The organism is Paracoccus zeaxanthinifaciens ATCC 21588 (assembly GCF_000420145.1).
GTDB lineage: Bacteria > Pseudomonadota > Alphaproteobacteria > Rhodobacterales > Rhodobacteraceae > Paracoccus > Paracoccus zeaxanthinifaciens.
The window spans coordinates 1-56,057 of record NZ_ATUJ01000014.1; the positions used below are offsets into that span (position 1 = coordinate 1).

Below are 56,057 nucleotides of genomic sequence, written 5' to 3' on the forward strand. Positions count from 1 at the left end.
CTAGGGTCAGGACCCATTGATCTGGTTGCGCGAGCGTGATTCACCGTTCGAAAACGAGCGGTGAACATGTCTGATCTTTTCTGGTTGAGCGATGCGCAGATGGCGCGTCTGGAGCCTTACTTTCCCAAGTCGCATGGCAAGCTCAGGGTTGATGACCGGCGTGTCTTGAGCGGGATTATCTTCATCAATCGCAATGGCTTGCGGTGGCGCGATGCACCAAGGGAATACGGCCCGCACAAGACGCTCTACAATCGCTGGAAGCGTTGGAGCGACAGGGGTGTCTTCGCCCGGATCATGGCGGGGTTGGCGGCCGAGCACGGTGAAGAGACGACCGTGATGATCGACGCAACTCATCTGAAGGCCCATCGTACGGCGTCCAGCCTGGGCGTCAAAAAGGGGGGCGTGCGCGTCTGATTGGCCGAACCAAGGGCGGCATGAATACGACGCTGCACGCGATCTGCGACAGATGAGCCATCTCGCGCCATCGGTCCGAGCGACGATGGCGAATGCCGACCCATCGACCTGTTCCTGACTGCCGGACCCGTCAGCGACTACATCGGGGCGCGCGCCCTGGTGAGCGGGTTGCCCAACGTGAAGTGGCTGCTCGGAGGTCGTGGCTATGATGCCGATTTGTTCCGAGAAGCGTTGCAAAACAGAGGGATATGCCCCTGCATTCCCGGTCGGAAGCAGCGCAAGACCCCAGTCAAATACGACAAGCGCCGCTACAAGCGGCGCAACAGGATCGAGATCGTGTTCGGCAGGCTCAAGGACTGGAGGAGGGTTGCGACCCGCTGTGATCGCTGTCCGCAAACCTTCTTCTCAGCAATAGCACTCGCTGCGACCGTAATCTTCTGACTTTGAGAGAGAACGAGTCCTGACCCTAAATCGTTCGTCAGCCGAGAATCTGGTAAAGATATGCGCCATAGGCGTTCTTCTTGAATTTCTCGGCGCGGACGCGAAGCTGCGCCTCGTCGATCCAGCCCGCGTCGAAGGCGATCTCCTCGGGGCAGCCCGTCTGCAGGCCCTGCCGATTCTCCAGCGTGCGCACGAAATTGCCCGCATCCAGCAGGCTGGCATGGGTTCCCGTGTCCAGCCAGGCAAAGCCGCGGCCCATCCGTTCGACATTCAGGATGCCGTCGTGAAGATAGCTTTCCAGAAGCGTGGTGATCTCCAGCTCTCCCCTGGGCGAGGGTTCGACCTTGCGGGCGCGTTCGGGCGCGCTGCCATCGAGGAAATAGAGCCCGGTCACCGCATAGTTCGAGGGCGGGTTCGCGGGTTTCTCGATGATGGCACGGGCGCGCATGTCCTCGTCGAAATCGACCACGCCGTAACGCTCGGGGTCGGAGACGCGATAGCCGAAGACCGTTCCGCCTTCGGGACGCGCATCCGCCGCCGACATCAGCTCGGGCAGGCCGTGGCCGAAGAAGATGTTGTCGCCCAGCACCATGGCCGAGGGTGCGCCGTCCAGGAAATCCTCGGCCAAGATATAGGCCTGCGCCAGTCCATCGGGCGAGGGCTGGACGATCCAGGTGAAACTGATGCCCCACTGGCTGCCATCGCCCAGAAGACGCTGGAACTGGTCCTGGTCCTCGGGGGTGGTGATGATCGCGATCTCGCGGATGCCGGCCAGCATCAGCGCGCTGATCGGATAGTAGATCATCGGCTTGTCGTAGATCGGCAGAAGCTGCTTCGAGATGCCCATCGTGATCGGATAGAGCCGCGTGCCCGAGCCGCCAGCCAGAATGATACCCTTGCGGTTGGTCATTGCCCGTTCTCCAGTTCAATCAAGACCTTGGCCAGCCCCTCGCGCCAGTCCGGGCGCGAGATGCCGAAATCCCGCGAAATGCGGGTGCAGTCCAGCCGAGAGTTCAGCGGACGCCGTGCGGGGGTGGGATAATCCGATGTCGGGATGCCCGCGACCTCGGGGGTCAGGCCGGCCCGGGCGAAGATCTCTTGTGCGAAACCGGCCCAGGACGTGTCGGGCGCACCCGCGAAGTGATAGAGACCGCCCGTGGCGGGATCCGCCAGCATGGCCTGGATCATGGCCAGTGCCGCCGCCGCGATGTCGGCTGCCGGGGTCGGCCCGCCGATCTGGTCGTCCACGATCGTCAGCCGGTCGCGTTCGGCCCCCAAGCGCAGCATCGTCCTGACGAAATTCGCGCCATGCGAGGAAAACACCCAGGATGTGCGCATCACCGCCCATTGGCCCCCGGCCTTCGCGATCGCCTGTTCGCCCGCAAGCTTGGTCGCGCCATAGATGCCCAAGGGGCCCGTGGGCGCGTCTTCGGCGCGGGGGGTGTCGCCGCTGCCGTCGAAGACGTAATCGGTCGAGACATGCAGGAACGGAATCCCCAGATCCGCGCAGGCGCGGGCCATCGCGGCAGGTGCCTCGGCATTGATGCGATGGGCCAGCCCAGCCTCGGATTCCGCGCGATCGACGGCCGTGTATGCGGCCGCGTTGACGACCGCCCGCGGCGCGGCCGCACGGATCGCCGCCTCGCAGGCGGCGGGGTCCGACAGATCGGCGTCACCGCGCCCCAGGAAGATGGCACCCGGCGCGATTCCGGCCAGTTCGGTGGCAAGCTGCCCCGAGCGGCCGAAGACCAGAAGCCCCTGCATCAGCCCGTTCCCAGGCGTTTGCCCACGCCTTCGCGTTCGAGAAGCGGCTGCCACCAGTCGCGATTGGCCAGGTACCATTCGACCGTGCGGCGCAGGCCCTCCTCGACGGTGACCGAGGGTTTCCAGTCCAGCTCGGACCGGATGCGGGTCGGGTCGATGGCATAGCGGCGGTCATGGCCCGGTCGATCCGTCACGAAGGTGATCAGGTCGGCATGGGGCGCACCTTCGGGATGCAGTTCGTCCATATGGGCGCAGATGGTGCGGACCAGGTCGATATTCGTGACCTCGTTCTCGCCGCCGATATTGTAGCTGCGGCCCAGATCGCCCTTCTCGGCGACCAGCAGCAGCGCGTCGGCATGGTCTTCGACGAACAGCCAGTCGCGGACATTGCCGCCATCGCCATAGACCGGGATCGACTGTCCCGACAGAGCCTTCAGGATCACGACCGGGACCAGCTTCTCGGGGAAATGGTAGGGACCGTAATTGTTCGAGCAGTTGGTCAGGACGACCGGCAGGCCGTAGGTTTCGTGCCACGCGCGGACAAGGTGGTCCGACCCCGCCTTGCTGGCCGAATAGGGGCTGCGCGGATCATAGGCCGTGATCTCGGTGAACTGGCCCGTCTCGCCCAGCGATCCGAACACCTCGTCGGTCGAGATGTGGTGGAAGCGGAACGTCTCGGGGCGCCCCTCGCGGTCCCAGTAGGCGCGCGCGGCCTCCAGCATGTTGAAGGTGCCGATGACATTCGTCTCGATGAAGGCGGCGGGGCCGTCGATCGACCGGTCCACATGGCTCTCGGCGGCCAGATGCATGACGATGTCGGGACGATGCGTCGCAAGGATGCGGTCCAGCGATCCGCGATCGCGGATATCGGCATGTTCGAAGCTGTAGAGATCGCTGTCCGCGGCATCGCCCACGTTGCGCAGGTCGGCGGCATAGGTCAGCGCATCGACATTGACCACCTCGTGCCCGCGCGCGACGGCCAGCCGCACGACGGCCGAGCCGATGAACCCCGCGCCGCCGGTTACCAGAATCTTCATGTGTCAGCCTCGTAGGTGAAGGGTGATTCCCAGTCCGCGAATGCGGGTGCCGCGCGATCCTTGTCCGACAGGATCGGCGTCTGCACGCCCCAGTCGATGCCCAGGCTGTCCCAGGCGACCGCACCATCGGATGCGGCGTCGTAATGCGCGGTGCATTTGTAGACGATTTCCGTATCGGACAGCAGGGTCGAGAAACCGTGCAGGAAGCCCGCCGGGATCCAGAGCTGCCGTCCGTTCTCGAAGCTCAGCTCGGTGCCGAACCACTGCCCGTAGGTCGGGCTGCCGCGGCGGACATCCACCGCGACATCGAACAGGCTGCCGCGCCCGCAGCGGACCAGCTTGCCCTGCGCGCAAGGGGGGGCCTGGTAATGCAGCCCCCTGACCGTGCCCACCTGCGTGGACAGTGAATGGTTGTCCTGCACGAATTCGGGAAGCGCCAAGCCGGCGGCTTCCAGGGTCCGGCGGTTCCAGCTTTCGGAAAAGAAGCCCCGGCTATCGCCATGGCGCTTGGGCGTCAGGACAAGAACGCCTGGTAACGGTGTAAACTCTACCTGCATGGGGACCTCGTGAACAACTCATCCATGTCTAGGGTGAGCCGCCGTGCTTGTCAGCCCGTCGCAGATAATCCCGATAGTTCAGAGCAGTCTTTCCGCGTGGAAGAACACATGCTCCTCGATGAAGCTCTGGACGAACCAGTAGCTGTGATCGAAGCCCTCCTGCATCCGGAACCGACCCGGCTGGCGGCGTGCCGCCATCGCATGGGCCAGCCTTTCGGGCATCAGCAGGTCCAGGAACTGGTCCGCGCTGCCCTGGTCGATCAGCACATCGCCCGGAAATCCGCGCGCGGTCATCAGCAGCGTCGCGTCATGGGCGGCCCAGGTCGATTCGTCATTGCCCAGATAGGCCGCCAGCTGCTTGCGCCCCCAATCCGACCGCGTCGGGTTAGCGATGGGCGCAAGGGCCGACACGCTGCGGAAACGATCGGGCATGGTCATCGCGATGGTCAGCGCGCCGTGACCGCCCATGGAATGCCCGGTGATGCCCAGCGCGCCCTCGTCGATGGGCATGTTCGCCCCCAGAAGCGCGGGCAGTTCCTCGGTGATGTAATCCCACATGCGGTAATGCGGGGCCCAGGGGCCCTCGGTCGCGTTCACGTAGAAGCCCGCGCCCTGCCCCAGGTCATAGGCCTCGTCGTCGGCCACCCCTTCGCCGCGCGGCGAGGTGTCGGGAAAGACCAGCGCGATGCCCGCCTCGTCTGCATGGGCCTGCGCCGCGGCCTTGATCATCGCGTTCTCGTGGGTGCAGGTCAGGCCTGACAGGAAGAACAGCGCCGGGACGGGCGCGTATCTCGCGACCTCGGGCAGGAACAGCCCGAAGGTCATGTCGGTCCCCGTCGCGGTCGAGCGGTGGCGATAGACGCCCTGCGTGCCGCCGAAGCTGCGGTTCTCGGAGATGGTCTCGATGGTCATGGATGTTTCCCGGCCCGGATAGAGGAAGGGCGGGTCACCGACCCGCCCCGTTGTTCACTTCAGCTCGTCCACGCTGCTGATGACCTTGCCCAGAAGGCCGTAATCCAGCGCCTCCTGCGTGTTCAGCCAGAAGTCGCGATGCGTGTCCTTCTCGATGCGCTCCAGGCTCTGGCCGGTGGCATCGGCGAAGATCTGGTTCAGGCGGTCGCGCATCAGGCGGACCTGCTCGGCCTGGATCATCATGTCCGAGGACGTGCCGCCGATCCCGCCCGAGGGCTGGTGGATCAGGAAGCGCGTGTTCGGCAGGCAGAAGCGGTTCTCCTTCTCGGCGCCGACGAAGATCAGCGCGCCCGCGCTGGCGACCCAGCCGGACCCGATGGTGCGCACGGTCGGGCGGATGAACTTGATCACGTCATGGATCATGTCGCCCGATTCCACGTGCCCGCCGGGCGAGGAGATCAGCATGTTGATCGGCTCGTCGCTTTCCTCGGCCAGGGCCAGAAGATGGGCGACGGTGCGCTGCGCCAGCTTGTCGTTGATCGCACCGGCGACGATCACCGTGCGCGACTTGAAGTACAGCTTGGCGATGCGGTCGCCCTCGGGCAGGCCGAGACCCTTGTCGCCATTGTCGCGGCGGTCGTCGTCTTCCTCGTGATCGTCGTCGTCATCCAGCCACTGGTGGCGCATGGCCTCATCCTTCTTGTTCTTTCGCAAGGGCGGCACGCGACAGGCGCGTCCCGCCCCTTCTACCTAAGCAGCCGTGTCAGATCAGTAAAGAACGACCGAGCGGATCGATTCACCGTGATGCATCAGGTCGAAACCCTTGTTGATGTCATCCAGCGGCATGGTGTGGGTGATCATGGGGTCGATCTCGATCTTGCCGTCCATGTACCAGTCCACGATCCGCGGCACGTCGGTGCGCCCGCGCGCGCCGCCGAAGGCCGTACCCTTCCAGACGCGGCCGGTGACCAGCTGGAACGGGCGGGTGCTGATCTCGGCGCCCGCGGGGGCGACGCCGATGATGATCGACTGGCCCCAGCCGCGATGGGTGCATTCCAGCGCGTCGCGCATGACCTTGACGTTGCCGGTCGCGTCGAAGCTGTAATCCGCGCCTCCAATCTGATCCAGCGGGGTCTTCGTCAGGTTCACGATCTCCTGGACGACATCGTCGACCTTGGTGGGGTTGACGAAATGGGTCATCCCGAAGCGGGTCGCCATTTCCTGCCGGTCGTCGTTCAGATCGACGCCGATGATCATGTCCGCGCCCGCCATCCGCAGGCCCTGGATCACGTTCAGCCCGATGCCGCCCAAGCCGAAGACCACGGCCTTGGCGCCGATCTCGACCTTGGCGGTGTTGATCACCGCGCCGATGCCCGTCGTGACCCCGCAGCCGATATAGCAGATCTTGTCGAAGGGCGCGTCCTTGCGGACCTTGGCGACGGCGATCTCGGGCAGGACGGTGTGGTTGGCGAAGGTGGAACAGCCCATGTAGTGATGGATCGGCGTGCCATCCAGCATGCGGAAGCGCGTGGTGCCGTCAGGCATCAGCCCCTGCCCCTGCGTCGCGCGGATCTTCGTGCACAGGTTCGTCTTGCCCGACAGGCAGGACGCGCATTCGCGGCATTCGGGGGTATAGAGCGGGATGACGTGATCGCCCGGCTGGACCGAGGTGACGCCCTCGCCCACCTCGAGGACGATGCCCGCCCCCTCGTGGCCCAGGATCGCGGGGAAGATGCCTTCGGGATCGGCGCCCGAACGGGTGAATTCGTCGGTATGGCAAAGGCCCGTGGCCTTGATCTCGATCAGGACCTCTCCGGCCTTGGGGCCGTCCAGTTCGACCTCCATGACCTCCAGCGGTTTTCCGGCCTCGAGGGCCACGGCGGCGCGGGTTCTCATCGCGATACTCCTTCAGATGCTCGGGCCTCGGTCGGGCCTTCCTATGTCGATCATGCCCCGACATGGCGGCGGGTTCCACCACCGACGCGGCATGGCCCGCATGCGACATCGAAGAACGCCGCCCGGTCGGGGCGGCGTTTGAAGGGTCAGTTTCCGGGGTTCGAGCTGACGCCCACCTTCGCGGGCCGCAACAGCCGGTCGTGGATGCGGAAGCCGTTATCCATGACCTGGATGATCTCTCCGGCGGTGGTGTTCGGCACCGGGGCCTCGAACATCGCCTCGTGGAAGGTCGGGTCGAACTTCTCGCCCAGCTCGGGGCGCAGGACCGTGATGCCGTGCTTCGAGAAGACGCTTTCCAGCTCGCGCAGGGTCAGTTCGACCCCCTCCAGCAGCGCCGAGGCCGCCTCGCGCTGTTCGTCGGTCGCGGCGGCCAGCGCGCGGGTCAGCGCATCGTGGACCGGCAGCAGGTCGCGCGCCAGGCGCGAGCCGCCATACTGTTCGGCATCGCGGCGCTCCTTGTCGGCCCGCTTGCGGGCATTCTCGGCATCGGCCAGGGCGCGCATCCACTTGTCGCGCAGTTCGTCCCGCTCGGCCGTCAGCGCGTCCAGCGCATCATCCTGGGCCAGCGGATCTTCCAGCATGTCGTCGATCGGCTGTTCGTTCTGCTCGGTCATCTCAACTCATCCTTTCCGGCCGGACAGCACCCGCCCGACCAGTTGCGCGGTGTAATCGACGATCGGGACGATGCGGCCATAGTTCAACCGCGTCGGACCGATGACGCCGACCGCGCCTACAATCTTCCGGTCGGCATTCATATAGGGTGAAACCACCAGAGCGGAACCCGAAAGTGAAAAAAGCTTGTTCTCGGAGCCGATGAAGATGCGGACCCCTTCGCCATCCTCGGCCAGTTCCAGGAATTCGGCGATGTCGCGCTTGCGTTCGAGGTCGTCGAACAGCACCCGCACGCGGTCCAGATCGGCAGCCTCGCTGTCCAGAAGGTTCGACCTGCCGCGCACGATCAGGCGTGGATCGGCGGCCTCGGCCCCCCACAGCGCGATGCCCGACTGGACCAGCTCGGCGGCCATCACGTCCAGTTCCTGCCGCCGCGCGGCGATCTGCTGGACCAGGTGGCCGCGCAGCTCGGCCAGGGTCTTGCCCTCGGCCATGGCGTTCAGGAAGTTCCCCGCCTCGCGCATGGATGACGGGGTCTGCCCCGGCGGGGGCGTGAAGATCCGGTTCTCGACATGACCGTCGGCAAAGACCAGCACGACCAGCGCCCGGTCCGCCCCGAGGCTGACGAACTCGATATGGCGGATCGGGGCCTCGTGCTTGGGCATCAGGATCAGCGACGCGCCGCGCGTGATGGTGGACAGCGCCGTGCTGACGCGGTCCAGCAGCACCCCGGTTTCCGGGTCGTCGTTCCCCAGCGTCTGGTCGATCGTCGCGCGGTCGTCGGCGCTGACATTGTCGACCTCCATCATGCCGTCCACGAACAGGCGCAGCCCCATCTGCGACGGCAGCCGCCCCGCCGAGACATGCGGGCTGTCGAGCAGCCCCATGAATTCGAGGTCCTGCATCACGTTGCGCACCGTCGCGGCCGAAACCCGCTCTGACAGCGCGCGCGTCAGCGTCCGCGAGCCGACCGGCTCGCCCGTTTCGAGATAGCTTTCGACCACGCGGCGAAACACTTCGCGCGATCTGTCGTTCAGCTCGTTCAGCAGCGATTCCTGGCTCATCTGCCTCGTGGGGTTGCGTGTCGTTGCCCTCGGGCGGTATTGGGCACCAACTCTCGGAAAAAAGGATGACCCATGCGCCCCTCTGGCCGGAATCTAAGCCAAATGCGTCCGATTTCAATTGCAACCGGCATCACGAAGCACGCCGAAGGCTCCTGCCTGATCCGTTGCGGCGACACCCATGTCCTGTGCACCGCCACGATCGAGGATCACCCCCCGCGTTTCCTGAAGGGAACGGGCCTGGGCTGGGTCACCGCCGAATACGGCATGCTGCCCCGCGCCACCAATTCGCGCAACCGCCGCGAAGCCGCAACCGGCAAACAGTCGGGCCGCACGCAGGAAATCCAACGCCTTATCGGACGCAGCCTGCGCGCGGGCATCGACCGCAGCGCGCTTGGCGAACGCCAGATCACCATCGACTGCGACGTGATCCAAGCCGATGGCGGGACGCGCTGCGCATCCATCACCGGCGGCTGGGTCGCCCTGCGCCTTGCGGTGAACAAGCTGCTGAAGGCGGGCACCATCAGCAGCGATCCGATCGTCGATCACGTGGCTGCCGTCAGCTGCGGCATCTATGCCGGTCAGCCGGTTCTGGACCTGGACTATGCCGAGGACAGCGAGGCCGGCACGGATGGCAATTTCGTCCTGACCGGCGCGGGTCGCCTGATCGAGGTGCAGATGTCGGCCGAAGGGGCGACCTTCTCGCGCGATGAGATGACGCAGCTTCTGGACCTGTCCGAGGCGGGCATGGCCGAGCTGGTCGCCGCCCAGAAGGCCGCCATCGCATGAGGGCCTTCACCGAGGATCGCCTGCTGATCGCCACGCATAACGCGGGCAAGCTGGCCGAGATGCGCGAGCTGCTGTCGCCCTTCGGGGTGACGGTGGTCGGCGGCGCCGAGATGGGCCTGCCCGAACCGGACGAGACCGAGGAGACCTTCGTCGGCAATGCCCGCATCAAGGCGCACGCGGCGGCGAAGGCCACCGGCCTGCCCGCCTTGTCCGACGACAGCGGCATCTGCGTCGATGCGCTGGACGGTCAGCCGGGCGTCCACACCGCCGACTGGGCCGAGACCGGCAACGGTCGTGATTTCGCCATGGCGATGGAGCGTGTCTGGTCCGAAATCCAGTCCAAGGCCGCCCCTGCCCCGCATGGCGCGCAGTTCCGCTGCACGCTGGTCCTTGCCTGGCCCGACGGCCATGACGAGGTGTTCGAGGGCGTTCTGCCCGGACAGGTCGTCTGGCCCCCGCGCGGTGCCGAAGGGCACGGCTATGACCCGGTGTTCCAGCCCGACGGCCACGAGGTGACGCTGGCCGAGATGTCCTCGGCGCAGAAGAACGCGATCAGCCATCGTGGCCGCGCCGTGGCGCAACTGATCGAGGGACCCTTTGCTTCCCGCAAGTGACACCACCGCCGCCGGCGAGGATTGGCGCGCCGGCGGCTTCGGACTGTATGTCCACTGGCCCTTCTGCGCGGCCAAATGCCCCTATTGCGACTTCAACAGCCACGTCGTGGCGCAGGTCGACCAGGCACGTTGGGCCCGCGCGCTGTCGTCCGAGATCGCACGCCTGGCCGCCGAAACGCCGGGCCGCCACCTGCGCAGCATCTTCTTCGGGGGTGGAACGCCGTCGCTGATGCTGCCCGAGACGGTGGATGCCGTGATCCGCGCCGCACGCGCGGCCTGGGGCTTCTCCAACGATATCGAGATCTCGCTCGAGGCGAACCCGACCAGCGTCGAGCGCGGCCGCTTCGAAGGGTTCGCACAGGCGGGCGTGAACCGCCTGTCGATGGGCATCCAGGCGATGAACGACGACGACCTGCGCCGCCTTGGCCGGATGCATTCCGTGGCCGAGGCGCAGGCCGCGTTCGATGTCGCCCGCGATGCCTTTCCGCGCGTCAGCTTCGACCTGATCTATGCCCGACAGGGGCAATCGCGCGACGATTGGCGGCACGAACTGCGGCAGGCACTGTCGATGGCGGTCGATCACCTCTCGCTCTATCAGCTGACGATCGAGCCGGGGACCGCGTTCGGGGCACGGGCCGAGGCCGGCAAGCTGCGCGATCTGCCCGATGACGACGTGTCCGCCGACATGTATGCCGACACGCAGGAGATCTGCGAAGCTGCCGGAATGGCGGGCTACGAGATATCCAACCACGCGCGTCCAGGCGCCGAAAGCCGCCACAACCTTGTCTACTGGCGCCAGGGCGACTGGGCCGCGGTCGGCCCCGGCGCGCATGGTCGCCTGACCCTGCCCGAGGGGCGCATGGCCACCGAGGCGCTGCGCGCACCCGGCGAATGGCTGAACGCGGTCGAGGCGTCGGGAACGGGCGAGTTGCCCCGCGCGTTCATCCCCCGATCCGAACAGGCGACGGAATACCTGCTGATGTCGATGCGACTTGCCGAAGGGCTGGACGAGGCCCGTTTCGCCGCGCTTGCAGGCCAGACGCTGGACGAAAGCCGCATCGCGCATCTTCTGGAACTGGGAATGATCGAACGTGGCGACGGCCGTATCCGCGCCACCCGCGACGGGCGTCCCGTCCTGAACGCGATCCTGCGCGAGCTGGCGGTCTGACATGCGGCGCGGGATCTGGCTTGCGGTCGGATGGTTCTTCATGGCGCTTGCCGTCATCGGCATTGCCCTGCCCGTCCTTCCGACCGTGCCCTTCCTTCTGGTCGCCGCATGGGCCTTCGCCCGATCCTCGCCTGCGTTGGAGCAACGCATCCGCGATCATCCGCGCTATGGGCCGCCGGTGCGCGCGTGGCAGGAACGCGGTGCCGTGGGTCGCATCGCGAAGATATGGGCGATCAGCGCGATGAGCGCGGGCGTCGTGATTTCATGGGCTTACGGGATGCCGCCTTGGGTCGTCGCCACCCAGGCAGCCGTGGCGATCTGCGTCGGCGCCTTCCTCGTGACACGTCCCGAAGCGTGACACCAGATGGGGGTGCCGCAGATGCGGCATCCCCTGCATTTCGTCAGCTTCCCAAGATCTGGCAGAGCTTGTCCAGCTGATCCAGATCCTTGTAGCTGATCGTGATCTGACCGCCCTTGGCACCTGCGTGATTGATGGAAACCTTCATCCGCAGATGTGCGCCAAGATCCGATTCTAGCGCGCGGGTGTCGGCGTCCTTCTCGGGCTGCTTGCGCTGCTCCTTCGGAGCCTCGGATCCCGACTGATTCAGCTTGCGGACAAGATCCTCGGTCTCTCGGACCGACAGGCCCTTCTCGATCACCTTCTTGGCCAGCCCCAAGGGGTCAGGCGCCGTGATCAGGGCGCGGGCGTGGCCGGCGCTCAGCTTGCCGTCCTTGACCAGTTCTTGCACCTGATCGGGCAGATTCAACAGGCGGAGAAGGTTTGCGATGTGGCTGCGGCTCTTGTTCAGCGCCTCGGCCAGGCGTTCCTGGGTATGCCCGAAGCGGTCCATCAGTTGACGGAACGACGACGCCTCTTCGATCGAGTTCAGATCGGCGCGCTGAATATTTTCGATGATCGCGACTTCGAGGACTTCGTTGTCCGAGAAGTCGCGGATGATCACCGGAAGCTCGTGCAGCTGCGCCATCTGCGCAGCGCGCCAGCGACGTTCACCCGCGACGATCTGGAACAGATCGCTGTCCTTCGGATGAGGGCGAACGATCAACGGCTGCAGAACGCCACGAGATTTCAGCGACTCGGCCAGCTCGCGAAGCGCATCCGGATCGAATGCGCGGCGGGGTTGGTCGGGATTCGCGGTGATCTGCTCGATCGGGATCAGCGTCCGATCCTTGGACGGCTTGATACTCTCGCCCCCGGACGGGCCTGCAGCGACGTCGATATCCGCCATCAGCGCAGACAAACCGCGACCCAACCCTCGCTTCGCAAGCTTGTTCTCTGCCATCATGCCACCTCCGGGACCAGTTTCAGACGCGCGAGGAACTCTGCCGCGAACTGACGATAGGCGGCGCTGCCCTTCGAGTTCGGATCATACGCCAGAACCGGCTGCGCGAAAGAGGGAGCTTCAGACACGCGCACATTTCGCGGGATCACGGTCGGATAGACGAGTTCACCAAGCGTGGCACGGGCGTCAGCCTCTACCTGTTGCGACAGGTTGTTGCGGTTGTCCGACATCGTCAGAAGGACGCCATTGATCCGAAGTTTGGGGTTCGCGGATTCGCGAACTTGGCGGAAAGTACCCAGAAGCTGGGTAAGTCCTTCGAGCGCATAGAATTCGGCCTGAAGCGGGATCAGGATGCCGGTCGCAGCAACCATCGCGTTCAGCGTCAGCAAACCCAAGGTCGGCGGGCAGTCGATCAGGATGATCGCCCCTTCGGGCGCCTTTGCCAGCTGTGCGTCCAAACGCTTGATCCGGTCGGAATGCTGCGCAAAATCGACATCGGCGGATGAAAGATCCGAGGTCGCCGGAACCAGCATCAGATCATGCACGTCGGTCGGTTGCATGATGGACTCTAGATCAGCCTCGCCCGTCAGAAGATCATAGACCGTCTTTTCCCGCTGATCCGTCTCGATCCCCAGCCCTGTCGACGCGTTCCCCTGTGGATCCAGGTCGATCAGGATCGTCTTGTGCCCTGCCTCGGCAAGTGCGGCCGCGAGGTTCACCGCGGTGGTCGTTTTGCCCACCCCACCCTTTTGGTTTGCGATTGCGATGACATGCTTATCAGGCATGGGAAACCTCGGATATTCTGAGAATTGCTGCTTCTTGGTCGGTGATACTTGGGATCGCGTCGACCGAAAAGCGCCAATCCCGCTTGGCGAGCGCAACCTCCTCGGGCCAGGTCCTTCCCTTCATGAAATACGCCGTGCCTTCGGTTTCGAGATGCAGTTCACAATAACCGAGAAGCTCAGGCAGGGCGGCTAATGCCCTGGCCGATAGGTGGTCGGCGTTCTGAGGGCGCGCTACCTCGATCCGATCCGTAAGGACAGAGGTGCGAGCCAAGGACAGTTCTCTTATCGCAGTTCTTAGAAAGGTCGACTTTCGTTGATCGCTTTCGATCAGCACAATCTTCAAGTCGCATTCCTGAAATGCAGCAGCTACGACGATTCCTGGGAACCCGCCGCCGCTTCCGATATCGACCCATTTCCCCTTCGGATCGACAACCGCCGCAGTCAGTTGCATGCAATCGGCAATATGACGATCCTCAAGATCATCCAACGTCGAAGGCGCAACAAGATTAATCTTCGGATTCCATTTGCGGACAAGATTGGCGTAGGCCGAAAGCCGCTCTTGTGTTTCACGTGAAACAGTATTCACGCGCGCTTCCTTTCGCGAATGCGTGTTGCTGCCAGCAGGATCGTCAAACCTGCGGGAGTCATACCTTCAATCTTCTGTGCCTCGGCAAGCGTGACAGGTTTGGCTTGGGACAGCTTGCGAACCAATTCGCCCGACAGCCCTCCAAGTGCTTCGTAGTCAAGGTCAGGCGATAGAACGATCGATCCGCTTTCACGCAGGGCCTCTGCATCGCGAGACTGACGCTCGGTATACTGGCTATAGAGCGCATCGTTCTGCAGCTGCTTCAATGTGCTATTCGTGATCCCCTCAAACTCGCTAAAGCAGGAAACAAGGCGATCAACGTTAATATCTGCAAGCCCCAGCAGTTCGAACAAACTTCGTTTGCTCCCGTCTTGACGCACCTGAAACCCGAGACCTTTTAACTCCGTCGGCGAAACCTTGCGATCCTCCAGCGCATTTCGGGCCTTCAAGTATGCGGCCTGCCGGATAGCAAAAGAGCTCGCCCGAGGCTCAGCGACGAGCCCCAGTTCAATCCCCATCGGTGTCAGCCGCTGATCCGCATTATCGGCGCGCAGGGAAAGTCGAAATTCAGCGCGCGATGTGAACATGCGATATGGCTCCGTGACACCACGCGTCGTCAGGTCATCGATCATCACGCCGATGTAGCTATCCGCCCTGCTAAACACGACAGGCTCGGCACTGGCAGCGTAGCGCGCAGCGTTCACGCCAGCGACAAGCCCTTGGGCGGCGGCTTCTTCGTAGCCCGTAGTACCGTTAATTTGGCCAGCGAAGTATATCCCCTTAGCCTTCCTAACCTTCAGCGATGCATCCACCGCCCTTGGATCGACATAGTCGTACTCGACCGCGTATCCCGGCTGCAGGATCTCAACATTCTCCAGCCCTTTCATTGTACGGACATATCGAAGCTGGACGTCCTCGGGCAAAGACGTCGAGATGCCGTTTGGATAAACCGTGAAGTCGTCCAGCCCCTCGGGTTCGAGGAATACCTGGTGCGATCCCTTATCTGCGAACCGAACGACCTTATCCTCGATCGACGGGCAATATCTCGGACCTCTTCCTGAAATATGCCCACCATACATTGCAGATCGATCCAGATTCTCTGTGATGATACGGTGAGTTTCAGGATTGGTATGCGTTATGCCACAGGAGATCTGCTTCGCTTCCGGCGCATCGTTCAAATACGAGAAGACGACAGGCTCATCGTCGCCCGGTTGGTTGTCCAGAACACCCCAGTCGATGGTTCGCCCATCCAACCGAGGCGGCGTACCAGTCTTGAGCCGGCCAAGCGGCAACTCCAACTTTGCCAGTGCGCCCGCCAAGCCAGCGGAGGCCTTATCGCCCCACCGCCCAGCCTTGCGCGAGACATCACCAATATGGATCGTTCCATTCAAGAAGGTACCGGTCGTCACGACGACCGAACGCGCATGAAGCTCTATTCCGTCGGCTGTTTGCACACCCTTAATCGTATCGCCCTGACGCAGAAGATCGGACACCTCAGCATAGATCAGTTCAAGATTCGGGTAGTTCTCGACGACCTCCAGCGCGACGCGACGATATATCGCGCGGTCCATTTGCGCACGCGGTCCCTGCACCGCCGGCCCTTTTCGCCGGTTCAGCAGTCGAAACTGAATCCCCGCGCGGTCAGCGATGCGCCCCATCACACCGTCAAGCGCGTCAACCTCTCGAACCAAGTGCCCCTTGCCCAATCCGCCGATTGCTGGATTGCAGGAAAGCGTCCCGATATCTTCCCTCCGCATCGTAACCAAGCAGGTCTTGGCGCCCATCCGCGCCGCAGCAGTAGCTGCCTCCAGCCCCGCATGCCCGCCGCCAACCACGACAACATCAAATTGTTTCACGTGAAGCATTCTCATTTTCCGATGCAGAACGAAGAGAAGATAAGATCAAGATAGTCCTCCGCGTCGATTCGACCAAGAAGTCGATCAAGCGCCGAGTTACAGACTCGCAAGGATTCGCTGACGAGTTCGACAGGCAGGTCTCTGGTATCGGTAAGCGCCATCGCTGCAACCGACAGTTCCTTCAACTGCCGCTCGTGACTTACAATTCCCGCAGCGGCGGTTTGATCAGCCAAACGCTCATGGATCCTGGTCAGCAATTGGTCGATGCCCTGCCCCGTCACCGAGGATACCTGCACATCTCCAAGTTTCACGCCAAGGTCAGATCTGCCTGATACGCGCAGGTCGCCATCTTTCCACAAATCAGGCGAAACCTCTCCGGTATCGGACATATGGAGCCGCATGTCGGCATCTGCTGCACGCTTACGCGCACGGTCGATCCCGATCGTCTCGACGGTATCGTCGGATTCGCGCAACCCGGCGGTATCAAGAACCGTCACCGCAAGACCGTGCAGATCCATGCGTACTTCGATCACATCGCGCGTCGTGCCCGCGATATCCGAGACAATCGCAACTTCGCGCTTGGCCAAGCGGTTCAGAAGAGATGATTTTCCAGCGTTTGGCGGCCCGACGATCGCAATCTCGAAACCTTCGCGGATCCGTTCAGCGGCCGAAAATCCGTCGATCTCTCGTTCGATCTCTGTCCGCAGCTTGTCGATCAGCTCGAAAGCCCTGTCCGGGACCTCTTCGGGCACGTCCTCGTCTGCGAAATCTACGCTGGCTTCGACCAAGGCACCGGCCTCGATCAGCCAAGATCGCCAAATTTCGGCCTTCTTTGCCAATTCACCGGACGCGGCACGCAATGCCAGCTTCCGTTGCGCCTCGGTTTCGGCCGCCAGAAGATCGCCCAATCCCTCGATCTCGGCCAAATCCATTCGGCCGTTCAAGAAGGCGCGGCGTGTGAATTCTCCCGCCTCGGCTGGTCGCAGGCCCTGGTCCAGAAGCGCCCTGACCGCCCGACGCACCACAACCGGCGCGCCATGCAGCTGCAGCTCGGCGACCTCTTCGCCCGTGAAACTGCTTCCGGCGGCGAACCATATCGCCAGAACCTGATCGATATTCTCGCCTTCATCGACCAGATCGCGGAAATAGGCATGCCGCGGCTTCGGCATCGAACCGACCAGCTTTTCGGCAGCCGCGCGCGCGCCATTTCCGCTGAGGCGGATGACGGAAACGCCCCCCCGCCCAGGCGGGGTGGCTTCTGCGAAGATCAGGTCCATGCTTGCCTCGTCAGGCGTTCATCGAGTCGAAAAACTCGGAGTTGGTCTTGGTCTGTTTCAGTTTCGAGATCAGGAACTCGATGGCGTCGGTCGTGCCCATCGGGTTCAGGATCCGGCGCAGCAGATAGGTCTTCTGCAGGTCCTTGCTGTCGACCAGCAGCTCTTCCTTCCGCGTGCCCGATTTCAGGATGTCCATCGCCGGGAAGACGCGCTTGTCGGCGACCTTGCGGTCCAGCACGATCTCGCTGTTGCCGGTGCCCTTGAACTCTTCGAAGATCACTTCGTCCATGCGCGAACCGGTATCGATCAGCGCGGTCGCGATGATCGTCAACGAGCCGCCCTCTTCGATGTTCCGCGCGGCGCCGAAGAACCGCTTCGGGCGCTGCAGCGCATTCGCATCCACACCACCGGTCAGCACCTTGCCCGAGCTGGGCACCACAGTGTTGAAGGCTCTACCAAGTCTTGTGATCGAGTCGAGAAGAATCACAACATCTCGTTTGTGTTCGACCAGGCGCTTGGCCTTCTCGATCACCATCTCGGACACCGCAACGTGGCGGCTTGCCGGTTCGTCGAAGGTCGAGGACACGACCTCGCCACGGACCGAGCGCTGCATGTCGGTGACTTCCTCGGGGCGTTCGTCGATCAGCAGCACGATCAGATAGCACTCGGGGTGATTCTTCTCGATCGAATGCGCGATGTTCTGCAGCAGAACCGTCTTACCGGTGCGCGGAGGCGCCACGATCAGCGAACGCTGGCCCTTCCCGATAGGCGCCACCAGGTCGATGATGCGCGCGCTGCGATCCTTGATGGTCGGATCCTCGATCTCCATCTTCAGGCGATCATTGGGATAAAGCGGCGTCAGGTTGTCGAAGGCGACCTTGTGGCGGGCCTTCTCGGGGCTTTCGAAGTTGATCCGCTCGACCTTGGTCAGCGCGAAATAGCGCTCGTTCTCGCCCGGGGCGCGGATCACGCCCTCGACCGTGTCGCCCGTGCGCAGCGAATGCTGGCGGATCATGTCGGGGCTGACATAGATGTCGTCCGGACCCGGAAGATAGTTCGCCTCGGTCGAGCGCAGGAAGCCGAAGCCGTCCTGAACGACCTCGAGCACGCCCTCGCCGCCGATTTCCCAGCCCTCCTCGGCATGCTCCTTCAGGATCGAGAACATCATCTCGCCCTTGCGCATGGTCGAGGCGTTCTCGATCTCCCATTCCTCGGCCATCGACAGCAGGTCTGCCGGGCTTTTGGCCTTCAGGTCGGACAGGTTGAGACGTTCTTCGGTCATATCGGCATGAACCCTCGGCCAACCGGCATCATGCGGCGGCGTTGCAGACTTGTATCGGAGAATCCCGTACCGGATGGCCGGGCTTGGAGGGCGAGATAAGCCCCCGGGCCCCACGAGTCAATCTTCGGCTCAGAACTTCACGATGACCGAGGTGACGATGACGATCATCAGAAGGGTCGGAACCTCGTTCATCATCCGGTAGCGGCGGCCCGTTCCGATGCGCCCCCGTTCCAGCATCCGCCTTTCGCGGGCGCACCACATGTGGAACCAGGTCATCGCGATGACCGCAGCCGCCTTGGTCCAAGGCCAAGCCATTGAAAAAGATACGATTCCCGGCGTCAGAACCAGTGATATCCCGCTGATCCAGGTGGCGATCATGGCCGGGTTCATGATCACCCGAAGCAGCTTTCCCTCCATGATCGCGAAACTTGCGACGGGCTCCTGGCCGCGGTCCGCACGCTCGGCGTGATAGACGAACAGCCTTGGCAGATAGAACAGGCCCGCCATCCAGCTGATGACGGCCATGACGTGAAACGCCTTCACCCAAGGATAGATCAGGCCAAGCCAGTCGAACATCCGGACCTCCGTTCCCTCTCCCTTAAATAAAGAAAGATAAGAAAGGAATGATGTTGAAGTAGGGCCTGTTGATAGGGGGATTACAGGCTTTCTCGCGACTCGTTCCCCAGATTCTCGACCCTGTGGAAAACCCTGTGTATTCACTGTGCGAGAACTGAAAAGCCGTTTGTAAACAATCACTCACGATGTGGATAACTTTGCGGATAATGAAATGGCCGCCGATTCGCCCACAACCGAGTTATCCCGCCGGCCCTGACGGTCCACCTGTGGAAAACGCGTCCTGGTTCCGCCTCCGTTCCAGGCCCTGGATCGACCGAATCAGCATACGCTGCGATTCGCCCTCGTGATTCGACCCGATTCCCCCAAGAACTTGTCCACACCGACCTGCGGACAGATGCGCCGCTTTCGCCACAGACGGCGAATCATCGGCCCGGACGACCTTTTTTCCCAAGGGATCGCGGCATAGGCTGCCTGTGCAGAACTTCAGCGATCCAAGGCCAGATGACCGACGAGACAGCCACCGCCCCGATCAGCCACGCCCCCCTTGCCGGGGTCATCGGCATGCCAATCGCGCATTCGCAGTCGCCGAAGCTGCACGGATACTGGCTGAAGCGTTACGGCCTGTCGGGGCATTACGTGCCGATCCCGGTCATGCCCGAACACCTGGCCGAGGTTCTTCGCATGATGCCCCGCATGGGATTCGTCGGCGCGAACGTGACCATCCCCCACAAGGAGGCCGTTCTGACGCTTGCCGACACGGTCACCGACCGCGCGGCCCTGATCGGCGCGGCGAACACGCTGATCTTCCGCCCCGACGGCAAGATCCACGCCGACAACACCGACGGCTACGGCTTCATCGCCAATCTGCGGCAGCATGCGCCGGACTGGGATGCGGGGGCCGGTCCCGCCGCCGTCATCGGCGCGGGGGGCGCCGCGCGCGCGGTCGTGGCCTCGCTTCTGGACAGCGGCGTCACCGAGCTGCGCATCGCGAACCGCACCAGGCTGAGGGCCGAACAGATCAAGGCCGAATTCGGCGCAAGGCTGGTCGTCTACGACTGGGCGCAGGTCGGGAACATGCTGGACGGGGCCGCGACGGTGGTGAACGCGACCTCGCTCGGGATGGACGGCAAGCAGCCGCTGCGCATTCCGCTGGAGGCGTTGTCGCCGGACGCGCTGGCCACGGATCTGGTCTATACCCCGCTGATGACCCCCTTCCTGACCGAGGCGGCCGAGCGCGGCTGCCATGTCGTCGACGGCCTTGGCATGCTGCTGCACCAGGCCGCACCTGGGTTCGAGCGCTGGTTCGGCCACCGCCCCGAGGTCGATGACGAGACCCGCCGGCTGATCCTCTCATGACCTATCGGCTGGGCCTGACCGGCAGCATCGGCATGGGCAAATCGACCACGGCCCGCATCTTCGCGGATCTGGGCCATCCGGTCTGGGATGCGGATGCGGCGGTGCACAGGATCTATGCCCGCGGGGGCGCGGCGGTCGGTCCGGTGGGCGACCTGTTTCCGGGTGCCATCAGCGACGGCGCGGTCGATCGCGCGGCGCTGAAGCGTGCCATTGCGCGCGACGATACCGCGCTGAAACGGCTGGAAGGCGTCGTCCACCCGCTGGTCGCGGCCGACAGGGATGCCTTCGTGGCAGCCCATGCCGATGCGCCGCTGGTGGTCCTGGACATCCCGCTGCTGTTCGAAAGCGCGGCCCCGCCCGAACTGGACGGGATCGCCGTCGTCTCGACCGATGCGGCGACGCAGCGGCAGCGGGTTCTTGCCCGCCCCGGCATGACCGAGGAAACCTTCGCGATGATCCTTGCGCGCCAGATGCCGGACGCCGATAAGCGCGCCCGCGCCGATTGGGTGATCCCGTCGGATACCCTCGATGCGGCGCGGAATGCCGTCCAGAAGATCGTCCAGAAGGTGACCGCCCATGCGTGAGATCGTGCTCGACACGGAAACCACAGGCTTCGACGCCGAGGGTGCCGACCGCATCGTCGAGATCGGCGCGCTGGAACTGCTGAACCACCTGCCCACGGGCAACACGTTCCACGTCTATATCAACCCCGAACGCTCGATGCCCAAGGAGGCCTTCGACGTCCACGGTCTTGGCGACGAGTTCCTGGCCGACAAGCCCAAATTCGCCGAGGTCGCGCAGGGCTTCATCGACTTCATCGGTCCCGATGCGAAGCTGGTGATCCACAACGCCGCCTTCGACATGAAATTCCTGAACGCGGAACTGCGCCGCGCGGGCCATGCGACCCTGCCCTGGGCGCGGGCGCTGGATACGCTGGCACTGGCGCGGGAACGGTTCCCCGGCTCTCCGGCGACGCTGGATGCGCTCTGCCGCCGCTTCGGCGTGGACAATTCGGGTCGCGAACTGCACGGCGCGCTTCTGGACAGCGAATTGCTGGCCGAGGTCTATCTGGAACTGATCGGGGGGCGGCAGCCGGACCTGGTGCTTGGCGGTCCTGCGCAGGACCAGGACGACAAGGATGCCGAGGGCGCGGTCATGCGCAGCCGCGCCAAACGCCCGCGCCCCCTGCCGTCCCGCCTGTCCGAGGACGAGGCCCGCGCCCATGCCGAATTCGTGGCATCCCTGGGCGAGGAATCCCTCTGGGCGCGCATGTCGCAGGGCTGAGCCTTGCCAGCGGGGCCACGGCCCCGCATGCTGGTCGCGTCAACGGGAGGTCGGATGCTGGAACGTCTGCGCGACTTCGGAAGCTTTCTCGGGGCCATCCTGGAGCGGATGGACAAGACCCACATGACGCTGATCGCGGCCGGGGTCGCGTTCTATTCCATGTTCGCGGTCTTTCCGGGCCTTGCCGCGATCATCGCATTGTGGAGCCTGTGGTTCGATCCCGCCGTCGTGCTGACCTATCTGGAGGTCGCGCATGAGTTCCTGCCCGAGGGCGCGGCCACGCTGGTCGACGACCAGGTGATGTCGCTGACCTCGAACGGGCGCACATCGATGGGCTGGACGTCGTTTCTGTCCTTCATGATCGCGACCATTGCCGCGCGGGCAGGCGTGGACGCGTTGATCCGCGGGCTGAACGCGGCCTATGGCGTGCGGACCCATTCGACCATCTTCGGCTTCGTGCTGGCCTATGCGCTGACGCTGGTGATCGTGGGGATATCGCTTGCGGGCCTTGCGACCATCGTCATCGTGCCGGTGGTGCTGAACTTCTTCGTCATCGCGCCGCTGCGTTCGATGCTGCTGACCTATCTGCCCTGGGCCGCGCTGTTCATGCTGGTGATCCTGACCATCGGGATACTCTATCGCTATGGCCCGAACGTGAAGACGCCGCGCACGCCGATCTTCACCTGGGGGGCGGTCTTCGCGGCGCTGCTGTGGTCGGCGGGCTCGATCGCATTTTCCAGCTACCTGGGCAGTTTCAACAGCTACAACCGCATCTACGGGTCCATCGGGACGGTCGTGGCGCTGCTGATGTGGTTCTATGTCGCCGGGTTCTCGGTGCTGCTGGGGGCACTGGTGAACGTGGAACTGGCCCGCAGGCGTCGCCTGCGCGCCGTCCGGGAGGCGCGCGAGGAATTCATGCAGATGGCGGGGAAGGACGCGGCGGGCTGACCCGCCGCGCGCAGATCAGACCTGCATGCCCTCGGTCGAGGCGAAGAACATCGCCTGGCTGACGGCCGAACGCACCTGTTCCTCGCCATAGGGCTTCGAGATCAGGAAGGCCGGTTCCGGACGGTCGCCGGTCAGCAGGCGCTCGGGGAAGGCGGTGATGAAGATCACCGGGATGTCGCCCATGCTTTCCAGCAGCTCGTTGACGGCCTCGACCCCCGAGGACCCGTCGGCCAGCTGGATGTCGGCCAGGATCAGGTCCGGACGCTCCTTGGCGGCAAGGTCGATCGCGGCGGTGTGGGTGCGCGCGACGCCGGTCACTTCGTGGCCCATCGCCTGCACGATGCCCTTGAGGTCCATCGCGATGATCATCTCGTCCTCGATCACCATGACTTTGCCGCGCAGGGCGCTGCTCATCTCGGACAGGGCGATCTGGACCAGCTCGTCGGCCTCGGCGGGCTCGATCTGCATGACGCGGGCGATCTGGTCGCTGCGCAGCTCCTCGATGGTGCGCAGCAGCAGCGCCTCGCGCGAGTTGGGCGTCAGGCCGCGAAGGTGATCCTGGGCGCGGCGTTCGCGCGTGGTCAGGTCCGCTTCCTCGACCGGCTGGCCGGAGCTGATCCAGATGGCGTGGAAGGTCTTGAACAGCGCGATCCGCAGATCATCCTCGCCATCCAGCACCGAACGGTCGCTGAGGATGGCTTCGAGGGTCGCTGCCGCATAATTGTCGCCGGCACCCTGACTGCCGGTCAGGGCGCGGGCGTAACGGCGCAGATAGGGCAGTTCGCGTCCGATATTTTGGGCCAGATCGGCAGCAGTCATTTCACAGTCCTCTTAATTCCATATTGCAAGGAACCATCTTGGGCCCCTATCGGTTGCATCCTGTGCGCACAAGATTGTCAGGACCTACCTCACTATGACACCGAAGCGGGACGATCGGCGGAAACAGGCCGTGGAACAGCAAATCGATGAAAACCTGAAACGCGTCTACGAACAAGACGTTACGGACAACGTTCCTGAAAGGTTCCTCGACCTTCTGAAGAAGCTGAAGGAACAGGGATGATTCCCCTTCCGCCCCATTTCCCCGTCCGGAAAGTTCTTGCATGACCAGTTCAGCCTCCTCGGATCCGCGCGACCAGCTTGTCGATCACCTGCCCGCCCTGCGTGCCTTCGCCCTGTCGCTGACCCGCGAAGGGGCTTCCGCCGACGACCTGGTGCAGGACACCATCGTCAAGGCATGGACCAACATGGACAAGTTCCAGGCGGGCACGAACCTGCGGGCCTGGCTGTTCACCATCCTGCGCAACACATTCTATTCCGCGCGTCGCAAGACCAAGCGCGAGGTCAGCGACACCGACGGCATCCATGCCGCGCGCCAGGCCACGCGACCGGACCATGACGGCCGCCTTGCCCTCAACGATTTCCGCGAGGCGTTCCAGAAGCTGCCCGACGAACAGCGCGAGGCGCTGATCCTGGTCGGGGCCTCGGGCTTCTCCTACGAGGAAGCGGCCGGGATGACCGGCGTGGCGGTCGGCACCGTCAAGTCGCGCGCGAACCGCGGTCGCCGCCGCCTTGCCGAACTGCTGCACCTTGCCGAGGGAGAGGAGCTGAACATGACCGATCAGGCGACGCTGGCCGTCATGGCACAGAACAACAGCTCTTCCCGCTGAGGCAGGGGTGCTCGGGCGGATCTCCGATCGGCTGGATTTCACGAGGCGTCTGGGCTTCCGCCTGGGCGCCCTTCTCTCTGTCGCGATCCTGCCCATCGGCCTGATCTCGCTGGTCCAGAACCTGCACCTTGCCCGAGAGGCCGAGCGCAGCGCCGAGATCGCGCTTCTGGGGCGCACGGCCTCGGCGGCGTCGGGTGAACGGGCGCTGCTGCAAAGCGCGCTCGGCTCGGCGGATGCGCTTGGTCCTGCGGTGCTGGAAACGCTGGACCGGCCCGATCTGTGCGGCGACCTGATGCGCAATTTCGTCGAACGCAGCGGGACTTATGTCTATGCGGGCTTCGTGCCGCTGGACGGGATGGCGGAATGCACGTCGGCCCCCGCGGGCACCGGTCCGGTCGACATCAACGACCTGCTGGTCTTCCAGCGCTTCCTCGAAAACCCGATGACGGCGGTCTCGTCGATCGCCGAGGGCCCGATCAGCAAGCGTCCCGTCGTGGTCGTGCTGCAGCCCCTCTATCGCGACCGCGAGCTGCTGGGCTATGTCTCGGTATCGGTCTCGCAGGAATTGCTGCGATCGACCCATGCCGTCGATTTCGGGACCGAGGGCGCGCGCGTCCTGACCTTCAACAACCTGGGCGATGTGCTGACCGGTGACGGGATGCTGGGCGCGGATGCCCAGCAGCTGCTGCCGCGCGATGTCGACCTTCTGTCGCTGCAGGGCCAGGGCGAGACGACCTTCCGCGCCGTCGCCAACAACGGCGAGGATCGTGTCTTCACAGTCGTCCCCGTGGTCCCCGGCCTCGTCTATGCGCTTGGCAGCTGGAGCCCGCAGATCGCGGGCATCGGGGTCTTCCAGCTGTCGCGCTTCGGTGCGGTGCTGCTGCCGGTGACGCTGTGGATCGTGTCGCTGGCCGTGGCCTATTTCGCGGTGTTCCGGCTGGTCCTGCGCCATATCACCGTCCTGCGCGGCCAGATGCGCCGCTTCGCCATCGGCGCCCGCGACAAGGCCCCGCCCGTCCTGCAGGGCGCCCCGACCGAGATCACGGATGTCAGCCAGACCTTCCACAACATGGCCCGCATCCTGATCCGCGACGAAGAGGCGATGGAGCAGGCCGTGTCCGAGAAGACCGTCCTGCTGAAGGAGGTCCACCACCGGGTGAAGAACAACCTTCAGCTGATCGCCTCGATCATCAACATGCAGGGGCGGCTGATCGACGATCCCGACGCCAAGCGCGTGCTGCGATCCGTCCAGGACCGCGTGGCGGCGCTGGCGACGATCTATCGCAACCTCTACCAGGCCGAGCAGCTGGATTCCGTCGAGGCCGACCGCCTGATGCGCGACATCATCACCCAGCTGACGAACGTGTCGCAGGGCAGCGTCTCAGGGCTGGTGGTGCATACCGACATCCAGCCGGTCACGATGATGCCCGACCAGGCCGTTCCGCTGACGCTGCTGACGACCGAAGCCTTCACCAACGCGCTGAAATACGCGGGCCGCGGGCCTGCGGACAAGGCGCCCTGGGTGCGTGTCGCGCTGTCGTCGCCCGAACCCGGGCGCGGGCTTCTGGTGGTCGAGAACTCGACCGACGGGACCGACCAGGAACAGGGGACGGGTCTTGGCAGCCAGCTGATCGAGGCCTTCGCCATGCAGCTCGAGGGCGAGGTGCAGTTGGAGGACATGGCCGACCGCTATCGGCTGACGCTACCCTTCCGCATCGCGCGCACGCATGTCCCGCAGGGCGGCGATCCGCGGCAGGTGGTGCTGACCTCGGCGGCGCGGGACGGGGCCCAGCACTGAGCCTGCTTGCGCCTGCGGCCAGCTGCTTTATCTTTCATGCATGAATGACGGGTCCGCGAAATACGACATGGGCACCGGGCGCGGGCTGATCGCCTGCCCCAATTGCGATGCCCTGCATGTCGAGGAAGAACTGGAGCTGGGCGAGACCGCCCGCTGCATCCGCTGCGGCACGGTCCTGGCCAAGCCGCGCGACGGCGCCTTCGCGCAGCTGATCGCGCTGGCCTTCACCTCGATGGTGCTGCTGGTGGGGGCGATCTTCTTTCCCTTCCTCGAGGTGTCGACCATGGGCTTCGGCAATGCCAGCTCTCTCTTCGACGTGGCGCTGGCCTTCGCCGAAGGGGTGATGCTGCCGCTGGTCCTGGCGGTCCTGGCCATGATCATCGGGTTGCCGATCTTCCGGTCCTTCCTGCTGGTCTATACCCTCGTGCCGCTGGCGCAGGGGCGGCCACCCTTCCGCCATGCCGCCCGCGCCTTCCGCTGGTCGGAACTGCTGCGCCCCTGGTCCATGGCCGAGATCTTCGTGATCGGCACGGCGGTCGCGCTGATCAAGGTGGCGGGGCTTGCGACCGTGCATCTGGGTCCGGCCTTCTGGGCCTTCTGCGCGCTGATCTTCGTGAACGTCGCCAGCCGCGCCTTCATGTGCCAGACCTCGATCTGGGACGCGATCGAGGATGCGGGCATCGAAACCGAATTCACCCGGAAGGCCCGCGGATGAGCGCCCCCGACAGCGACCACAAGGGACCGATCCTGACCGCGCATCGCGCGGGGCTGGTCGGGTGCCATCGCTGCGGCCGGGTCTGGCCGCTGGAACAGCACCGCTGCACGCGCTGCGGGGCGCATCTGGTCCCGCCCGACCGTCGCGGCCTGCAGAAGGTCTGGGCCTGGTGGTTCGCGGGGCTGATCTGCTACGTGCCCGCCAACCTGTTCCCGATGATGCGGACGGAAACCTTCGCGGGCCTTGCGGGCAATACGGAATCCACCATCCTCGGCGGCGTGATGGAGCTGATCCACCACGGCAGCTACGACATCGCGCTGATCGTCTTCGTGGCCTCGGTGATCGTGCCCATCGGCAAGTTCCTGGCGATCGCGTGGCTTGCGACCGTCGCGGGGCAGCCCGCCACCGTCGATCAGGCCCATTCGCGGCTGAAGGTCTACGAGGTCGTGGAATTCATCGGCCGATGGTCGATGATCGACGTCTTCGTCGTGGCCATCCTGTCGGCGCTGGTCCAGCTGGGCTTCGTCGCCTCGATCCATCCCGGCCCCGCCGCCGTGTCATTCGCGCTGTCCGTCGCCTTCACGATGCTGTCGGCCCAAAGCTTCGATGCCCGGCTGATCTGGCGCGGCCTGCCGCTGCGCCGCGCGACCGACTGACCCCATCCCACCCCTTCGCCATCAGGAACGACTGCCGATGACAGACAAGCCCCAGCCCCCCAAGCCCGCCAGCCCGGTCCGCAAGACCGCGGCACGCGCCGCACAGGCAGGGGTGAACGTCATCTGGATCGTGCCCATCGTCGCGCTGATCGTGACGCTTGCGATCGCGTGGAACAGCTTCCGCGACCGCGGCACGCTGATCGACATCGAGTTCGCCGACGCGACCGGCATCACGCCCGGCGACACCACGCTGCGCTTCCGCGAGATCGTCGTGGGCCAGGTCGAGGGGGTACGCTTTACCGACGACCTGTCCAGCGTCGTGGTCTCGATCCGCGTGGACAAGGATGTCGCGCCCTATATCGACGACGAATCCTCGTTCTGGATCGTGCGCCCGCAGGTCAGCGCGCAGGGCGTCACGCGGCTGGATACCGTGCTGACCGGTGCCTTCATCGAAGGCTACTGGGACGCCGAGATCACCGAGACCGCCACCCGCTTTGCCGGGTTGGAGCGCCCGCCCCTGATCCGCAGCGACCAGAAGGGCACTTGGGTCAAGCTGATGATGGACGATGCCGATGGCCTGAGCGAGGGCGCCCCGATCCTGTTCCGCGGGGTCGAGGTCGGGCGGCTGGAGAATATCCGCCTGTCCGAGGACAGCGAGCGCGTCCGCGTCGATGCCTTCATCAGGGCCCCGCATGACGCACGCCTGACCAGCGCCTCGGTCTTCTGGGACACCTCGGGCTTCTCGTTGTCGCTGGGGTCGCAGGGGCTGGCGTTCAACGTGAATTCGCTGTCCTCGGTGCTGCAGGGCGGCGTGGCCTTCGACACGCTGATCAGTGGCGGCCAGCCGGTCGAGCCGGGCCACAGCTTCGAGCTGCTGCCCGACGAGGACACGGCCCGCAGCCAGCTGTTCGTCAGCGACGACAGCGAACGCCTGCGCATCGCCATGCTGATCGACGATTCCGTCGAGGGGCTGAGCAAGGGCGCCGATGTCCAGTACCAGGGCCTGCGCGTCGGCAGCGTGACCGACATCGCGGTCCGGCTGGGCCAGGACGACCAGGGCGCCGAGCGTGTCCAGCAGCTGATCACGCTGACCATCGCGCCGCGCCGCCTCGGCCTGCCCGAGGACGCGACCGCCGATGACGCGCTGGAGCTGCTCTCGCGCGAGGTGGCTGCCGGCGTGCGCGGGCGCATCGCCAGTTCGGGCTTCCTCGGGACCTCCCTGATCGTCGAACTGGTGCCGGTGCCCGACGCACCGCAGGCCGTGATCGACGTCGATGCCGACCCGGTCCCGCTGATCCCCTCGGTCGCCGGGGACCTGGACGATTTCACCAACAGCGCGCAGGGGCTGGTGACGCGGATCGGCGATCTGCCCATCGAAGAGGTGATGAACAGCGCCCGCGACATGATGGACAGCATCACCGCCATCGCCGCATCCGAGGAAACCCGCGCCATTCCGGGCGCGCTGCGCAAGGCCGTCGAGGACGGCTCGGTCGCGCTGGAGGACGTGGCCCAGATCACCTCGCGCCTGCGCGAGGCCGATAGCGGACAGTCCATCGCGACCCTGATCGAGGACGCGACCGCCGCCGTGAACGCCGTCACCGAGGCCGCCGCCGACATGCCCGAGATGGTCGAGCAGATCGACGTCGCCGCCGCCGCCGTCGAGGAGTTCGGCTTTGCCGAGATCAGCGCCCAGGCCGAGGGCATCATGGCCGATCTGCGCGCCATGCTGGGCAGCGAGGATGCCGAGCAGCTGCCGCGGAACCTGTCGGACACGCTGGCCGCCGCGACCGGGCTGATGAACGACCTGCGCGACGGCGGTGCGGCGACCAGCCTGAATGACGCGCTGCGTTCCGCCAGCGTTGCCGCGGACGAGATCGCGAAATCGGTCGAGGCCCTGCCCGCCTTGATCCGCAGCCTGCAGGCGACTGCGGGTCGCGCCGACACGCTGTTTGCCAGCTATGGCGAACGGTCGGCCTTCAACAACGAACTGATCACCACGCTGCGCGAACTGCGCCGCGCCACGGCGGCCTTCGGATCGGTCGCTCGGCTGATCGAACGCAACCCCCGCGCCTTCATTCTGGGACGATAAGCCATGACCATCCTCCGCGCCGCGTTCCCCGCAATCTGCCTGCTGATGGCGGCCTGTTCCGACCCCGAGGCGACGGGCCGGTACCTGATCGACCCGCCAACCGCAGGCGTCCAGGTGCCCAACCGTCTCGGCACGGCCGAGCTGAAGGACGTGCAGCTGCCCGAATACGCCTCGGACCAGGAAGTCGCCTTCCAGACCGAAGACGGGGCCGTCCGCTCGAACCCCGACAGCCTGTGGGCCGACAACCCATCGCGCGCGTTCACGACGACGCTGGCGCGCACCATCTCCGAGGTGTCGGGCGCGACCGTCATCGGCGAACCCTGGCCCCTGGCCGAACCCCCGGCCCGCGTGGTCGAGGTGCGGGTCGAGCGGGCCTTGGCGCAGGCCGACGGGATCTATCGCCTCAGCGGGCGGTATTTCGTGTCCGATGACGGGTTGAAGGGGTCGGGCACCAATTATGCCCGCAGCTTCGACATCCGAGTGCCGCTGGCCGAACCCGGCCCCGGCGCGACCGCCCGCGCCGCAAGCGAGGCCATCAGCCAGCTGGCGCAGCAGATCGCCAGCCTGTCGGGTCCCGGCGCTGCCATCGCGACGGTCACCCCGCGCGTGGACGATCTGGATTTCGCAGGCATCTTCTGAATTAAAGAACCGGCCCGGCGTGCTGCCGGGCCGGTTCCATCCGCGGGTATTCCCAAAACCAGGGGGTGACTCTTCAAACAAACATCGCCCGCGGATATTCCGTGTTCTCAGCCGATCTCGGACTTGAAGGGGTCCTGGCCGATGACCCTTGCGATGACCGGCAGGACAAAATGGTCGAAGCAGGCGCGGTCGGGCTTGAAGGCGCCGGGGCTGCCGATTCCGCCGCAATCCTCGCAATCCGAGATGGTGCCCCAGCAGTTCGGGCAGGCCCCCAGGGCGCAGGCCAGCATCTCGGCGTGATCGATCAGCAGGGCGTTCTCGCGCTCCAGCCGGCGGAGGCTGACCTTTTCGGCGCTGTCGCCCGCACCACGCGCGGGTTCGGCCCCCAGCAGGCCCAGCTGCGCCATGATGTCCTGATATTCGGTGATGCCCTTGTCCATGTTCCGTCTCCTTCGACCCGACCTTGCGCGGCCTGTGAGACGTGATTCGCACCCCCCCGTGAAACGGGCGTGAAAGGGCCCCGTGAAAGCGTCAGCGATATGCGGGCGCGGGCGGTCCGGGCAGGATCGGATCGGGGTGGCGCGGGTCCGCGGGGGCCATCGCGATCATCGCCGCGCGATCGGCGGGCCGTGCGCCGGCGGCCATCGCCTGCGCCAGCCAGCGCGTGGCCCAGGGCGCCGCAAGAGAGGTGCCGGACATGATCCCGAAGCTGCCCGAGCCGCGCCCGCGCACGATCATGCCGCCATCGAAGGGCGCGGAATCCACGCGCACCATCACGTCGCCGCCCTGTCGCTGCCCGATCAGCGAATTGTAGATCACGCACCCCTCGGACAGCCTGTCCACCGCCCCTGCCCGCAGGGTGGTCGTGCCAGTGGCATAGGCGTTGATCGTGTCGGCACGCTGGACCGCGGACGGGCTTCCGGCCGGATCGTAGGGGATGGGAAAGCCGTCGGGCGCAAGGTCGCGATAGGCGGGATCGTGAAGCCTGCTCTGACGGGCCTCGCGCGGGAAGCCGCGCAGCACCTCGTCGCGCTGCAGGGACAGCGCATAGTCGCCGGGCTGCGCCCCCGGTGCCACGGCCACCGACCACAGCCCTGCCGTAAGCCACGGATCGCCGGGCCGTTCCGGGCAGGTGGGGTTCAGGATCAGCGTGACGCATTCGCGCCATCCCGATCCGACTCGCGGGGTCGGCGTGTAATAGGCGCGCGCCAGTTCGGCCCCCGACGGATCGCGCAGCCGCGCGACCTGCCCGGGCGCGGTGAAGCCGGTCGTCACCGGCGGCAGGCCCGGCCCCTGCAGCGTGACCTGCATGGGCGAGGCGGGCAGCGCGCTCAGCGGCGGGCCCCATATCTCCAGCGGGGTCACGGTGCGGTCGTCCGGCGGCAGCTGCCAGCCCAGGAACCGCCCCGGCGGCAGATCGGCGCGCAGCCGCCCCATGCGGTGATTGCCCGAGGGCAGCACGATCCGCACGGGCCCCAGGTCGGGGGCGTCGAACCCCGACACGGCGTCCAGGAACCTCTCGACCAGGCTGGAGCCGTCGCGCGGGCCCGCTGTCAGGCCAAGGCTGATGTTCAGGACCACCGGCAGGCGGACCGAGTTCGCGGGCAGGCCGCGCACGGCCTCGATCTGGCGACACAGGCGCCGCGCGCGCGTCAGCACGAACAGCACGGCGGCGATCATGACGCCGGGTGCCAGCGTGCCGGTGGTGTCGGCCAGGATGCGCGGCGGCAGGTTCACCCCGATCAGCGGCAGGTCCGCCCCGCGCGGATCGTCCTGCGCAAAGCCTGCGGCCAGCAGCGACACCGCCGCGCCATGCCCCGCCGCGAAGGCCGCCGAATGGGTCGTCTGGCGGTTCATGTCCAGGATCCCCGCCGCGCGATAGATCCCGTCCTCGGTCGCGATGCGGCCCCGTTCCAGGTCGCGCAGCCAGCCCGAGATGCGCGCGCCCCGCAGCTCGATCCCGGCGGGCAGGTCCAGCCCCGGTCCCTGCGGGTCATGCGCCACGTCCATCGCCCACAGCGCCGCGACGCGGGACCGCGCGGCCCCCCTGCGCAGGCGTTCATGCGCAAAGGGGATGGCATCGTCGATCACGCCGATGATGCAGCCCGTCTTTGGGTCGGGCAGGTCGTCCGCCGCCATCATGGGGTGGTCGGGGTGCTGCAGGGGGATGGGCTGCGGCGCGGGGTTCACGGCATCGGGCAGCACGACCAGCCCCGGCGCGAACAGCGCGGCGGTCATGGCCTGCAGGTCGGTGCCGCCGATCATTCCGTGAACGCCGCCTGAAGCAGCTCCTCCAGCAGCTGGTCCTGATCCTGCGGCAGGGGCGCGGGGGCCGATTTCGGGATCCCCTCGCGTTCCAGGCGGTCCTGCAGATAGGGCGAGAGGCCCGCGATCCCGCCCTCGGCCATGGGTTCGGGCGGGTCCCAGGCGTGCTGGTCCTTTAGCTCCATCTTGCGACCCATTCGTCATGCGCCCGCTTGACCAGATGCGCCCATAGGGGCGCGGGGGGCACGGTCGCGCCCACCGGCGCGAATGCGGTCGAGGAATCGGTGCCCTCGACCATCTGCTGCAGGACCTGATAGTGGAAGTCCCGCGCGACAGGCCCCGCCGGCGTGTCGTCGACAAAGCGCGTGCCGTCGAAGCTGCCGGTCGTCATGTGGTCGAAGCGCCCCGCACGGGCCATCAGGTATCGCCCGATCTGGATGCCCAGGACCGCCCCCGCGGCGCTGTCGGCGGGGAAATGCACCCCCGCGACCGTGCGGTTGATCGCGATGCGGCAGGCCATGCGGTACAGCCGGTCGCCGGCCTCGATCGGGGCGGCAGGGTCGCGCAGCAGCGCCAGCATCGTGGCAAGGCAGAAGGCCTGCGTGGCATGGCCGCTGGGCAGGGTCGCATGGGCCGGAACCGGGATCACCGGCTGGACCCGGTCGCTGAACCGCGAAGGGCGCGGACAGGCCAGCGCCAGCTTGACCCGCATCACCAGATGGGTGGTGATGTCCAGCCCGCGATAGAGCATCTCGATGATCGCTGCGGCACGAGACGGCTCCATCGGCAGGATGGTCGCGAAGAAGGGCAGCAGCTCGGCGCGCTGGACCTCGATCTCGGGGATGCGGTCGGGGCGCAGTTCGGCATAGTTGCCGACCATCTCGACCGCGTCGCGGAACTGCGTCAGCGACGGGCGCGCGATCTTGGCCAGCACGTTGCCGTCCCACAGGATGGCGCAGCTGTCCGATGCCTCGGGCGGGGCCGACGCCTCGAAGCGCAGCCCCTCGAGCAGTTCGGCGACAAGGATCGCGGCACGCTGATCGTCGTCCAGACGCATCAGCCTTGCGCCCGGCGACAGGTTCGGCTGCTGGCCGGGAACGGGGTCCATGTGTTCCGATCCGACGATCGCGTCGCGCGATCGCATCAGCGCCATCGCGGTCAGAAGCGCGGCCTCGTCGCTTTCGGCGGATTTCGCATGTTTGGCGTGTTTCGCGTGCTTGGCATGAAAAAGAGACATCGGCGATCCGGCAACATGGGTTAAAACCAAGGGCGTTCGATCAGAAGACTCTATCACAAAATCGTGTGATTGGTTAACTTTCATGCGCCCCTGAACCCGCTCACGGTCCGATGACACTGACGCTCAGCCTGATCGGCCCGGTCGAACTGACCGGCCCCGGCGATCTTCGCCTGACCCCGCGCGGCATGCGCGCGCGGGGGGCGCTTGCCGTGATGGGGACGGCGCGAGGACTGCGCCTGCATCGCGCAAGGCTGCAGGACCTGCTGTTCAGCGACCGCGAGCCCGAACATGGCAATGCCAGCCTGCGCCAGCTTCTGCGGGAAATCCGCATCGCCCTGGGCGATCACCGCGATGCGCTGGTATCGGGTCCGGGCTGGGTCGGGCTGGATCCTGAAATGGTGCGCGTGGACATGGTGCCGCGCGTGGGGGCCGACGGGCAGGTGCCGGAATTCGGCGCGGACCTGGACATCCCCGACCCCGAATTCGAGGACTGGCTGCGCGAGGCCCGCCAGGCCGCCGCCTCGGCCATGCCCGAACCCGAGCCTGCGCCGCGCGGCGACAACCTGCCCGCGCTGATCCTGCAAGAGCCGATATCGTCCAGCCAGGACGCCCAGGTCATCGGCAGCATGATCCTGTCCGAGGCCGCGGGCCGCGTGGGCGACCTGCTGCCGGTCGAGATCCTGGGCGACACCCGCGGGCTGACCGGTCCCTGCATCGTCGTGAAATCCATGGCGAACATGCAGGGCGACAGCTTCAACTTCCTCGTGACGCTGACGCATCAGCCCTCGGGGCGGATGATGTGGTCCCAGAGGTTCTCGACCTCGATCGCGGATCTGGGGACGCAGATGGGGGATTTCGTCGCGCGCGCCTGCCTGGGGATGCTGCAGGTGCTGGACCAGGGAACGCGGCTGGGCGCGGCGCTGCAGATCTCGTTCGGGGACATCTTCAGCTTCAGCACCGACCGTCTGAAACGTGCCGATGACGTGCTGGGGCGGCTGGGCGACAGCGTGACCCCCGCCGTGACCCTGTCGCTGCGGGCCTGGATCCGCACGACCCACGCCTATGAGCGGTTGGGGCCGAACCCCGCGGGCGCCATTGCAGAGGCTGCGGAATTCGCGGCCAAGGCGCGGCAGGCGGCCCCCTTCCACGCGACGGCGCTTGCCGTCAGTTCGGTCGTCGAGGCGTTCCTGGACCGCGACGACCTTGCGTTCGAGCTGTCGCGACAGGCGGTGGTGATCGACAGCCAGAACCCGCTTGCGCGGCTGGCGCATTCGCGTGCGCTGGCGGGGATCGGACGCAATGCCGACAGTGCGATGCAGGCGCAGCAGGGCCTGACGCAGGCGCTGTCCAGCATCAATCCCGCGAACTGGCACCTGGGGATCGGGGTCGCGCTGATGCGTGCGGGCGACCTGCCCGGCGCGATGCGCCACCTGGAATCGGTGCATCGCCACGCGCCCGACAACCGGCCCGCGCTGCGCTTCCTGTCGGCCCTGCGCTTTGCCACCCATGACGAGGAAGGCGCCCTGCAGGCGCTGCGCGCGCTCAAGGCGCTGGAGCCCGACTTCTCGTTGGACCTGATGGCCAGCGACGGGTATCCGGTCGATACGCTGCGCAGGCTGGGGCTGCTGAAGATCGCGAAATCGGGGCTGATCTAGGCCAGGGCCGCGATCAGCTGGCCGTGCAGGCGCGGTCCCGCGACGACCATCCCGTCCAGCAGCGCACGCGGGCTGTTGAAGCGCATACGCCCGCCCCGCCGGTCGCTGACCGTCGCGCCCGCGCGTTCCGCGATCAGGCTGCCCGCGGCGATGTCCCATTCCCACGCAGCCCGCAGCGACAGGGCCGCGTCGAAGCGCCCCTCGGCGGCAAGGCACAGGCGCCATGCAAGCGACGACCGGAACTGCCGCTGGAACGGCGGCAGCCGCCCCCCCTTCCAATGCGCGGGATCGGTCACCCCGCGATAGGTCAGCACCTGCGCGCCGTCGATATCGGCATCGGTCGGCGCGATGGGCTGCCCGTTCAGCAGCGCGGGCCCGCCCTCATGCGCGGCATAGGTCAGGTCCAGCGCGGGCAGGTGCACGACCGCCGCCGTGATGCGGTCGCCCGACGCCACGGCCAGCGAATGGGCAAAGCCCTCCTGCCCGTCGATGAAGGCGCGGGTGCCGTCGATGGGGTCGATGATGAAGCAATGCTCGGCGTCCAGACGTTCCGGGTTGGCCTCGCTTTCCTCGGACAGCCAGCCGTAACCGGGCCGCGCGGCGGACAGGCGTGCCAGCAGCGCGTCGTTCACGGCCAGGTCGGCCTCGGTCACGGGACCGGCGTCGCCCGCCTTGTCCCATGCCTGCGGATCGTTGCGCCAGAAGCGCAGGGCGATGGGGCCGACATCCAGTGCGGCCTCCGTCAGCAGCTGCAGGTCGGCCTCAGGCCCCTGCAACGGTCATCCCCTGCACCAGAAGGCTGGGCACCTCGAGCGCGCGCCAGGGCAGCGCATCGTCCGCCGCGACCAGCGTCAGCAGCATCTGCCGCAGGTTGCCCGCGATGGTGCATTCGTTGACCGGCCATGCGATCTGGCCGTTCTCGACCCAGAACCCCGCCGCGCCGCGCGAATAATCGCCCGTCGTCCCGTTGATCGAGGCCCCCAGCATCGACGTCACGATCAGCCCGCGGCCCATTTCGCGGATCAGCGCCTGCTGGTCGCGATCGCCGGGGGTCAGGTGGATGTTGCTGTTGCCGGGCGATGGCGCGGATGCCAGCCCCCGCACCGCCGAGGCCGTGCTGTCCATCCCCAGCTTGCGCGCGGTGGCCAGATCCAGCGTCCAACCGTTCAGGATGCCGTCGGTGACGATCCGGCGTTCGCGCGTAGGCAATCCCTCGGCGTCGAAGGGGCGCGAGGACGGGAAGCGCGGGCGCAGCGGATTCTCGGTCAGGGTCATGCCCGCGGGCAGCACCTGTTCGCCAAGGTCGCGGCGCAGCCAGCTGGCGCCCCGCGCGATGGCGGTGCCGTTCACCGCCGACAGCAGGTGCCCGATCAACGAGGCCGAGACACGGCGGTCGAACAGGATCGGAAAGGCCCCCGTGGGCGGCTTGCGCGCACCCGCGCGGGCGACGGTGCGTTCGCCGGCCAGGATGCCGATCTCTTCGGGGGTGGGCAGGTCGGACGCGAAGATGCGCCCCTCGCCCGCGTAATCGCGTTCCATCCCCAGCCCCTCGCCGGTGATGGCGACGGCGGAAATCGCGTGGCTGGTGCGCCCGTATCCGCCCGAGAACCCGTTCGAGGCCGCAAGCCACATCCGCCGGCTGGAATAGCTGGCATTGGCGCTTTCGACCTGGGAAATGCCCTTGACCGACAGGGCCGCGGCCTCGGCCCGCAGGGCAAGGTCCTGCAGATGCGCCGGATCGGGTTCGGGCGCGTTCTCGGACAGCTCCAGCCCCTCGGCATCTCGGCGGGGCGACAGCTGTTCGGGATCGGCAAGGCCCAGCCAGTCGTCGACCGGGGCGGCGCGCGCCATGGCGACGGCGCGTTCTGCCATCGCAGCGATGGCATCGGCCCCGTGATCCGACGACGACACCGCGCCCTGCCTGCCGCCGACCAGCACGCGCAGGCCGATTTCCACCCCTTCCGAGCGTTCGGCATTTTCCAGCGCGCCGTCGCGCACGTCGATCCCCGTCGCGCGGGCATCGACGGCCATGGCATCGGCCTGGTCGGCCCCGGCCCGGCGGGCGGCGTCGACCAGGGCTTCGGCAAGGTTCTGCAGTTCGGTCATCGCGGGTCCGGTCACTTCACCTGCTGGCCGTTCGCGAAGATCGAGCCGCCTTCGGTGAACTTCAGCTGCGTTTCCAGCGTGTCGGGCTGCCCTTCGGCGGGGCGCGTGAACATCGCCATCATCATGCGCGCACCCATGACCTGTTCCTGCGGCACGAGGCCCATGGCGACCAGGTTGTCCAGAAGGCTGTTGATGCCGGTGAAGCTGCCCTTCAGCTGGCCCACGGGCTCGTTCGGGTTGTCGCCGAATTCGAGGCTGCCGGTCACGTTGGCCGATGCGCCGACCGCATCCAGCGCGATCTCGTTGATCTGCAGGCTGCTGGGCGTGAACGGGGGCTTGGCGCCCATCTGCGGGGCGGCGTCCTGCGCCATCAGGTTCTCGGTCACCATGGCGGTGCCGGACAGGTCGATGTTCACGTTCGCCGGCTCTCGCGGCAGGGTGTTCTGCGGGTCGAGGCCCTGCCAGATCGCATCGTCCAGCGCCAGGTCCACCAGGCCCAGCTTCAGCGCGAAGGGCTGCGCCTCGTCCGAGCGGCTGACCGGCATGCGCAGGCTGAATTCGCTGCGCGCGATGCCGTAATTGATCGGGAAGGGCATGTCGCCCGATTCAAGGCTGTATTCCGTGCCCTCGGCGAAACCGCCATAGCCGAAGCCGTCCTTGGACATCTCGACCGTCAGTTCGCCGCCCGTGGCCTTCATCGCGCCGCTGGTCGCGACCTCGGCGCCCGTCTCGTCGGTGGCGGTGCCGTCGAAGCTGAAATCGAAGGGACCGGTCCCGATCGTGCCGTCCACGACGAAGCCCGCCGCAAGCGAGGCTTCGGGATCGGTCTCGAAGGTGGTGCCGCCCGGCTGGGTCGCGTTGCCGTCGAAGGTCAGGTCGGCCATCGCGAAGGTCGCATCGAAGCTGTCGGTGCCGTCCTGCCCCTCGGCCGAGGGGCCCGAGGCCGCGAAGCTGCCCGCCAGTTCGGCGATGGCGCCCTGGAATTCCTGCGAGACGTCGCCGTTCTCGGCCGTCACGCTGCGCTGCGTGCTGGTCAGGTCGGTCAGGGTCATCTCGACCGTGCCGGAATTCACCTCGTCCAGGGGGCTGCCCTTCAGGGTGGCGGTCGGCATGGACATGCTGTGGGTCATGTCCCCGGCGCTGCCCGACGAGATCATCACGTTGCCGGGGGCGTCGATGGTCGCGTCGAAGCCGACCTCGCGCGGTTCGGGCTTGGGCGCGTCCTCGCCCGCGGTCTCGGGGGCATAGGGGGTCACGGTGTCGCGGATCGTCAGGGCCATCTGCCCCTCGAACACGCTGCGCACAACGGCGCCGTCCTGTTCCATGACCAGGCCGGGGATGCCGACCTCGAAGCTTGCGCCATCCTCGGTGTCGGTCGCGACGGTGATGTCGCTCAGCGACAGGCGCTCGTCCGAGGCATCCTCGGAACCCACGGTGACGGAATATCCCATGTCCTCGTAGCCGCTGCGGATGCTGTCCCAGACCTCGGCCGGGGTCACATCCGCGAAGGCTGCTCCGGCCCCGAGCATCAGGGCGAATGACGATGTCGAGACGGTACGCAACATGGCTCTGGCCTTTCACTGGGCATTGTCTGGTCGGAAACCTGACACAGCACCGGCGAAAGGTGAAGGGAACATGTCGTGACATGGCCGAGAGCGGGCGCCCCCGGCCATGCGCCGGATCAGGCGTAGACGCCCTCGCGGCCGAACTGGCGGCACAGCATGTAGCACAGCACCGCGCGGTATTTCGCACGGTTCGCGCGGCCATATCGGTCGATGGCCTTGTCCAGCGCGGCATCCAGCCCGTCGCCGTCCGAAAGGCCCAGCTTCTTCTTGAGATAGTTGTCGCGGAAGCGGTCCAGCTCGGTCTTGTCGCTGGCGGCCACCGTTTCGGAATCGGCGTTGTAGATGGACGGCCCCAGACCGATCGTGACCTTGCGCAGCAGGTCCATGTCGGGGGTCTCGCCCAGCTTGGTCTCGATGTCGTTGGCGTATTTCGCGATCAGGTCGTCACGTCTTCCCATGTCCGTATCCTCCTCGTCCCAGTCCATCGTTGTCGCGCGACCAGATTGCCCAGCCCCCCTTTCCCGATCAAGAAAAATCGAGGAATGTCGTTCCGTTACGGACCCTTGGGACGCGACAGGCGTTCCTGTGGGCGCGCGGCAGTGGTCCGCATGTCCTTTTCTTGCCGTCACGGCTTGTGCCTTCGGGTGCCAATCCGCATCTGGGGGCCAGACAATCGTAGGAGATTCCGATGCGCCGTTTCGCCATCGCCGCCATCCTGGGCCTGACCGCCGCCCTGCCCGCCGCAGCCGACACGATCCGCGTGGGCATGTCGGGCGGCTACTTCCCGTTCACCTTCACCCGCGCCGACGAACTGCAGGGCTTCGAGGTCGATTTCCTGAATGCCATCGGCGAGGAGACCGGCGACGAGATCGAGTTCGTCACCATGTCCTTCTCCGGTCTGATCGGCGCGCTGGATTCGGGCCGTATCGACACGGTCGCCAACCAGATCACCGTCACGCCCGAACGCGAGGCGCGCTTCACCTTCACCCAGCCCTATGTCTTCGACGGGGCGCAGGTGGTCGTGAAGGCCGGGAACGAGACCGAGATCACCGGCCCCGAGAGCCTGAAGGGCCGCGCCGTCGCCGTGAACCTCGGGTCGAACTTCGAGACGCTGCTGCGCGAGCTGCCCTACAGCGACGAGATCGAGATCCGCACCTATGAAAGCAACATCGCGCAGGACACCGCCCTGGGCCGCGTCGATGCCTTCGTGATGGACCGCGTCAGCTCGGGCCAGGTCATCGCCGAAAGCCCGCTGCCCCTGGCCCTTGCCGGAGAGCCCTTCTCGGAGATCCGCAACGCCCTGCCCTTCCGCGACGACGAGGAAGGCCGCGCCCTGCGCGACCGCGTCGATGCGGCGATCACCACCCTGAAGGAGAACGGCAAGCTGGCCGAGATTTCCGAGAAGTGGCTGAACGCCGACGTGACCCAGCCCGCCGACGCCGCCGAAACGGACGGCTGAGCCGATGCGCGCGCTCGATCTGGGATACATGCTGGACCTCGTGCCGGTGATCCTCGGCTATGTTCCGCTGACGCTGTTCATGGCCGTCGTGTCGATGCTGGCGGCTTTGGTGCTGGCATCGCTTCTGGCGATCGTGCGCGTGCAGCGCCTGCCGGTCCTCGACCGGGTGGTGGCGCTGTTCATCAGCTTCTTCCGGGGCACGCCGCTGCTGGTGCAGCTGTTCCTGTTCTATTTCGGCCTGCCTCAGATCCTGCCCGCGATGGAGGGCATCAACGGCGTCAGCGCCGCGATCTTCGGCCTGACGCTGCATTTCGCGGCCTACATGGCCGAAAGCATCCGCGGCGCGATCCTGGGCGTCGACCGCAGCCAGTGGGAGGCCGCGCAGTCGATCGGCATGACGCAGGGCCAGCTGCTGCGGCGGATCATCCTGCCGCAGGCGACCCGCACCGTCGCGCCGACGCTGATGAACTACTTCATCGACATGATCAAAGGCACCTCGCTGGCCTTCACCCTTGGCGTGACCGAGATGATGGGCGCGGCCCAGAAAGAGGCCGCCGGCAGCTTCCTCTACCTGGAGGCCTATCTGATCGTCGCGATCTTCTACTGGGTGATCGTCGAGACGCTGTCCGTCGGGCAGCGCGCATTGGAGACGCGGCTTGGAAAGGCGGTGGCAAGATGAGCGGTGAGGTCCGCATCGAAGGGCTGGTCAAGCAGTTCGGCGACAACACGGTGCTTGCGGGGATCGACCTTGAGCTGGAGCCCGGCGAACGGGTCGCGATCATCGGGCCGTCCGGCACCGGGAAATCCACACTGCTGCGCTGTCTGAATTTCCTCGACCGTCCCGACGCGGGGCGCATCGCCATCGGCGACCTGTCGGTCGATGCCGCGCGGGCGAGCAAGGCGGACGTGCTGGCGTTGCGGCGCCGGACGGGCTTCGTGTTCCAGAACTATGCGCTGTTCGCCAACAAGACCGCGCGCCAGAACCTGATGGAGGGTCTGACCGTCGTTCGCGGATGGTCGCATGAGGATGCGGCGGCCAAGGCCGACGACATCCTGCGCCAGATCGGGCTGGGCGACCGGGGCGACAGCTATCCGGCCGCGATGTCGGGCGGCCAGCAGCAGCGCGTGGGCATCGGTCGGGCGATGGCGCTGGATGCCGAACTGATGCTGTTCGACGAACCGACCAGCGCGCTCGATCCCGAATGGGTGGGCGAGGTTCTGGATCTGATCCGGCGCATCGCGGACGGCAACCAGACCATGCTGATCGTCACCCATGAGATGCAGTTCGCCCGAGAGATCGCGGATCGCGTGATCTTCATGGAAGGCGGGCGGATCGTGGAACAGGGTCCGCCCTCGCAGATCTTCGGCAATGCGCAGGACGACCGGACGCGGGCCTTCCTGCGTCGTGTTGGCTGAGGACATGAGAAAGGGGCGGCCCGCGATGGCCGCCCCTCTTCATTTCGGTCGCGATCAAAGACCGGCGGTCTGGAAATAGACGTCCGGCGTGCGCTGGTCGTCGAAGCCGGTGCCCGATGCGATGATGCAGCTTGTTTCATCCGCGCGGGCGGCGACGAGCGTCCAGGTGCCCATCTGGTCCGAGCCCCACAGCTCGGTCGCGGCAAAGCCCGCGGTGACGATCAGTTCCTCGCTGAAGTCATGCGCGAGGGTCGCCTGGATCTCCTCGTCGCTAGCACAATAGGGTTGATCGGCCACGGCGTCCTCGGACAGGGGCATGGCGTCGATATGTTCCAGCATGGCGGCGGGCTGGATGCCGCGCATCGCGCTCCAGCCTTCGACCGGGGCACCGGGTTGCGGGGCGGCGGCTGCGGGCAGAGCGGACAGCAGCGCGACACCGGCGGCTGCGGTCGTGCAGGCGATGTTCTTGGCGATGCGTTTCATGGTCCTTGCCTTTCATCTGACGATGCGAATTCGCCAGCAAAACGCAGGTTTTCGTCGCAGGGTTCCCGCGGCGCCCCTCAGGCCCACCGCCGCGCAAGGGTAAGGCGGGCCCGCAATCCGTCGGGTTCGTTGGCGAATTCCAGCGTCCCGCCATGCTGCGCCGCGATGGTCGAGACGATGGCCAGGCCCAGCCCCACGCCGGGCTTGCCGACGGTATTCTCGCCCCGCTGGAAGGCACCCGTCAGGCGGGCCATGTCGGCCTCGGTCAGGCGCGCGCCGCGGTCGGTCACGTCGATCCAGGCGCGGTCCGCATTGGCATCCACGGTGACGGCGGCCTCTCGTCCGTATTTCAGCGCGTTGTCGATCAGGTTCGACAGCGCGCGCCGCAAGGACGTGGGCTGCCCGCGCATCAGCACCACCTGCCGTTCGGGCGCGTCCCGCGAGGTCACGCGCGAGAACAGCGTCCCCGCCTGCGTCGGATGGGGCGGCGCATCGCGCAGCGTCACGCCCATGCCGACATCCTGGTAATCGGCCACCACCGCCTCGACCAGCGACACCAGCGAGATGCGGCGGAAGGGCTCGGCCCCGATCTCGGCGCGGGTATAGGTCAGCGCGCCGTCGATCATGGTCGTCATCTCGTCGATGTCGCGTTCCAGACGCCCGCGCAGGTCGTCATCCCCGATCAGGGCCGCGCGCAGGCGCAGGCGGGTCGCGGGCGTGCCCAGGTCGTGGCTGATGCCCGACAGGACCATCGCGCGGTTTTCAAGCGCCGCGCGGTCATGGGCGACATAGGCGTTGACGGCCTCGGCGGTCTGGCGCAGCTCCTCGACCCCGCCGACGGGCAGGTCGGCATTGCGTGCGCGGTGGTCCCGCAGCGCGGCGGCAAAGCCCGTGAAGGCGCCCGACACCTCGGCCACCCAGCCCAGCAGCAGGCCCAGCACGCCGATGCCGATGGCCGCCGCCAGCAGGCGACGGTCGGCAGGGGCCGCCTCGCATCCCCAGACGGTCGCGCCCTCGACCCGGACCCAGTCCGCATCGTCGCGCTGGATGAACAGCTGCGGGTCGCTGCAGAAGCGTGCCATCGCGCGGGTCAGCGATGCCAGCCCCGCCGCCTGCGATCCGCCGCCCAGGCTCTGGACCTCGGCCACGGGGTACTGGATGTCGGGCGACATGATCCGCACGCCCAGCCGTTCGCCCTGCGTCAGGTCGGGCCGTCCGCCGCCGGTCAGCGTGATGCGCGTCTCGCGCCAGCCGGGGGGCAGGACGGGTTCGGCGCGCATCTGCACGAGGCCCAGGCCCGGGGGCAGGCCGCCCGCATTCTCCAGCGCGTCGTGCAGCGCCAGGCCCGCGACATAGGCGCGATCCAGATGCGCGTTCCAGGCGGCGACGCTGGACATCCACAGCCAGGCCGAGGCGGCCCCCGCCAGCATGGCCGCGACGATCCAGACGCCCGCCAGCTGGCGCAGGCTGGCACGCCTAGCCATCCTGCCGCGCCACCTCGGCCGCCATGACATATCCGGTGCCGCGTTCGGTGCGGATCAGGGCGGGGTCGGTCTTCTGGCGCAGTCGGCCGACCAGCATGTCGATGGCGCGCCCCTCGGCGGCATCGCCGTCGTCCAGCGCGGCGGCGATCTCCTCTCGGGTCAGGGGGATGCGCGGATTGGCCAGGAAGACCCGCAGCAGGGCCAGTTCCCGCGATGACAGCGCGACCTGCCAGCCGCCCGGGGCCGTCACCTCGTCGCGCCTTGCGTCATAGCTCCAGCCCGCGAAGCCGATCACGCCGTCGCGGCGGCGATGGACCAGGCTGGGAACGCGCCCCGCACGGCGCAGCACCGCCCGGATGCGGGCCAGCAGCAGGTCGGGGTTGAAGGGCTTGGCGATATAGTCGTCGGCGCCCACCTCGTAGCCCGCCATGCGCTGGTGATCCGCCGACAGGGCCGAGACCATGATGATCGGCACGTCCTGCTGGTCCCGGATCTCGGCGCACAGCGCCACGCCGTCGTCGGGGCCCAGGGACACGTCCAGAAGGATCAGGTCCACCCGCGCCCCCTTCAGCGCGGCCAGCGCCCCCGCGCGGTCATGCGCCTGCGTGACGTGGAAGCCCTGCCGCTGCAGATAGGCGGCCAGCATCGCGGCCATCTCGGCGTCGTCCTCGACCAGAAGCAGGCGTTGCAGGGTCATGCGGGTCCTCCTGCCACGGGGCTTACCATCCCGCGCGGCGCTTCGTAACAGTTTGTAACACCTGCGCCCGAAATCTGCGCGTTGCATGGCTGTCCTGCGTTGAACGCATGGCAGGCGATCGGGCATGATCGGATCACCGAAGCGGACCCGATTCCGTCTCGACAAGATCTGGGAGGATCCATGCACATGAAATCCGTTCTGGCGGCCTCGACCGCCGTGATGCTGGCCGCACCGGCCATGGCCGAACCGCAGGCCGAGGTTCTGCACTGGTGGACTTCGGGCGGCGAGGCGAAATCCGTCGCCGTCCTGCAGGAACAGTTCGGCGCCGAGGGCGGCACCTGGACCGACATGCCCGTCGCGGGCGGCGGCGGCGATGCCGCGATGACCGCGCTGCGCGCCCGCGTGCTGGCCGGCAACGCGCCGACCGCCGTGCAGCTGAAAGGCCCCGCCATCCAGGAATGGTACGAGGAGACCGGCCTTGCCGATATCGGCGCCGTCGCCGAGGAGAACGGCTGGGCCGACGTCCTGCCCGAACAGATCGCCGAGCACATGAAGTGCGAGGGCGAATGGTGCGCCGCACCCGTGAACGTGCACCGCGTCAACTGGATCTGGGGCAACAAGCAGATCCTCGACGAGCACGGCATCGAGATGCCGACCACCTGGGACGAATTCAACGCCGCAGCCGAGAAGCTGCAGGCGGCGGGCGTGACGCCGCTGGCCCATGGCGGCCAGTCCTGGCAGGACGCGACCGTCTTCGAGGCGGTCGTGCTGGGTCTTGGCGGCCCCGAGTTCTTCCAGCAGGCGCTGGTCGATCTGGACCCCGAGGCGCTGACCTCGGACACGATGAAGCAGGCCTTCGACGAGATGCGGACCATCCGCGGCTATGTCGATGACAACTTCTCGGGCCGCGACTGGAACCTGGCCACCGCCATGGTCATGAACGGCGAGGCCGCCTTCCAGATCATGGGCGACTGGGCCAAGGGCGAATTCCTGGCCGCCGGCAAGGAGCCGGGCACCGATTTCGTCTGCGCCCCCACCCCGGGCGAGGGCTTCCTGTACAATGTCGACAGCTTCGCCTTCTTCGAGGTCGACGGCCAGGACAAGCAGGACGGCCAGGCACTGCTGGCCAAGCTAATCATGGGCCCCGACTTCCAGAAGACGTTCAACCTGAACAAGGGCTCGATCCCGGCACGCACCGACGTGGCCCTGGACGAGTTCGACGATTGCGCCATGCAGTCGAACAAGGACATGAACGAGGATGCGGCCGACGGTTCGCTGCTGCCCAGCTATGCCCATGGCATGGCCCTGCGCGGCGCACCCGCAGGCGCGATCACCGATGTCGTGACCGCGCATTTCAACAGCGACATGTCGTCGGAAGACGCGGTCCAGCAACTGGCCGACGCCGTCGCGAACGCGATGTGATCGAAGGCTGAACGCCCCGCGCCCCGACTTGCGGTCAGGGCGCGGGGTTTTTCTTTGAAGGGTTATCCGGAATGGAATGGCTTGAACGCAACGTGCCCAAGCTTGTCTTGGCGCCGTCCTTCGTGGCGATCCTGATCTTCGTCTACGGCTTCATCGCCTGGACCGCTTGGATCAGCCTGACGAAATCGCGCCTGATGCCGAAATACGAGATCGACGGCTTCGGGCAATTCGAACGCCTGTTCGCGGCCCCGCGCTGGGACGTGGCGATGAACAACCTGTTCATCTTCGGCGGCCTGTTCATCGTGATCTCGATGGTGATCGGCCTGCTGCTGGCGATCTTCCTGGACCAGAAGATCCGGGCCGAGGGCGTCCTGCGCACGGTCTATCTGTACCCGATGGCGCTGTCGCTGATCGTGACGGGCACCGCGTGGAAATGGATCCTGAACCCCGGTCTGGGCATCCAGGAGACCGTCCGCGGCTGGGGCTTCGAGAGCTTCACCTTCGACTGGCTGATCAAGCCCGAGATGGCGATCTATACCGTCGTGCTGGCCGCCGTGTGGCAGGCATCGGGCTTCGTGATGGCGCTGTTCCTTGCGGGCCTGCGGTCCGTCGATACCGAGATCATCCGCGCAGCCCAGGTGGACGGCATCCCGAACCACCGCATCTATTCCGCGATCATCATTCCGACGATGGCGCCGATCTTCCTGTCGGCCTTCATCGTGCTGGCGCATCTTGCGATCAAGGCCTTCGACCTTGTCATCGCGCTGACCAATGGCGGCCCCGGCTACTCGACCGATCTGCCCGCGACCTACATGTACGCGATGGCGTTCTCGCGCGGGGATCTGGGCCAGGCGGCGTCCAGCGCCATGGTCATGATGGGCGTCATCTTCGCGATCGTCGTTCCCTATCTCTACAGTGAATTGAGGCCGCGCCGTGACCACTAACACCCTGCTTCGCTGGGGCCTCTATGCGGTCCTGATCCTGTTCGCGGCCTTCTACCTGATGCCGCTGTTCGTGATGCTGACGACCTCGCTGAAGTCGCTGGAGGAGATCCGCACAGGCGGCCTTCTGTCCCTGCCGCGAGAGATCACCTTCGCCCCCTGGGCCGAGGCCTGGTCCACCGCCTGTGCCGGCACCCAGTGCGAGGGGCTGCGCCCGTTCTTCTGGAACAGCGTGCTGATGGCCGTGCCTGCGGTCGCCATTTCCACGGTGGTGGGGGCGCTGAACGGATATGTCTTCGCGCAATGGCAGTTCCGCGGCGCGAACCTGTTCTTCGCGGCGATCCTGTTCGGCTGCTTCATCCCCTTCCAGGTCGTGCTGCTGCCGATGGCGCAGGCGCTCGGCTTTCTGGGGCTGGCGGGCAGCATTCCGGGGCTGATCTTCGTGCACGTGATCTACGGGATCGGCTTCACCACGCTGTTCTTCCGCAACTACTATGTCACCATTCCGCAGGAACTGGTGCGGGCGGCCAAGGTCGACGGGGCGGGCTTCTTCCGCATCTTCTTCGCGATCTTCCTGCCGATCTCGCTGCCGATCATCACCGTCTCGGTCATCTGGCAGTTCACCCAGATATGGAACGACTTCCTGTTCGGGGTCAGCTTCAGCGGTCCGGGCAGCCAGCCCGTCACCGTCGCGCTGAACAACATCGTCAATTCGACCACCGGCGTCAAAGCCTACAACGTGGACATGGCCGCCGCGATCATCGCCGCCCTGCCCACGCTTCTGGTTTACGTCGTCGCTGGCAAATACTTCATCCGCGGCCTGACCGCCGGCTCCGTGAAAGGGTGATCCCATGCCGATCCTCGAAATCGACCACCTGCAGAAATCCTATGGCGAGACGCAGATCCTGCACGACATCAACATCAGCATCGAGGAAGGCGACTTCCTGGTGCTGGTGGGCCCGTCGGGCTGCGGCAAGTCCACGCTGCTGAACTGCATCGCGGGCCTCGAACCCATCACCGGGGGCGACATCAGCATCGCAGGGCGCAACGTGACGGGCGTGTCGCCCAAGGACCGCGACATCGCGATGGTGTTCCAGTCCTATGCGCTGTACCCGACCATGTCGGTCGCCAAGAACATCACCTTCGGGATGAAGGTGCGCGGCGTCGACAAGGCCACGCAGGACGCCAAGCTGAAGCAGGTCGCGGCCCAGCTGCAGATCGAACAGCTGCTGAACCGCAAGCCGGGCCAGCTGTCGGGCGGCCAGCGCCAGCGCGTCGCGATGGGTCGGGCGCTGGTGCGCGATCCGCGGCTGTTCCTGTTCGACGAACCGCTGTCGAATCTGGACGCGAAGCTGCGCGTGTCCATGCGGACCGAGATCAAGAAGCTGCACCAGGACCTGAACGCGTCCATCGTCTATGTCACCCATGACCAGATCGAGGCGATGACGCTGGCCACCAAGATCGTCGTCATGAAGGGCGGCGTGATCCAGCAGATCGGCACGCCCGCGGAAATCTACAACCGCCCGGCCAACATGTTCGTGGCCGATTTCATGGGCAGCCCGGCGATGAACCTGATCCCGGCCCGCGCGCGCGCCGATGCGGGCGCCACCCGGATCGAGATCGACCGCCCCGGCGCCGCGCCCCTGGTCATCACCGATCCGGTGGCCCGCGACCTGCCCGCCGACATCGTCCTGGGCGTCCGCCCCGAGGATATCCACGAGGCGACCGAGGGCGCGCATCTGCCGGGCAATGCCCGCCGTGCGGATGGCGACGTGCTGATCGACATCGTCGAACCCGCGGGGGCGGACACCTTCGCGGTCACCCAGCTGGGCGGCAAGCCGGTGACGGCGCGTCTTCGGGCAGAAAGCCCGGTTCAGGCGCGTCAGCCGTTTCCGCTGGCATTCGACCTCTCGAAAGTGTCCTACTTCTCGCCTAAGGATGGCCAGAGGCTGAACTGAGCGGGGTAGACGGATGGCGATGCTTCTTGGCGATGTGGGGGGGACCAACGCGCGGCTTGCGATCGCGCGGAACGGTCTGATCGATGCGGCGACGGTCACGCGCTTTCGCGGGGACGACTTCGCCAGCTTCGACGACGTGGTGCGCCAGTTCATGGCGGAACAGCACCAGCCCAACATCTCGGCCATGTGCATCGCCGTCGCGGGCCCGGTCAGCGGCGGACGCGCGCGGCTGACCAACCGCGACTGGTCCTTCGACGAGAACGAGCTGGCGCGCCTGACCGATGCGGATCATGTGCGCCTGATCAACGACCTCACCGCGCTCGGCTATGCCACGCCCGCCCTGCGGGGCAGCGGCATCGCCGTCCTGCGCGAGGCACCCGAGGATCGCGCCCGCAACGGGCAGGGCCTTGTCGTGGGCCTGGGCACCGGCTTCAACGTCTGCGCCGTGCGGGTCCTGCCCGGCGGCGCGATCACCGCGCTGGAGGCCGAGGAGGGGCACACCCACCTTCCCGCCAACATCATGGCCCGGCTGGTCGAACGCGTGGGTCCCGAGGCCGCCGCTGGCTTCTTCTCGACCGAGGAGACCTTCGCGGGTCGCGGCCTGTCGCGCCTGCACGCCGCGATGACCGGCACCGAGCCGGTGCGCAGCGAAGAGGTCGCCCGCGCCGCCGAGGCCGGCGATGCCGCCGCGATCGAGACCTACGAGTTCTTCACCGAGCTGGTCGGCCTTCTGTGCCGCGAACTGTCCCTGCGGTTCATGCCGCTGGAGGGGCTGTTTCTTGCGGGCAGCGTCGGGCGCAGCATCGCGGACCGGATGGACCGCTTCACCCCGGCCTTCCTGTCGCAGGCGCATATGGGCCACATTCCGGCCAACACGCCGGTCAACCTGATCCTGGACGACATGGCCGCGCTTCACGGCTGCCTTGCCGCACTGGGCTGAACCCTGCCGCGAACCGTTCGGTTCGCAACAATTGCTGGACCCCGAGGCCCCAAGCTGGTTTGATCGGCGCAAGCCAGAATACGAGCAGGGGCAGGTTCGATGCGCGCATATGTGACGGCGATGCTGGTCGCCACCACGGCCATTTCGGGCGGGGGGATCGCTTGGGCGCAGTCCTCCTCACCGTTTTCGGGATTGTTCTCGCGGGACGACCCGACCGAGGGGCCGGTCGATCTGGACATCACGGTCGAGGGCGGCAACGACACGCTGGCCACGCGCATCCGGCAGACCTCGCTGATCGCGGGCGCCCTGTCCGAGGATCGCACCACCGGCCAGGACGTGCTGGCGGCGGCGCGGGGCGATTACGCGCGCATCCTGGGCGTGCTCTATGACAACGGCTTCTACGACGCCGAGGTCAGCATCACGCTGGACGGGCAGGAGGCCGCCGAGGTCGCCCTGCTGGACGCGCCCGATGCCGTCAGCCGCGCCCATGTGGTCGTGACCCCCGGCCCGGAATTCACCTTCGCCCGCGCCGACCTTGCCCCCGTCGCCCCCGAATCCGAGATCCCGCCCGAATTCGCCGTGGGCGAGACCGCGGGCACCGGCGTCATGCGCCGCGCCGCACTGGCCGGGGTCGAGGGCTGGCGCAATTACGGCCATGCCAAGGCCGATGTCGCGTCCCAGTCCATCACCGCCAATCACGACGCGCGTCAGGTCGATACCCGGATCGGGCTGGACCCCGGCCCCGTCGTGTCCTTCGGTCGCCTGAACGTCAGCGGCAACCGCCGCCTGTCCGAACGCCGCCTGCGCAAGATCGCGGGCTTCCCCGAGGGAGAGCGCTTCGACCCCGAGGAGCTGTCCGACGTCCGCAAGCGCCTGCGCCGCTCGGGGGTCTTCTCGGCCATCACGCTGGAGGAATCCGAGGCGCTGAATGCCGATGACAGCATGGATGTGGACCTGACCGTGATCGAACAGAAGACCCGCCGCCTGGGCGCGGGCTTCGAGGTGTCGAACACCGACGGCATCCTCGTCTCGGGCTACTGGATGCATCGCAACCTGTTCGGCGGAGGAGAGCGCCTGCGCATCGACGCCGAGGTGAAGGATATCGGGTCCGACAGCAGCGGCCGCGACGACAGCTACAGCATCCGCATCGACCGTCCCGCCACGCTGACGCCCGACACGACCGGCTTCATCGAGTTCGAGGCCGACCAGATCCGCGAAGAAGATTACGACGAGGATGTCGCGACGCTCGGCTTCGGGTTCAACCACATCTTCAGCGACGAGCTGACCGCCGACATCGCGCTGCAATACCAGTTCTCGCGCGCCTATGACGACGACCTGGAACGCGACTTCAAGGTGCTGGCCCTGCCCGCCGGCGTCACCTGGGACAAGCGCGACGACCAGAACAACGCCAAGAACGGCTTCTGGCTGCAGGGCGACGCCACGCCCTTCTACGGGTTCGAGGATACCGACAGCGGCCTGCGCGCCCTGGGCGAGGGGCGGGCCTATTACAGCTTCGGCGACGACCGCTTCACGCTGGCGGGTCGCGCGCGCCTCGGCTCGATCCTGGGGGCCAAGATCGAGAACACGCCGCGCAACTACCTGTTCTTCTCGGGCGGGGGGGGCACCGTGCGCGGGCATCCCTACGAATCCCTGGGCGTCGAGGTGATCGAGGGCAGCGACGGCGCGATCAAGACCGGCGGCATGTCCACCGCGACCGCCACCGCCGAGTTCCGCTTCCAGGTCCGCGAGAAGATCGGGCTGGTGGCCTTTGCCGATTACGGGCGCGTCTGGTCCGAGGGGGCCTTCGACGGCGCGTCGGGCGAACATGTCGGTGCCGGGGTCGGCGTGCGCTACGACACGCCGGTCGGGCCGCTGCGCTTCGACGTGGCGGGACCGGTCAGCGGCGATACCGCCAATGGCGTTCAACTCTATCTCGGGCTGGGGCAGGCATTCTGATGCGCAGGTTCCTCATCATCACCGCCGTCACCATGCTGCCGCTGGCCGTGCTGGCGCAGGACATCGCCGAGATCGCGGCATCGGAATCCGACGACAAGGGCTTCCTGACGCGGCTTCTGGAAAAGAACCTGTCGGGCGAGGGTCGGCAGATCACCATCATCGGCTTCGAGGGCGCGCTGTCCTCGCGCGCGACCTTCGACGAGATCCGCATCGCCGACGAGGACGGCGCCTGGCTGACGCTGAAGGACGGCGCGATCCAGTGGAACCGCTCGGCCCTGCTGCGCCGCCGCGTCGAGATCGCCGAGCTGTCGGCATCCGAGATCGACCTGCCCCGCCTGCCCGGCGGCGAGAAGGACGAGGTGCAGGCCGAGGCCACGCCCTTCGCCCTGCCCGAGCTGCCCGTCTCGCTGAACATCGAGGAGATCCGCGCCGATCGCGTCCGCCTGGGCGAGCCGGTGATGGGGGTCGCGGCCTCGTTGAAGGTGGCGGGCAATCTGGGCCTTGCCGGGGGCGAGGGCGATGCCGACCTGACCATCGACCGCCTGGACGGCCCGCGCGGCCAGTTCGTGCTGGATGCGGGATACTCGAACGAGACCGAGGTGCTGCGCCTGAACCTGGGCCTGGACGAGGCCGAGGACGGGATCCTGGCGAACCTCGTGGGCATCCACGACCGCCCTGCCCTTGCCGCGCAGATCAGCGGCGAAGGCGCGCTGAGCGATTTCGCCGCCGACATCCGCCTGTCCAGCGATGGCCAGCCCCGCATCACCGGTCGCGTCAGCGCCGCCGGCACGACCGATGACACTGGCGCCACGGGCACCGGCTTCGACATGTGGATCGGCGGCGACATCGCGGCGCTGCTGCCGCCCGACGACCGCGCCTTCTTCGGGCGGGACACGCAGCTGGTCGCGCAGGGTTTCCGGGCCGATACGGGCCGCCTGTCGATCCCGGAACTGGACCTGCGCACCAGCGCGCTGCACGTCGAAGGCCAGCTTGCGACGAACGACCAGTCCGCGCCGGAACGCGCGCTGCTGACCGTCACCCTCGGCAAGGATGCCGGCGCGGCCGAACTGCCCGTGGCCCTGCCCATGGCGGGCGAGAACGCGACCGTGGAATCGGGCCGGCTGCTCCTGGATTACGATGCCGCGCAGGGCGAGGGCTGGACGCTGTCCGGCAATATCGGCCAGCTGGACACGGGCTCGGTCCGCATGGGCGACCTGAACCTGAACGGCGCGGGCGAGGTGCTACTGGATGGCGGCGCCCTGACCGACGTGACCGGCGCGCTGGAATTCGCCGCCGAGGACATGGGCTTCGTCGATCCCGGCCTGACCGAGGCCATCGGCACCGCCATCACCGGCCGCGCCGATTTCGACTTTGCCCCCGGGAATGCGCTGGATATCCGCGACGTGACGCTTGAAGGCGCCGATTTCGGGCTGGACGGCGATTTCCTGGTCGCGGGGCTGGACAGCGGCATCACCCTGACCGCCGACGCGACGGCACGCTATGGCGACCTGGCCCGCATCTCGACGCTGGCGGGACGCCCCATGAGCGGGGCTGCCGATGCCAGCCTGCGCGGGTATTACACCCTGCTGACCGACGGTTTCGACATCCAGGCCAGCATTGCGGGCGACGACATCACGCTGGACCAGCCGCAGCTGGACGGGCTGCTGCGGGGGCGTTCGACCATCGACCTGGATGCCCGCCGCGACGAGACCGGCACCACGCTGGACGCGCTGGCGATCCGCGCGCAGGGCCTGACGGCGGATGCCTCGGGGACGATCAGTTCCGATGCCAGCGACGTGACCGCCCGGATCGAGGCCCCCTCGCTGGCGCAGGCGGACGAGACGATGGGCGGTTCGCTGGACGTGACCGCCCGCATGACCGGCCCCAACGACGCGCGCAAGCTGTTGCTGGACGGGCAGGCCGTCGATCTGCGCGTCGGCATCGAGATGCTGGACAAGCTGATGGCGGGTCGCACCGACCTGACCGCCGAGGCGGTCCAATCCGACGACAGCTATGTCCTGCAGGGCTTCCAGGTGTCGAACCCGCAATTCGCGGCGGATGCGCAGGGCAGCTTCGCGCCCGGCGATCTGGACGCGGAAATGGACCTGTCGCTGACCGATCTGGGCCGCCTTCAGGACGGCTGGTCGGGCGGGCTGGACGCGAATGCCACCCTGTCCGAGGCTGACGGCACCCGCAGCATCCGCCTGACGGGCACGGGGCAGGACCTGTCGCTCGGGACCGGGCCGGATGCGCTGACGGGCACGACGCGCCTGCTGGTCGAGGCGACCGAGAAGGACGGCGTGCTGACCATCTCGGACGGGCGGGTCACCAACGACCAGCTGCGCGCGGTCGTGTCGGGCGTGCTGGGCCAGGGCGTCACCGATCTGGGCGGCGATGTCGAGATCGCCTCGCTTGCGCCGTTTGGCCAGGGCTGGCAGGGCAGCGTCACCGCCAGCGGCACCTTTGCCGAGGCCGGTGACGGCATCCGCAGGCTGAGCGTGGACGGCACGGGCCGCGACCTGTCCTTCGGGCAGGCGCAGGTCGATGGCGCGCTGGCGGGCGAGACCCGCCTGCGCGTCGCCGGGACCGAACAGGACGGCGTCTTCAGCATCGAGACCGCGCAGGTGGAAAACCCGCGGCTTCAGGTCGAGGCGGACGGCCGCGTGGGCGGCGGCGAAACCGATGTCACCGCGGATCTGCGCGCCAGCGACCTGCGATTCCTGGGCGGCGGCTTCGGCGGGTCGGTCAATGCGCAGCTGGGCCTGACCGAGACCGCCGATGGTCGCAGCATCACCGCGAACGGCACCGCCGACGGGCTGCGCATCGGCCAGGAAAAGGCCGATGCCGTGCTGGCGGGCCAGACGAGCTTCGACCTTGCGGCATCGCAGGGTGCAGGCGGCGTGACCGTCCAGCGGCTGGACCTGCGCAATCCGCAGGTCAGTCTGGTCGCCAGCGGATCGCCCGCTGCGGGGATCGACCTGGACGGGCGGCTGGCGAACCTGGAGCTGCTGGTTCCGAACTTCGCGGGGCCGGTGACGCTGGACGGCGTGGTGCGCGAACAGGGCGCGACCTATGCGCTGGACCTGGACGCGACGGCACCCGGCGACACGCGGCTGGCCATCACCGGGACCGCAGCCAAGGACGGCTCGGACCTGGATATCGGCATCGACGGCCGCTCCAGCGCGACGCTGGCCAACATGGTCATGCGCACGCGGAACTTCGCGGGGCCGCTGGACATCGCGCTGCGCATCGACGGGCCGCCCGCGCTGCAATCGCTTGGCGGCCAGATCCGCCTGTCGGATGGCCAGATGGTCGATCCGGGGCTGGGGCTTCGGCTGCAGAACATGGACTTCACCATGGGCTTCCGGGGCGGCATCGTCGATATCGACGGGCTTGTGGACGTGGCCGCCGGCGGCCAGATGCGCATGAGCGGGCCCTTCGACATCACGCGCAACACGCTGGATCTGGGCATCGGGCTGCGGCAGGTGAAGCTGCGCGATCCGAACCTCTACGAGACGCTGGTGGATGGCGACATCACGATCGCGGGCAATCTTGCCGCCGGGCCGCTGGTCTCGGGGCAGATCGACCTGCTGCAGACCGAGTTCCGCATCCCCTCGACGGGGCTGGGCGGGGCGACGGCCATTCCCGACATCAACCATGTGGGCAGCCAGCGGCCGCCGGTCCGGGCCACCCGTGCGCGCGCCGGCCTCGAGGGGTATCCCAGCCGTGCCGCATCCGAGGCCGGTCTTGGCGGTCCGCCTGCGACGCCGCCCGCCAATCCGCCGCGCCTGGACCTGGTCATCAACGCGCAGAACCAGGTCTTCGTGCGCGGTCGGGGCGTCGATGCCGAGATGGGCGGCGGCTTCCGCATCCAGGGCACCTCGCGCAACGTGGTGCCGATCGGGAACCTTGAACTGATCCGGGGCCGGGTCGATCTGCTGGGCAACCGGTTCGACCTGACCGAGGGCCTGGTCGAGCTGCAGGGCAGCCTGATCCCCGTGATCCGCCTCGTGGCCGAGACGGATCGCGACGGGATCACCACCCGCATCATCATCGACGGTGAGGTGCGCGATCCCGAGATCACGTTCGAATCCTCGCCCGAGCTGCCGCAGGAAGAGGTGCTGTCGCAGCTGCTGTTCGGGCGCGGACTGGACAATATCAGCCCGCTTCAGGCGGCCCAGCTGGCCAATGCCATCGCGGTGCTGGCCGGGCGCGGGGGCGACGGGATCATCGGCAACCTGCGTGAAAGCGCGGGGCTGGACGATCTGGACCTGACGACGGATGACGACGGGAACGTGCAGGTCCGCGCCGGACGCTACATCTCCGAGAACGT

At 66.6% G+C, this 56,057-nt stretch carries 54 protein-coding genes and 1 pseudogene (1 of these 55 running past the window's edge); 27 read left to right on the top strand and 28 right to left on the bottom strand.

Features of this window, described 5'->3' with window-relative positions:
* Positions 1 to 66: 66 nt before the first annotated feature.
* Positions 67 to 855: pseudogene (locus tag F804_RS17220) on the top strand (IS5 family transposase).
* Positions 856 to 892: 37 nt separating this feature from the next.
* Here the strand turns inward: F804_RS17220 and rfbA are convergent.
* The 9 genes from rfbA to hrcA all read right to left on the bottom strand — a co-directional run bounded on the left by rfbA (position 893) and on the right by hrcA (position 8,757).
* Complete coding sequence (gene rfbA, locus F804_RS0112265; protein WP_022708036.1) at positions 893 to 1,765, bottom strand: glucose-1-phosphate thymidylyltransferase RfbA; 873 nt, start codon at positions 1,763 to 1,765, stop codon at positions 893 to 895.
* Positions 1,762 to 2,619, bottom strand: a complete 858-nt coding sequence (gene rfbD / locus F804_RS0112270; protein ID WP_022708037.1) for a dTDP-4-dehydrorhamnose reductase — start codon at positions 2,617 to 2,619, stop codon at positions 1,762 to 1,764. Before rfbD ends, rfbA begins: the two co-directional genes overlap by 4 nt.
* Positions 2,619 to 3,656 (bottom strand): dTDP-glucose 4,6-dehydratase, encoded by a 1,038-nt coding sequence (gene rfbB, locus F804_RS0112275; protein ID WP_022708038.1) that lies wholly within the window; start codon positions 3,654 to 3,656, stop codon positions 2,619 to 2,621. Before rfbB ends, rfbD begins: the two co-directional genes overlap by 1 nt.
* The gene (gene rfbC / locus F804_RS0112280) at positions 3,653 to 4,213 is read right to left on the bottom strand and encodes a dTDP-4-dehydrorhamnose 3,5-epimerase (protein ID WP_022708039.1); all 561 of its coding nucleotides are present in this window, start codon (positions 4,211 to 4,213) and stop codon (positions 3,653 to 3,655) included. The genes rfbB and rfbC overlap by 4 nt, the downstream gene beginning before the upstream one ends.
* A gap of 78 nt (positions 4,214 to 4,291) precedes the next feature.
* Complete coding sequence (gene fghA / locus F804_RS0112285) at positions 4,292 to 5,125, bottom strand: S-formylglutathione hydrolase (protein WP_022708040.1); 834 nt, start codon at positions 5,123 to 5,125, stop codon at positions 4,292 to 4,294.
* Positions 5,126 to 5,179: 54 nt separating this feature from the next.
* Positions 5,180 to 5,812 (bottom strand): ATP-dependent Clp protease proteolytic subunit, encoded by a 633-nt coding sequence (locus F804_RS0112290; protein ID WP_022708041.1) that lies wholly within the window; start codon positions 5,810 to 5,812, stop codon positions 5,180 to 5,182.
* A gap of 81 nt (positions 5,813 to 5,893) precedes the next feature.
* Positions 5,894 to 7,021, bottom strand: coding sequence for an S-(hydroxymethyl)glutathione dehydrogenase/class III alcohol dehydrogenase (locus tag F804_RS0112295; RefSeq protein ID WP_022708042.1), 1,128 nt, complete (start codon positions 7,019 to 7,021; stop codon positions 5,894 to 5,896).
* A 146-nt stretch (positions 7,022 to 7,167) separates the two neighbouring features.
* Entirely contained in the window at positions 7,168 to 7,662 is a 495-nt protein-coding gene (locus F804_RS0112300; protein ID WP_425413879.1) for a nucleotide exchange factor GrpE, read from the bottom strand.
* A gap of 39 nt (positions 7,663 to 7,701) precedes the next feature.
* Complete coding sequence (gene hrcA, locus F804_RS0112305) at positions 7,702 to 8,757, bottom strand: heat-inducible transcriptional repressor HrcA (protein ID WP_022708044.1); 1,056 nt, start codon at positions 8,755 to 8,757, stop codon at positions 7,702 to 7,704.
* A 72-nt stretch (positions 8,758 to 8,829) separates the two neighbouring features.
* On the opposite strand from hrcA, the gene rph reads away from it, so the two are divergent.
* Genes rph through F804_RS0112325 form a run of 4 tightly spaced genes read left to right on the top strand, consistent with a single transcriptional unit; the run spans position 8,830 to position 11,683 of the window.
* The gene (gene rph / locus F804_RS0112310; RefSeq protein ID WP_028725943.1) at positions 8,830 to 9,543 is read left to right on the top strand and encodes a ribonuclease PH; all 714 of its coding nucleotides are present in this window, start codon (positions 8,830 to 8,832) and stop codon (positions 9,541 to 9,543) included.
* Entirely contained in the window at positions 9,540 to 10,157 is a 618-nt protein-coding gene (rdgB, locus tag F804_RS0112315; protein ID WP_022708046.1) for an RdgB/HAM1 family non-canonical purine NTP pyrophosphatase, read from the top strand. The genes rph and rdgB overlap by 4 nt, the downstream gene beginning before the upstream one ends.
* Positions 10,141 to 11,325: a radical SAM family heme chaperone HemW gene (gene hemW, locus F804_RS0112320; RefSeq protein WP_022708047.1), complete on the top strand. Its 1,185-nt coding sequence runs from the start codon at positions 10,141 to 10,143 to the stop codon at positions 11,323 to 11,325. Before rdgB ends, hemW begins: the two co-directional genes overlap by 17 nt.
* 1 nt (position 11,326) lies before the next feature.
* Positions 11,327 to 11,683, top strand: a complete 357-nt coding sequence (locus F804_RS0112325; protein WP_022708048.1) for a YbaN family protein — start codon at positions 11,327 to 11,329, stop codon at positions 11,681 to 11,683.
* A gap of 43 nt (positions 11,684 to 11,726) precedes the next feature.
* Here the strand turns inward: F804_RS0112325 and F804_RS0112330 are convergent, their stop codons facing one another.
* From F804_RS0112330 to hemJ, 7 genes are all read right to left on the bottom strand, one after another.
* Entirely contained in the window at positions 11,727 to 12,626 is a 900-nt protein-coding gene (locus F804_RS0112330; RefSeq protein WP_028725944.1) for a ParB/RepB/Spo0J family partition protein, read from the bottom strand.
* Positions 12,626 to 13,411: a ParA family protein gene (locus tag F804_RS0112335; RefSeq protein WP_028725945.1), complete on the bottom strand. Its 786-nt coding sequence runs from the start codon at positions 13,409 to 13,411 to the stop codon at positions 12,626 to 12,628. Before F804_RS0112335 ends, F804_RS0112330 begins: the two co-directional genes overlap by 1 nt.
* Positions 13,404 to 13,997 carry a 16S rRNA (guanine(527)-N(7))-methyltransferase RsmG gene (gene rsmG, locus F804_RS0112340; RefSeq protein ID WP_022708051.1) on the bottom strand — a complete coding sequence of 198 codons (594 nt, stop codon included), beginning with the start codon at positions 13,995 to 13,997 and terminating at the stop codon, positions 13,404 to 13,406. Before rsmG ends, F804_RS0112335 begins: the two co-directional genes overlap by 8 nt.
* Complete coding sequence (mnmG, locus tag F804_RS0112345; protein ID WP_022708052.1) at positions 13,994 to 15,862, bottom strand: tRNA uridine-5-carboxymethylaminomethyl(34) synthesis enzyme MnmG; 1,869 nt, start codon at positions 15,860 to 15,862, stop codon at positions 13,994 to 13,996. The genes rsmG and mnmG overlap by 4 nt, the downstream gene beginning before the upstream one ends.
* A gap of 2 nt (positions 15,863 to 15,864) precedes the next feature.
* Positions 15,865 to 17,130, bottom strand: coding sequence for a tRNA uridine-5-carboxymethylaminomethyl(34) synthesis GTPase MnmE (gene mnmE / locus F804_RS0112350; RefSeq protein ID WP_022708053.1), 1,266 nt, complete (start codon positions 17,128 to 17,130; stop codon positions 15,865 to 15,867).
* Positions 17,131 to 17,140: 10 nt separating this feature from the next.
* Entirely contained in the window at positions 17,141 to 18,412 is a 1,272-nt protein-coding gene (gene rho, locus F804_RS0112355) for a transcription termination factor Rho (protein WP_022708054.1), read from the bottom strand.
* Between the two features lie 129 nt (positions 18,413 to 18,541).
* Positions 18,542 to 18,988, bottom strand: coding sequence for a protoporphyrinogen oxidase HemJ (gene hemJ / locus F804_RS0112360; RefSeq protein ID WP_022708055.1), 447 nt, complete (start codon positions 18,986 to 18,988; stop codon positions 18,542 to 18,544).
* Positions 18,989 to 19,489: 501 nt separating this feature from the next.
* Here hemJ and F804_RS0112365 point away from each other — a divergent pair.
* From F804_RS0112365 to F804_RS0112380, 4 genes are read left to right on the top strand one after another with little or no spacing between them, the layout of a single operon-like run.
* Positions 19,490 to 20,344 (top strand): shikimate dehydrogenase, encoded by an 855-nt coding sequence (locus F804_RS0112365; RefSeq protein ID WP_022708056.1) that lies wholly within the window; start codon positions 19,490 to 19,492, stop codon positions 20,342 to 20,344.
* A complete protein-coding gene (gene coaE / locus F804_RS0112370; protein ID WP_022708057.1) occupies positions 20,341 to 20,928 on the top strand; it encodes a dephospho-CoA kinase in 588 nt (195 codons plus the stop codon). The genes F804_RS0112365 and coaE overlap by 4 nt, the downstream gene beginning before the upstream one ends.
* Complete coding sequence (gene dnaQ / locus F804_RS0112375; RefSeq protein WP_022708058.1) at positions 20,921 to 21,628, top strand: DNA polymerase III subunit epsilon; 708 nt, start codon at positions 20,921 to 20,923, stop codon at positions 21,626 to 21,628. The genes coaE and dnaQ overlap by 8 nt, the downstream gene beginning before the upstream one ends.
* Positions 21,629 to 21,682: 54 nt before the next feature.
* Positions 21,683 to 22,576, top strand: coding sequence for a YihY/virulence factor BrkB family protein (locus tag F804_RS0112380; RefSeq protein WP_022708059.1), 894 nt, complete (start codon positions 21,683 to 21,685; stop codon positions 22,574 to 22,576).
* Between the two features lie 15 nt (positions 22,577 to 22,591).
* Here F804_RS0112380 and F804_RS0112385 read toward each other — a convergent pair whose 3' ends face one another.
* Positions 22,592 to 23,395, bottom strand: a complete 804-nt coding sequence (locus F804_RS0112385) for a response regulator (protein ID WP_022708060.1) — start codon at positions 23,393 to 23,395, stop codon at positions 22,592 to 22,594.
* 94 nt (positions 23,396 to 23,489) lie between these two features.
* On the opposite strand from F804_RS0112385, the gene F804_RS17535 reads away from it, so the two are divergent.
* The 7 genes from F804_RS17535 to F804_RS0112420 are packed head-to-tail and all read left to right on the top strand — an operon-like array spanning position 23,490 to position 30,140.
* Positions 23,490 to 23,636, top strand: a complete 147-nt coding sequence (locus F804_RS17535; protein ID WP_022708061.1) for a NepR family anti-sigma factor — start codon at positions 23,490 to 23,492, stop codon at positions 23,634 to 23,636.
* Between the two features lie 40 nt (positions 23,637 to 23,676).
* Positions 23,677 to 24,243, top strand: coding sequence for an RNA polymerase sigma factor (locus F804_RS0112395; protein ID WP_022708062.1), 567 nt, complete (start codon positions 23,677 to 23,679; stop codon positions 24,241 to 24,243).
* Between the two features lie 7 nt (positions 24,244 to 24,250).
* Positions 24,251 to 26,041, top strand: coding sequence for a sensor histidine kinase (locus tag F804_RS0112400; RefSeq protein WP_022708063.1), 1,791 nt, complete (start codon positions 24,251 to 24,253; stop codon positions 26,039 to 26,041).
* Positions 26,042 to 26,081: 40 nt separating this feature from the next.
* Positions 26,082 to 26,756, top strand: coding sequence for a paraquat-inducible protein A (locus tag F804_RS0112405; protein WP_051142378.1), 675 nt, complete (start codon positions 26,082 to 26,084; stop codon positions 26,754 to 26,756).
* The gene (locus F804_RS0112410; RefSeq protein WP_022708065.1) at positions 26,753 to 27,412 is read left to right on the top strand and encodes a paraquat-inducible protein A; all 660 of its coding nucleotides are present in this window, start codon (positions 26,753 to 26,755) and stop codon (positions 27,410 to 27,412) included. Before F804_RS0112405 ends, F804_RS0112410 begins: the two co-directional genes overlap by 4 nt.
* 37 nt (positions 27,413 to 27,449) lie before the next feature.
* The gene (locus F804_RS0112415) at positions 27,450 to 29,501 is read left to right on the top strand and encodes a PqiB family protein (protein WP_022708066.1); all 2,052 of its coding nucleotides are present in this window, start codon (positions 27,450 to 27,452) and stop codon (positions 29,499 to 29,501) included.
* A 3-nt stretch (positions 29,502 to 29,504) separates the two neighbouring features.
* On the top strand, positions 29,505 to 30,140 hold the full coding sequence (locus F804_RS0112420; RefSeq protein WP_022708067.1) for a PqiC family protein: 636 nt from the start codon (positions 29,505 to 29,507) through the stop codon (positions 30,138 to 30,140).
* A gap of 107 nt (positions 30,141 to 30,247) precedes the next feature.
* Here F804_RS0112420 and F804_RS0112425 read toward each other — a convergent pair whose 3' ends face one another.
* The 4 genes from F804_RS0112425 to F804_RS17025 form a co-directional block, all read right to left on the bottom strand.
* Positions 30,248 to 30,580 (bottom strand): hypothetical protein, encoded by a 333-nt coding sequence (locus F804_RS0112425; RefSeq protein ID WP_022708068.1) that lies wholly within the window; start codon positions 30,578 to 30,580, stop codon positions 30,248 to 30,250.
* A 91-nt stretch (positions 30,581 to 30,671) separates the two neighbouring features.
* Complete coding sequence (locus F804_RS0112430; protein WP_022708069.1) at positions 30,672 to 32,405, bottom strand: S8/S53 family peptidase; 1,734 nt, start codon at positions 32,403 to 32,405, stop codon at positions 30,672 to 30,674.
* Positions 32,402 to 32,590 (bottom strand): hypothetical protein, encoded by a 189-nt coding sequence (locus F804_RS0112435; RefSeq protein ID WP_022708070.1) that lies wholly within the window; start codon positions 32,588 to 32,590, stop codon positions 32,402 to 32,404. Before F804_RS0112435 ends, F804_RS0112430 begins: the two co-directional genes overlap by 4 nt.
* On the bottom strand, positions 32,581 to 33,642 hold the full coding sequence (locus F804_RS17025; protein WP_022708071.1) for a phosphatase PAP2 family protein: 1,062 nt from the start codon (positions 33,640 to 33,642) through the stop codon (positions 32,581 to 32,583). Before F804_RS17025 ends, F804_RS0112435 begins: the two co-directional genes overlap by 10 nt.
* A gap of 110 nt (positions 33,643 to 33,752) precedes the next feature.
* On the opposite strand from F804_RS17025, the gene F804_RS0112445 reads away from it, so the two are divergent.
* A complete protein-coding gene (locus tag F804_RS0112445; RefSeq protein WP_022708072.1) occupies positions 33,753 to 35,297 on the top strand; it encodes an AfsR/SARP family transcriptional regulator in 1,545 nt (514 codons plus the stop codon).
* Here F804_RS0112445 and F804_RS0112450 read toward each other — a convergent pair.
* The 4 genes from F804_RS0112450 to F804_RS0112465 form a co-directional block, all read right to left on the bottom strand.
* Complete coding sequence (locus F804_RS0112450; RefSeq protein ID WP_022708073.1) at positions 35,294 to 36,073, bottom strand: inositol monophosphatase family protein; 780 nt, start codon at positions 36,071 to 36,073, stop codon at positions 35,294 to 35,296. The genes F804_RS0112445 and F804_RS0112450 overlap by 4 nt on opposite strands.
* Complete coding sequence (locus F804_RS0112455; RefSeq protein ID WP_022708074.1) at positions 36,060 to 37,403, bottom strand: TldD/PmbA family protein; 1,344 nt, start codon at positions 37,401 to 37,403, stop codon at positions 36,060 to 36,062. The genes F804_RS0112450 and F804_RS0112455 overlap by 14 nt, the downstream gene beginning before the upstream one ends.
* Before the next feature lie 11 nt (positions 37,404 to 37,414).
* The gene (locus tag F804_RS0112460) at positions 37,415 to 38,968 is read right to left on the bottom strand and encodes a DUF2125 domain-containing protein (RefSeq protein ID WP_022708075.1); all 1,554 of its coding nucleotides are present in this window, start codon (positions 38,966 to 38,968) and stop codon (positions 37,415 to 37,417) included.
* Positions 38,969 to 39,084: 116 nt separating this feature from the next.
* Positions 39,085 to 39,426 carry a DUF2853 family protein gene (locus F804_RS0112465; protein WP_028725948.1) on the bottom strand — a complete coding sequence of 114 codons (342 nt, stop codon included), beginning with the start codon at positions 39,424 to 39,426 and terminating at the stop codon, positions 39,085 to 39,087.
* 230 nt (positions 39,427 to 39,656) lie between these two features.
* On the opposite strand from F804_RS0112465, the gene F804_RS0112470 reads away from it, so the two are divergent.
* From F804_RS0112470 to F804_RS0112480, 3 genes are read left to right on the top strand one after another with little or no spacing between them, the layout of a single operon-like run.
* Positions 39,657 to 40,427 (top strand): amino acid ABC transporter substrate-binding protein, encoded by a 771-nt coding sequence (locus F804_RS0112470; RefSeq protein ID WP_022708077.1) that lies wholly within the window; start codon positions 39,657 to 39,659, stop codon positions 40,425 to 40,427.
* Positions 40,428 to 40,431: 4 nt separating this feature from the next.
* On the top strand, positions 40,432 to 41,106 hold the full coding sequence (locus F804_RS0112475) for an amino acid ABC transporter permease (protein WP_022708078.1): 675 nt from the start codon (positions 40,432 to 40,434) through the stop codon (positions 41,104 to 41,106).
* A complete protein-coding gene (locus tag F804_RS0112480; protein ID WP_022708079.1) occupies positions 41,103 to 41,843 on the top strand; it encodes an amino acid ABC transporter ATP-binding protein in 741 nt (246 codons plus the stop codon). Before F804_RS0112475 ends, F804_RS0112480 begins: the two co-directional genes overlap by 4 nt.
* A 54-nt stretch (positions 41,844 to 41,897) precedes the next feature.
* Here the strand turns inward: F804_RS0112480 and F804_RS0112485 are convergent, their stop codons facing one another.
* The 3 genes from F804_RS0112485 to F804_RS0112495 all read right to left on the bottom strand — a co-directional run bounded on the left by F804_RS0112485 (position 41,898) and on the right by F804_RS0112495 (position 44,507).
* The gene (locus F804_RS0112485; RefSeq protein ID WP_022708080.1) at positions 41,898 to 42,326 is read right to left on the bottom strand and encodes a hypothetical protein; all 429 of its coding nucleotides are present in this window, start codon (positions 42,324 to 42,326) and stop codon (positions 41,898 to 41,900) included.
* 77 nt (positions 42,327 to 42,403) lie between these two features.
* Positions 42,404 to 43,810, bottom strand: a complete 1,407-nt coding sequence (locus F804_RS0112490; RefSeq protein WP_022708081.1) for a sensor histidine kinase — start codon at positions 43,808 to 43,810, stop codon at positions 42,404 to 42,406.
* Positions 43,803 to 44,507 carry a response regulator transcription factor gene (locus tag F804_RS0112495; RefSeq protein ID WP_022708082.1) on the bottom strand — a complete coding sequence of 235 codons (705 nt, stop codon included), beginning with the start codon at positions 44,505 to 44,507 and terminating at the stop codon, positions 43,803 to 43,805. Before F804_RS0112495 ends, F804_RS0112490 begins: the two co-directional genes overlap by 8 nt.
* A gap of 180 nt (positions 44,508 to 44,687) precedes the next feature.
* On the opposite strand from F804_RS0112495, the gene F804_RS0112500 reads away from it, so the two are divergent.
* From F804_RS0112500 to F804_RS0112530, 7 genes are all read left to right on the top strand, one after another.
* Positions 44,688 to 45,929: an ABC transporter substrate-binding protein gene (locus F804_RS0112500; protein WP_425413878.1), complete on the top strand. Its 1,242-nt coding sequence runs from the start codon at positions 44,688 to 44,690 to the stop codon at positions 45,927 to 45,929.
* A 71-nt stretch (positions 45,930 to 46,000) separates the two neighbouring features.
* Complete coding sequence (locus tag F804_RS0112505) at positions 46,001 to 46,873, top strand: carbohydrate ABC transporter permease (protein ID WP_022708084.1); 873 nt, start codon at positions 46,001 to 46,003, stop codon at positions 46,871 to 46,873.
* On the top strand, positions 46,863 to 47,717 hold the full coding sequence (locus F804_RS0112510; RefSeq protein WP_022708085.1) for a carbohydrate ABC transporter permease: 855 nt from the start codon (positions 46,863 to 46,865) through the stop codon (positions 47,715 to 47,717). The genes F804_RS0112505 and F804_RS0112510 overlap by 11 nt, the downstream gene beginning before the upstream one ends.
* A 4-nt stretch (positions 47,718 to 47,721) precedes the next feature.
* Positions 47,722 to 48,828: an ABC transporter ATP-binding protein gene (locus F804_RS0112515; RefSeq protein WP_022708086.1), complete on the top strand. Its 1,107-nt coding sequence runs from the start codon at positions 47,722 to 47,724 to the stop codon at positions 48,826 to 48,828.
* Between the two features lie 13 nt (positions 48,829 to 48,841).
* The gene (locus F804_RS0112520; protein ID WP_022708087.1) at positions 48,842 to 49,768 is read left to right on the top strand and encodes a glucokinase; all 927 of its coding nucleotides are present in this window, start codon (positions 48,842 to 48,844) and stop codon (positions 49,766 to 49,768) included.
* Between the two features lie 99 nt (positions 49,769 to 49,867).
* A complete protein-coding gene (locus F804_RS0112525; RefSeq protein WP_022708088.1) occupies positions 49,868 to 51,724 on the top strand; it encodes an autotransporter assembly complex protein TamA in 1,857 nt (618 codons plus the stop codon).
* Positions 51,724 to 56,057, top strand: the 5' portion of a protein-coding gene (locus F804_RS0112530; protein ID WP_022708089.1) for a translocation/assembly module TamB domain-containing protein. 142 nt of this gene lie beyond the right edge of the window; the window shows 4,334 of its 4,476 coding nt (coding positions 1–4,334); the start codon lies at positions 51,724 to 51,726; its stop codon lies off the right edge, out of view. The genes F804_RS0112525 and F804_RS0112530 overlap by 1 nt, the downstream gene beginning before the upstream one ends.

Coding starts and splice junctions, on each gene's coding strand:
- F804_RS0112395 (WP_022708062.1), top strand. CDS start 23,677: ATGACCAGTTCAGCCTCCTCGGATCCGCGCGACCAGCTTGTCGATCAC.
- F804_RS0112490 (WP_022708081.1), bottom strand. CDS start 43,810: ATGGCTAGGCGTGCCAGCCTGCGCCAGCTGGCGGGCGTCTGGATCGTC.
- F804_RS0112480 (WP_022708079.1), top strand. CDS start 41,103: ATGAGCGGTGAGGTCCGCATCGAAGGGCTGGTCAAGCAGTTCGGCGAC.
- F804_RS0112410 (WP_022708065.1), top strand. CDS start 26,753: ATGAGCGCCCCCGACAGCGACCACAAGGGACCGATCCTGACCGCGCAT.
- F804_RS0112365 (WP_022708056.1), top strand. CDS start 19,490: ATGACCGACGAGACAGCCACCGCCCCGATCAGCCACGCCCCCCTTGCC.
- F804_RS0112405 (WP_051142378.1), top strand. CDS start 26,082: ATGAATGACGGGTCCGCGAAATACGACATGGGCACCGGGCGCGGGCTG.
- F804_RS0112475 (WP_022708078.1), top strand. CDS start 40,432: ATGCGCGCGCTCGATCTGGGATACATGCTGGACCTCGTGCCGGTGATC.
- F804_RS0112435 (WP_022708070.1), bottom strand. CDS start 32,590: ATGGAGCTAAAGGACCAGCACGCCTGGGACCCGCCCGAACCCATGGCC.
- rdgB (WP_022708046.1), top strand. CDS start 9,540: ATGAGGGCCTTCACCGAGGATCGCCTGCTGATCGCCACGCATAACGCG.
- F804_RS0112525 (WP_022708088.1), top strand. CDS start 49,868: ATGCGCGCATATGTGACGGCGATGCTGGTCGCCACCACGGCCATTTCG.
- rfbD (WP_022708037.1), bottom strand. CDS start 2,619: ATGCAGGGGCTTCTGGTCTTCGGCCGCTCGGGGCAGCTTGCCACCGAA.
- F804_RS0112425 (WP_022708068.1), bottom strand. CDS start 30,580: ATGGACAAGGGCATCACCGAATATCAGGACATCATGGCGCAGCTGGGC.
- F804_RS17025 (WP_022708071.1), bottom strand. CDS start 33,642: ATGTCTCTTTTTCATGCCAAGCACGCGAAACACGCCAAACATGCGAAA.
- F804_RS0112465 (WP_028725948.1), bottom strand. CDS start 39,426: ATGGGAAGACGTGACGACCTGATCGCGAAATACGCCAACGACATCGAG.
- F804_RS0112505 (WP_022708084.1), top strand. CDS start 46,001: ATGGAATGGCTTGAACGCAACGTGCCCAAGCTTGTCTTGGCGCCGTCC.
- F804_RS0112430 (WP_022708069.1), bottom strand. CDS start 32,405: ATGATCGGCGGCACCGACCTGCAGGCCATGACCGCCGCGCTGTTCGCG.
- F804_RS0112495 (WP_022708082.1), bottom strand. CDS start 44,507: ATGACCCTGCAACGCCTGCTTCTGGTCGAGGACGACGCCGAGATGGCC.
- F804_RS0112470 (WP_022708077.1), top strand. CDS start 39,657: ATGCGCCGTTTCGCCATCGCCGCCATCCTGGGCCTGACCGCCGCCCTG.
- rfbC (WP_022708039.1), bottom strand. CDS start 4,213: ATGCAGGTAGAGTTTACACCGTTACCAGGCGTTCTTGTCCTGACGCCC.
- F804_RS0112330 (WP_028725944.1), bottom strand. CDS start 12,626: ATGGCAGAGAACAAGCTTGCGAAGCGAGGGTTGGGTCGCGGTTTGTCT.
- F804_RS0112455 (WP_022708074.1), bottom strand. CDS start 37,403: ATGACCGAACTGCAGAACCTTGCCGAAGCCCTGGTCGACGCCGCCCGC.
- F804_RS0112335 (WP_028725945.1), bottom strand. CDS start 13,411: ATGCCTGATAAGCATGTCATCGCAATCGCAAACCAAAAGGGTGGGGTG.
- F804_RS0112295 (WP_022708042.1), bottom strand. CDS start 7,021: ATGAGAACCCGCGCCGCCGTGGCCCTCGAGGCCGGAAAACCGCTGGAG.
- F804_RS0112415 (WP_022708066.1), top strand. CDS start 27,450: ATGACAGACAAGCCCCAGCCCCCCAAGCCCGCCAGCCCGGTCCGCAAG.
- dnaQ (WP_022708058.1), top strand. CDS start 20,921: ATGCGTGAGATCGTGCTCGACACGGAAACCACAGGCTTCGACGCCGAG.
- F804_RS0112500 (WP_425413878.1), top strand. CDS start 44,688: ATGCACATGAAATCCGTTCTGGCGGCCTCGACCGCCGTGATGCTGGCC.
- F804_RS0112385 (WP_022708060.1), bottom strand. CDS start 23,395: ATGACTGCTGCCGATCTGGCCCAAAATATCGGACGCGAACTGCCCTAT.
- mnmG (WP_022708052.1), bottom strand. CDS start 15,862: ATGCTTCACGTGAAACAATTTGATGTTGTCGTGGTTGGCGGCGGGCAT.
- F804_RS0112300 (WP_425413879.1), bottom strand. CDS start 7,662: ATGCTGGAAGATCCGCTGGCCCAGGATGATGCGCTGGACGCGCTGACG.
- F804_RS0112515 (WP_022708086.1), top strand. CDS start 47,722: ATGCCGATCCTCGAAATCGACCACCTGCAGAAATCCTATGGCGAGACG.
- F804_RS0112445 (WP_022708072.1), top strand. CDS start 33,753: ATGACACTGACGCTCAGCCTGATCGGCCCGGTCGAACTGACCGGCCCC.
- fghA (WP_022708040.1), bottom strand. CDS start 5,125: ATGACCATCGAGACCATCTCCGAGAACCGCAGCTTCGGCGGCACGCAG.
- F804_RS0112420 (WP_022708067.1), top strand. CDS start 29,505: ATGACCATCCTCCGCGCCGCGTTCCCCGCAATCTGCCTGCTGATGGCG.
- F804_RS0112460 (WP_022708075.1), bottom strand. CDS start 38,968: ATGTTGCGTACCGTCTCGACATCGTCATTCGCCCTGATGCTCGGGGCC.
- rho (WP_022708054.1), bottom strand. CDS start 18,412: ATGACCGAAGAACGTCTCAACCTGTCCGACCTGAAGGCCAAAAGCCCG.
- rfbA (WP_022708036.1), bottom strand. CDS start 1,765: ATGACCAACCGCAAGGGTATCATTCTGGCTGGCGGCTCGGGCACGCGG.
- F804_RS17535 (WP_022708061.1), top strand. CDS start 23,490: ATGACACCGAAGCGGGACGATCGGCGGAAACAGGCCGTGGAACAGCAA.
- hemJ (WP_022708055.1), bottom strand. CDS start 18,988: ATGTTCGACTGGCTTGGCCTGATCTATCCTTGGGTGAAGGCGTTTCAC.
- F804_RS0112520 (WP_022708087.1), top strand. CDS start 48,842: ATGGCGATGCTTCTTGGCGATGTGGGGGGGACCAACGCGCGGCTTGCG.
- rfbB (WP_022708038.1), bottom strand. CDS start 3,656: ATGAAGATTCTGGTAACCGGCGGCGCGGGGTTCATCGGCTCGGCCGTC.
- coaE (WP_022708057.1), top strand. CDS start 20,341: ATGACCTATCGGCTGGGCCTGACCGGCAGCATCGGCATGGGCAAATCG.
- rph (WP_028725943.1), top strand. CDS start 8,830: ATGCGCCCCTCTGGCCGGAATCTAAGCCAAATGCGTCCGATTTCAATT.
- mnmE (WP_022708053.1), bottom strand. CDS start 17,130: ATGGACCTGATCTTCGCAGAAGCCACCCCGCCTGGGCGGGGGGGCGTT.
- hrcA (WP_022708044.1), bottom strand. CDS start 8,757: ATGAGCCAGGAATCGCTGCTGAACGAGCTGAACGACAGATCGCGCGAA.
- F804_RS0112485 (WP_022708080.1), bottom strand. CDS start 42,326: ATGAAACGCATCGCCAAGAACATCGCCTGCACGACCGCAGCCGCCGGT.
- F804_RS0112380 (WP_022708059.1), top strand. CDS start 21,683: ATGCTGGAACGTCTGCGCGACTTCGGAAGCTTTCTCGGGGCCATCCTG.
- F804_RS0112325 (WP_022708048.1), top strand. CDS start 11,327: ATGCGGCGCGGGATCTGGCTTGCGGTCGGATGGTTCTTCATGGCGCTT.
- F804_RS0112290 (WP_022708041.1), bottom strand. CDS start 5,812: ATGCGCCACCAGTGGCTGGATGACGACGACGATCACGAGGAAGACGAC.